44 protein-coding genes, 1 other RNA gene and 1 pseudogene (1 of these 46 running past the window's edge) are annotated in these 57,671 nt (G+C 45.7%); 12 read left to right on the forward strand and 34 right to left on the reverse strand.

The window, feature by feature from the left end; genetic code table 11:
- Window positions 1-223 (reverse strand): annotated as a pseudogene (locus G493_RS0110965) (IS256 family transposase); the annotation flags it as partial.
- Between the two features lie 109 nt (window positions 224-332).
- Here G493_RS0110965 and G493_RS28865 point away from each other — a divergent pair.
- The 4 genes from G493_RS28865 (at window position 333) to G493_RS0110985 (ending at window position 5,509) form a co-directional block, all read left to right on the forward strand.
- Complete coding sequence (locus tag G493_RS28865) at window positions 333-2,378, forward strand: helicase C-terminal domain-containing protein (RefSeq protein ID WP_153306483.1); 2,046 nt, start codon at window positions 333-335, stop codon at window positions 2,376-2,378.
- Between the two features lie 494 nt (window positions 2,379-2,872).
- Window positions 2,873-3,559, forward strand: coding sequence for a GNAT family N-acetyltransferase (locus G493_RS0110975; RefSeq protein WP_035274230.1), 687 nt, complete (start codon window positions 2,873-2,875; stop codon window positions 3,557-3,559).
- Window positions 3,556-4,449: an ImmA/IrrE family metallo-endopeptidase gene (locus G493_RS0110980; protein WP_028580422.1), complete on the forward strand. Its 894-nt coding sequence runs from the start codon at window positions 3,556-3,558 to the stop codon at window positions 4,447-4,449. The genes G493_RS0110975 and G493_RS0110980 overlap by 4 nt, the downstream gene beginning before the upstream one ends.
- Window positions 4,442-5,509 (forward strand): beta family protein, encoded by a 1,068-nt coding sequence (locus G493_RS0110985; protein ID WP_028580423.1) that lies wholly within the window; start codon window positions 4,442-4,444, stop codon window positions 5,507-5,509. The genes G493_RS0110980 and G493_RS0110985 overlap by 8 nt, the downstream gene beginning before the upstream one ends.
- Here G493_RS0110985 and G493_RS0110990 read toward each other — a convergent pair.
- The 12 genes from G493_RS0110990 to htpG all read right to left on the reverse strand — a co-directional run bounded on the left by G493_RS0110990 (window position 5,504) and on the right by htpG (window position 17,461).
- On the reverse strand, window positions 5,504-6,064 hold the full coding sequence (locus G493_RS0110990) for a sce7726 family protein (RefSeq protein WP_028580424.1): 561 nt from the start codon (window positions 6,062-6,064) through the stop codon (window positions 5,504-5,506). The genes G493_RS0110985 and G493_RS0110990 overlap by 6 nt on opposite strands.
- Window positions 6,065-6,608: 544 nt before the next feature.
- Entirely contained in the window at window positions 6,609-8,129 is a 1,521-nt protein-coding gene (locus tag G493_RS0110995; protein WP_028580425.1) for a hypothetical protein, read from the reverse strand.
- Window positions 8,117-8,416 (reverse strand): helix-turn-helix transcriptional regulator, encoded by a 300-nt coding sequence (locus tag G493_RS32990; RefSeq protein WP_084813532.1) that lies wholly within the window; start codon window positions 8,414-8,416, stop codon window positions 8,117-8,119. Before G493_RS32990 ends, G493_RS0110995 begins: the two co-directional genes overlap by 13 nt.
- Window positions 8,417-8,635: 219 nt before the next feature.
- Window positions 8,636-9,343 carry a hypothetical protein gene (locus tag G493_RS0111005; RefSeq protein WP_028580426.1) on the reverse strand — a complete coding sequence of 236 codons (708 nt, stop codon included), beginning with the start codon at window positions 9,341-9,343 and terminating at the stop codon, window positions 8,636-8,638.
- A gap of 2 nt (window positions 9,344-9,345) precedes the next feature.
- Entirely contained in the window at window positions 9,346-10,536 is a 1,191-nt protein-coding gene (locus G493_RS0111010) for a tyrosine-type recombinase/integrase (RefSeq protein WP_028580427.1), read from the reverse strand.
- A gap of 163 nt (window positions 10,537-10,699) precedes the next feature.
- Window positions 10,700-11,059, reverse strand: a transfer-messenger RNA (tmRNA) gene (ssrA, locus tag G493_RS32995).
- A gap of 31 nt (window positions 11,060-11,090) precedes the next feature.
- Window positions 11,091-11,546, reverse strand: coding sequence for an SsrA-binding protein SmpB (gene smpB, locus G493_RS0111015; RefSeq protein WP_028580428.1), 456 nt, complete (start codon window positions 11,544-11,546; stop codon window positions 11,091-11,093).
- A gap of 110 nt (window positions 11,547-11,656) precedes the next feature.
- The gene (locus G493_RS0111020) at window positions 11,657-13,477 is read right to left on the reverse strand and encodes a GspE/PulE family protein (RefSeq protein WP_028580429.1); all 1,821 of its coding nucleotides are present in this window, start codon (window positions 13,475-13,477) and stop codon (window positions 11,657-11,659) included.
- 116 nt (window positions 13,478-13,593) lie between these two features.
- Complete coding sequence (locus G493_RS0111025; RefSeq protein WP_232363746.1) at window positions 13,594-14,202, reverse strand: YqaA family protein; 609 nt, start codon at window positions 14,200-14,202, stop codon at window positions 13,594-13,596.
- A 4-nt stretch (window positions 14,203-14,206) separates the two neighbouring features.
- Window positions 14,207-14,815, reverse strand: coding sequence for a protein-L-isoaspartate(D-aspartate) O-methyltransferase (locus G493_RS0111030; protein WP_051309247.1), 609 nt, complete (start codon window positions 14,813-14,815; stop codon window positions 14,207-14,209).
- Between the two features lie 35 nt (window positions 14,816-14,850).
- On the reverse strand, window positions 14,851-15,225 hold the full coding sequence (locus G493_RS0111035) for a hypothetical protein (protein ID WP_028580432.1): 375 nt from the start codon (window positions 15,223-15,225) through the stop codon (window positions 14,851-14,853).
- A gap of 352 nt (window positions 15,226-15,577) precedes the next feature.
- Window positions 15,578-17,461 (reverse strand): molecular chaperone HtpG, encoded by a 1,884-nt coding sequence (gene htpG / locus G493_RS0111040; RefSeq protein ID WP_028580433.1) that lies wholly within the window; start codon window positions 17,459-17,461, stop codon window positions 15,578-15,580.
- A 443-nt stretch (window positions 17,462-17,904) separates the two neighbouring features.
- Between htpG and hemG the strand changes: the two genes are divergently transcribed.
- Complete coding sequence (gene hemG, locus G493_RS0111045; RefSeq protein WP_028580434.1) at window positions 17,905-19,317, forward strand: protoporphyrinogen oxidase; 1,413 nt, start codon at window positions 17,905-17,907, stop codon at window positions 19,315-19,317.
- Between the two features lie 297 nt (window positions 19,318-19,614).
- Here the strand turns inward: hemG and dnaA are convergent, their stop codons facing one another.
- From dnaA to icd, 3 genes are all read right to left on the reverse strand, one after another.
- Entirely contained in the window at window positions 19,615-20,937 is a 1,323-nt protein-coding gene (gene dnaA / locus G493_RS0111055) for a chromosomal replication initiator protein DnaA (protein WP_028580436.1), read from the reverse strand.
- Between the two features lie 706 nt (window positions 20,938-21,643).
- The gene (locus G493_RS28875) at window positions 21,644-22,420 is read right to left on the reverse strand and encodes a ComF family protein (protein WP_051309234.1); all 777 of its coding nucleotides are present in this window, start codon (window positions 22,418-22,420) and stop codon (window positions 21,644-21,646) included.
- Window positions 22,421-22,506: 86 nt separating this feature from the next.
- On the reverse strand, window positions 22,507-23,724 hold the full coding sequence (icd, locus tag G493_RS0111065; RefSeq protein ID WP_028580437.1) for an isocitrate dehydrogenase (NADP(+)): 1,218 nt from the start codon (window positions 23,722-23,724) through the stop codon (window positions 22,507-22,509).
- A gap of 401 nt (window positions 23,725-24,125) precedes the next feature.
- On the opposite strand from icd, the gene G493_RS0111070 reads away from it, so the two are divergent.
- From G493_RS0111070 to G493_RS0111085, 4 genes are all read left to right on the forward strand, one after another.
- Window positions 24,126-24,845, forward strand: coding sequence for a lysophospholipid acyltransferase family protein (locus tag G493_RS0111070; protein ID WP_028580438.1), 720 nt, complete (start codon window positions 24,126-24,128; stop codon window positions 24,843-24,845).
- 389 nt (window positions 24,846-25,234) lie between these two features.
- Window positions 25,235-27,904 (forward strand): outer membrane protein assembly factor BamA, encoded by a 2,670-nt coding sequence (bamA, locus tag G493_RS0111075; RefSeq protein ID WP_051309235.1) that lies wholly within the window; start codon window positions 25,235-25,237, stop codon window positions 27,902-27,904.
- A gap of 31 nt (window positions 27,905-27,935) precedes the next feature.
- Window positions 27,936-31,466, forward strand: a complete 3,531-nt coding sequence (gene mfd, locus G493_RS0111080) for a transcription-repair coupling factor (protein ID WP_232363747.1) — start codon at window positions 27,936-27,938, stop codon at window positions 31,464-31,466.
- Window positions 31,467-31,469: 3 nt separating this feature from the next.
- Window positions 31,470-32,159: an HAD family hydrolase gene (locus G493_RS0111085; RefSeq protein WP_028580441.1), complete on the forward strand. Its 690-nt coding sequence runs from the start codon at window positions 31,470-31,472 to the stop codon at window positions 32,157-32,159.
- Between the two features lie 82 nt (window positions 32,160-32,241).
- On the opposite strand, the gene G493_RS0111090 is transcribed toward G493_RS0111085, so the two are convergent.
- The 11 genes from G493_RS0111090 to G493_RS0111145 form a co-directional block, all read right to left on the reverse strand.
- Window positions 32,242-33,300 (reverse strand): coiled-coil domain-containing protein, encoded by a 1,059-nt coding sequence (locus tag G493_RS0111090; protein WP_028580442.1) that lies wholly within the window; start codon window positions 33,298-33,300, stop codon window positions 32,242-32,244.
- Window positions 33,301-33,515: 215 nt separating this feature from the next.
- The gene (locus tag G493_RS32105) at window positions 33,516-35,255 is read right to left on the reverse strand and encodes an HD domain-containing phosphohydrolase (RefSeq protein ID WP_153306484.1); all 1,740 of its coding nucleotides are present in this window, start codon (window positions 35,253-35,255) and stop codon (window positions 33,516-33,518) included.
- Window positions 35,256-35,302: 47 nt separating this feature from the next.
- Window positions 35,303-37,003 carry an HD-GYP domain-containing protein gene (locus tag G493_RS32110; protein ID WP_051309237.1) on the reverse strand — a complete coding sequence of 567 codons (1,701 nt, stop codon included), beginning with the start codon at window positions 37,001-37,003 and terminating at the stop codon, window positions 35,303-35,305.
- Between the two features lie 117 nt (window positions 37,004-37,120).
- Window positions 37,121-38,644: a cyclic nucleotide-binding domain-containing protein gene (locus G493_RS0111105; protein WP_028580443.1), complete on the reverse strand. Its 1,524-nt coding sequence runs from the start codon at window positions 38,642-38,644 to the stop codon at window positions 37,121-37,123.
- A 166-nt stretch (window positions 38,645-38,810) separates the two neighbouring features.
- Window positions 38,811-40,082: an OmpP1/FadL family transporter gene (locus G493_RS0111115; RefSeq protein ID WP_051309238.1), complete on the reverse strand. Its 1,272-nt coding sequence runs from the start codon at window positions 40,080-40,082 to the stop codon at window positions 38,811-38,813.
- Between the two features lie 309 nt (window positions 40,083-40,391).
- A complete protein-coding gene (gene speB / locus G493_RS0111120) occupies window positions 40,392-41,264 on the reverse strand; it encodes an agmatinase (protein ID WP_153306485.1) in 873 nt (290 codons plus the stop codon).
- Between the two features lie 6 nt (window positions 41,265-41,270).
- Window positions 41,271-42,437, reverse strand: coding sequence for a carboxynorspermidine decarboxylase (nspC, locus tag G493_RS0111125; RefSeq protein ID WP_028580446.1), 1,167 nt, complete (start codon window positions 42,435-42,437; stop codon window positions 41,271-41,273).
- Window positions 42,437-43,627: a saccharopine dehydrogenase family protein gene (locus tag G493_RS0111130; RefSeq protein ID WP_028580447.1), complete on the reverse strand. Its 1,191-nt coding sequence runs from the start codon at window positions 43,625-43,627 to the stop codon at window positions 42,437-42,439. Before G493_RS0111130 ends, nspC begins: the two co-directional genes overlap by 1 nt.
- A 121-nt stretch (window positions 43,628-43,748) precedes the next feature.
- Complete coding sequence (speA, locus tag G493_RS0111135) at window positions 43,749-45,650, reverse strand: biosynthetic arginine decarboxylase (protein WP_035274232.1); 1,902 nt, start codon at window positions 45,648-45,650, stop codon at window positions 43,749-43,751.
- Between the two features lie 226 nt (window positions 45,651-45,876).
- A complete protein-coding gene (locus tag G493_RS0111140; protein WP_028580449.1) occupies window positions 45,877-46,992 on the reverse strand; it encodes a DUF2786 domain-containing protein in 1,116 nt (371 codons plus the stop codon).
- Complete coding sequence (locus G493_RS0111145) at window positions 46,977-48,251, reverse strand: M48 family metallopeptidase (RefSeq protein WP_028580450.1); 1,275 nt, start codon at window positions 48,249-48,251, stop codon at window positions 46,977-46,979. The genes G493_RS0111140 and G493_RS0111145 overlap by 16 nt, the downstream gene beginning before the upstream one ends.
- Window positions 48,252-48,739: 488 nt before the next feature.
- Between G493_RS0111145 and G493_RS0111150 the strand changes: the two genes are divergently transcribed.
- Complete coding sequence (locus G493_RS0111150; protein ID WP_028580451.1) at window positions 48,740-49,441, forward strand: hypothetical protein; 702 nt, start codon at window positions 48,740-48,742, stop codon at window positions 49,439-49,441.
- Between the two features lie 132 nt (window positions 49,442-49,573).
- A complete protein-coding gene (locus tag G493_RS0111155) occupies window positions 49,574-49,939 on the forward strand; it encodes a DUF2628 domain-containing protein (protein ID WP_028580452.1) in 366 nt (121 codons plus the stop codon).
- A gap of 22 nt (window positions 49,940-49,961) precedes the next feature.
- Here G493_RS0111155 and G493_RS32115 read toward each other — a convergent pair whose 3' ends face one another.
- The 7 genes from G493_RS32115 to G493_RS28895 all read right to left on the reverse strand — a co-directional run bounded on the left by G493_RS32115 (window position 49,962) and on the right by G493_RS28895 (window position 56,902).
- On the reverse strand, window positions 49,962-50,630 hold the full coding sequence (locus G493_RS32115) for a YkgJ family cysteine cluster protein (protein ID WP_051309239.1): 669 nt from the start codon (window positions 50,628-50,630) through the stop codon (window positions 49,962-49,964).
- Window positions 50,630-51,079 carry an MOSC domain-containing protein gene (locus tag G493_RS0111165; RefSeq protein WP_028580453.1) on the reverse strand — a complete coding sequence of 150 codons (450 nt, stop codon included), beginning with the start codon at window positions 51,077-51,079 and terminating at the stop codon, window positions 50,630-50,632. Before G493_RS0111165 ends, G493_RS32115 begins: the two co-directional genes overlap by 1 nt.
- 4 nt (window positions 51,080-51,083) lie before the next feature.
- Window positions 51,084-52,013, reverse strand: a complete 930-nt coding sequence (gene cysK / locus G493_RS0111170) for a cysteine synthase A (RefSeq protein ID WP_028580454.1) — start codon at window positions 52,011-52,013, stop codon at window positions 51,084-51,086.
- Window positions 52,010-52,975, reverse strand: coding sequence for a serine O-acetyltransferase (locus G493_RS0111175; RefSeq protein WP_028580455.1), 966 nt, complete (start codon window positions 52,973-52,975; stop codon window positions 52,010-52,012). The genes cysK and G493_RS0111175 overlap by 4 nt, the downstream gene beginning before the upstream one ends.
- Before the next feature lie 196 nt (window positions 52,976-53,171).
- Entirely contained in the window at window positions 53,172-53,801 is a 630-nt protein-coding gene (gene metW, locus G493_RS0111180) for a methionine biosynthesis protein MetW (protein ID WP_028580456.1), read from the reverse strand.
- A complete protein-coding gene (metX, locus tag G493_RS0111185; RefSeq protein WP_028580457.1) occupies window positions 53,788-54,924 on the reverse strand; it encodes a homoserine O-acetyltransferase MetX in 1,137 nt (378 codons plus the stop codon). Before metX ends, metW begins: the two co-directional genes overlap by 14 nt.
- Before the next feature lie 331 nt (window positions 54,925-55,255).
- Window positions 55,256-56,902 carry an FG-GAP repeat domain-containing protein gene (locus G493_RS28895; RefSeq protein ID WP_051309240.1) on the reverse strand — a complete coding sequence of 549 codons (1,647 nt, stop codon included), beginning with the start codon at window positions 56,900-56,902 and terminating at the stop codon, window positions 55,256-55,258.
- Window positions 56,903-57,412: 510 nt separating this feature from the next.
- Between G493_RS28895 and G493_RS0111200 the strand changes: the two genes are divergently transcribed.
- Window positions 57,413-57,671 carry the beginning of a cohesin domain-containing protein gene (locus G493_RS0111200; RefSeq protein WP_028580458.1) on the forward strand. The gene runs 674 nt beyond the window's last position, so 259 of the gene's 933 nt are visible here — the first part of the coding sequence; the start codon lies at window positions 57,413-57,415; its stop codon lies beyond the right edge, outside the window.

Here is a 57,671-nt window from a genome sequence, read left to right on the forward strand (position 1 = left end):
CGATTCCCGTTTGGATTTCTCTTTCAGGCAAATAACCATTGCGTACCACTTGCCTATGCCCCCGGTCATTTTTCACATCTGCATACTGCTGCAGAAGATCCTGAAGTTCAGCTTCGACAGCGTCAGCAATAAGTTGTCGAGCACCATGTCGCAACAACTCGGTCAGTGGATCCTCGGAAAACTCTCCAGGCTTTTTCAGGCTAATAATTTTATTCTTGTTCATGACGTATCCTTTTTGTGTTGGAATTGTTCTTGGCGGATTGGTCCCAACAGGATACGTCATTTATTTTTTATGTCTTCCTCAAACACCACTTTCGATCATAACTCAGGCTGTGATCTTTGATGATGCACATGCAGCTGAGCATCTACTCCGAGACCATTTTACCACTCAAATATCCAGAAACAGTTTCTCAGACCTTTATATAGAAATAGCCAATCTATTCTATGATTATCATATAAAAATTGGAAAAGAAGGCAGTTATGGAGAATTAAGTGACTCTTCTTGCAAACATATTTTCTTAATACCTCCATTTGAAATCAGAAAGCAACAGTCTGAACTGACACGTATCTTAAATGAAGCAAGGCTATCAGATTCAATTGAAACAAAATTCTCATGGGAGTTTATTCGTGATCGAATCGACTTGTGTTGCATACTAATTTCTGGCAACCAAATATCAATTACTCCAGCCTTTGTTCCAACAGCATCCTTGCCATACTTTAAAAGTGAAATTAGAAGGATTTATTTATCTGCAACTCTTTCAGCTCCAGATGCATTTGCAAGAACATTTGGCAAAGTTCCTGATCAAGTCATAGCACCCTCAACAACTGCAGGAGAATGTGAAAGGCAGATCTTATTTCCTTCAAAAGCTGTAAGAGATGTAGAAGACATTGTTCTTACCAAAACACTTATTAACCCTCGTAAAGCCCTAATTCTTGTACCATCTTACCAACGATCAAACAGCTGGTCTGATATTGCCATCCCTCCCGATACCAATAACGTCACAACTGCGGTAAACAGCTTTAAAGTTGACACAGGGAACTCAAAACTACTTCTTGCTGCTAGATATGATGGTGTTGATCTACCTGGAGATACTTGCCGCTTGATGGTGATTGACGACCTCCCAACAGGCATGGGGCTATTAGAAAGATTCATGTGGGAACACCTGGATTTATCTAATTCTATGAGGACTAGTATAGCATCAAGAATAGTACAAAGTTTTGGTAGAATCTCACGAGGAATGAGTGACCATGGGGTTGTAATAATTACAGGTAAACGTCTTAGCGACTGGATATTAATCCCAAAGAACAAGGCCACCTTACCAGATTTCCTACAAAAACAGGTGGAGCTTGGTTATCAAGTTTCGCTTACAATTGAAAATGTTGATGAGTTTGATGATGCTATCAATCAATGTCTGAACAGAGAGGAAGGTTGGCTGAGTGCATATAGTGAGTTCATGTCCAATGAGGAACCAATTGAACATGATATCGACACTGCAAGTCTTACGCTTTTAGCTGAGACAGAATCTAAATTCGGATATGAATTGTGGGATCGTCAGTATGAAAATGCGGCAAAAACCATTTTATCAACACTTGAAGTTGCCTTTGAGGTAAGTACAAATACAGGAGCATGGCACTGTTTCTGGGCAGGACTGGCTTTTGAGCTACTAGGAGACAAAGAAACTTCTACTGAATACTATACTAGAGCCCATGCTAGTCATAGAAATATACCTACATTTCCTTCAACAATAAAACAGGAAACAACTTCTGAAATACCTCCACAAGTTACAGAGGCAGTAAATCAAATTAAAGTCGATAAAAATGGTATAATCTCGTTACCCCGAACAATTCACCAGGATCTTACTCATCTCAATGGAAATGGTTCTTCCTTTCAAACAGAGGAGTCTATAAGAGCATTAGGCCAATATTTGGGTATGGAGTCAACAAGACCTGATAATGAATTTGGCACTGGTCCTGATGTACTCTGGACTTCCCCCGACTTACCAGCGTTTTGTATCGAAGTCAAAACAGATAAAAAAGACTCATCAAATTATAAAAAGACTGAGGTCGGCCAGTTGAGTGATCATGTAGAATGGGTCAAAAACAACACAGAAGCTGAGGAGATAATACCCGTATTTATTGGCCCTTTAAGCAGTGCAACAAGTAAAGCAAATCCACCAAATAATTTCTTTGTAATCGAATTAAAAGAACTAAAATTATTAGCTGATAAACTTGTTTCAACATTGACAGATGCTACCCAAGGCTCTGTTCCTGTTTCACTACTGTCCAACACATTTGAACTCATGAAAACAAGAGGGCTTATTTGGCCAGAGCCTTTGGATCAACTATCAAAACAGAGATTGATTGATATCGAATCGTAACACGCAACTACACTATAATTTCCAGTTACTGCAACATTAATCTTGGCTATCTCGGCTAGGCTAAAGAATCACATGACCTTGTTTATCAAAATATTTTAAACTCTAATTAGACCTGAGCACTAGGCGCCTCTGTGAAGGGGGGGCTTCTAAGCCAGCCCCATATAGGAACAATCTGACGCCATACTTACATCTCAATAAAGAAGTAATATACACTGTATTTTCAATATCTTAGATTGCTGAAAACAAAATTTAATTCATTTATATAAGAATCATTCCCTCTAAACCAGAAAATTCTGTACACACGCCATCGTGTCACATTGTGACACTAAACCATTAATATATTGTACCTTTGGCCCAATGAACCTACTCTAATTCATGGTTTTGTGTTAAGATGGCTTGGACTAAGCTAATAAAATTAGCCCCATAAGGTATTATAAATATATAGAGAGAGTTGAATTTGACAATATAACTGCGCTCTTTTGGATGAACATACCATGACATTAGAGGAATTACGAAAACTGGTCAACGATGGTAAATTTCCAGTTGATAAGTCTATTAACAACATCACTTCAGGTCAGATCCATTCTCTAGATGGTGAAGAAAAAACTTACATAATCTCACATGGCTGGGACATAATAACAGCTAATGAAATTGATGTACTATGGGGAGCCTATAACCTTGAATTGCTTGAAGCCATAGAGCAAATGCAAGTTGATGATGAGGAACGATATACAATAATAACTAATTTACACAAACAAGATTCTCATTGGGATTGGTTTGCAAAATCTTGTCGATACAGTACCGATGAGTACAACTGGTTTTTCCTTATAATTGATGATAAGCCACAGGCTGCATGTTTAACTTATCATCCTAAAGATAGTGCTCTCAGCCCAAATGATATTTTTTACATAGAGTACCTTGCAGTTGCCCCTTGGAATCGTAATACAGGCATCAAAGATCGCATATTTAAAGGATTAGGAAGCATACTCTTATCGAGTGTCTGTGATTTCGCTTGTGAAAAACTAAATCTAACCAGACGGTTTTCCCTTCATTCTTTGCCGCAAGCAACAACATATTACGAGAACATTGGCATGATCAATGTTCCTGACAGGGATAAAGATCTACTCAAATATTATGAAATGCCTCCCTCAAAACAAGATCGTTTGGAGGAAAGCATATGAGCCCAGCAAAAATCAAAGATACTGATTTACATGAAGACTTTGAAGTAAATCGTCCTGCAGGAGAGAATTTCGATCCCAAAACATATCTCGATAATTACAGACTTTATAAAAGTATTCTTGCAGAGGCTCCAGAAAATGAATTAATCAAAAGGGGATGGATTGAAAAGGATAATATTAACTACTCTTTAATCTCTCTATTTAACAATATTCAGCAAAACAACCTTAAGGGTCTTTGCAGAAAAGCCAACACAAGCAACAATGCTTTATGCGCAATATGGCAAACAAGGATATTAACAAATGCACAACTAGCAATAACCACACAAGATATTTCACCTTTTGATGGTATTAACATTCAATATCTCAGAGAAATTGTAAGGTTAAGCCCAAATCCTGAGGTAATTTTAGAGTTACCAAATATATTAGCTCAAATTGGAATTGTGCTTATCTATGAGAGATCTCTGCCTGCAATGAAATTGGATGGTGTTGTATTCAAAATTGCAAATAATCAACCTGTTATTGGACTAAGTTTTAGATATAAAAGGCTAGACTACTTCTGGTTCACATTACTACATGAACTTGCCCACATTGCACTACACTTTGGCCACCTAAACACTCCTATATTTGATGACATGGATGAGGAAAATACAGACATCCTGGAACTACAAGCCAATAAGGTCGCCAAAGATGCCATAGCTGATAAATGGAAATGGAGGAATTGCAAGGCAAAATACACCAATGACGAGCAGGACATTATTGAATTTGCACAAGAATGCGAAGTTCACCCTGCTTTGATAGCTGGCCTACTCCAGCGAGAAAAGAATGCCTACCAATTATTCAGGAAAATAACAGACCAAATTGACGTTAGGGAGATGGTGTTTGGTGATGAATAATTACATTCCGTTTTTAAAAACGAAAACAGGTGAGTTTGGTGCAATTAAAACACTTGAAATGACTATAAAGGAAGAGTTGACTCCATTCCTTGAGTTACAGTTCAACAAGGAAGCTGATTCTGATTGGCTTAAAGATAAAATGCCAAAAATAAAAAGAAAGATTGAGATCAACCTAAATAAGACGCCTTTCTTTTATTTTGACAATTACAATATTGATTCCGATATGGTGATTGATGGCATCAATAACTACCAATATATACTCGAAACCTTAAAAGATCTACCAGTCATCCCTGTTGTTTCCACAGATAGACACCCAGATCACAACCAAAGTGTTTTCAACTTAAAATCAAGTGGAGACATCGAATCAGATGTTCTTGCGATACGATTGACAAGTGAGCACTTTCAAAATTACCATTTAACCCAACTTGACCTTATCAATGAGTTAGGAACCGTAATTCCACAATTTGATCAGATTGACCTGATATTAGATTGTCGGGTTTGTCTAAATACAGATACTGCAGAGGCTGCAAACAACATTATCGATTTTACGGTTAACTTTGCAAAGGATTACAATGTTAGACGTGTAATAGTTGCAGGATCTTCAATCCCTCCATCTATTGCTGACCTTTTGCCACCAATTTCTACTACCACTGTAGAGAGACAAGAGCTTGCAATTTATAGAAATGTGCAACTACTAAGCAGTGATTTTGATTTATATTTAGGAGACTATGGTAGCGTATCACCAGATTTCAGTGAGATAGATATCATACCTGAGGCAATGAGGAATGTAACCGCACCAAAGATCATCTATGCATATGATGATAACCATTTCATCCTAAGAGGTGGGGCTCTCGCAACCCACCCAAGAGGCGATGATCAATACTATGACTTATCTGGATACCTCGAAGCTCAACCTTTTTTTCGAGGACCAGGATACAGTGAAGGTGGCAAATTTTTCAAAGAGAAAAGCAAATCTCTAGGTCCAAAGGTTACACCAGCAAGTATTGTAAAACCCACACTTAATTCACATATCACCTACATGATGAAAGGATGGTCATAAGCAGCGCTTTTGACACCTCTCCGTCAATAAAGAACTAATCTCTCTACTTATTTGAACCTTTCTTTTAGCTTGCGAGATTTGAGTAGAAAGAGAGTCTCTCGTCCAAATATGTTTTTTCCTTTGTTGAGGTGCAACTAGATTGAGCATCTCACTCTTCCAAAGAGTTAACAGAGCTTTCTTTTTGTCAAAGTTACTATTTGGAACCGATTTTCGAACGTAAGCAATACGAACGGTACCATCAATCTCTTGCGCCTCCATAATTCCCCAAAAATGTGGCAAAATGGATAGAGCTTTTTCAACATGCTTAGAGGTGGTAACTAAAGATATCTTCCAGAATACCTGATTGAAAAACTCTCCCTGCTCTACAGCCCTTTCAATTTTATCTCCATCACCTTTTATCTCGTAACAATGTGCATTGTCATAAATTGCGACTACATCAGCGATGGCATTTCCATTATGAACCCTTAATTCCTCAACAATGGCTTTTGGCTTTTTGGCCTGACTACCTAGTTTCTGAATTAGAGACTTACGAATATCTGAATCGTTCAACTGCATATCTAAATCAATCTCTTTATTATCAATAAGTTACGATATTTTATACCATTACCTTATCCTACCATAAAGGGTAAACACTTCATAGCTACAATGATTCCAATGTGAAAATTATTTTGTTGCTTTTGCTTGCAGCAATGACCTTTCTATCTGAAGTAATCACCAAATTATTCCCCCAAAAATGCAACCTACATCAATCCAACACTATCAGTGTTAAGTCCTTTAAAAATGGAAAGTAATTTAAAGTAGCGAGATAGGAAAAAGTTCCCATAAAGTGGGAATAGGGAAGAAGGGGGTTTGGAATAAATACAATCATCACACACTATTTGTTTTATTCCCCAAAAAATTGAAAAGATAACGAGTAATTACAAGCTGCAACAACAAGTATATTCTCTGGGCATCTGCCATGGTGACTCACTAGCAGGCACCTGATAATGCTCAAAAATTTGACAATTTCTGCATTATGATAGTTATTTTAATCCTTCCTCCTCCCCCCCTTCTCCCCACTCTATGGGAACTTTTTAATAAACAATGTTAAACTAGGTAATTAGAACTCAACATCCACTTCTATTGGAAAACCAAACATTTTTTCATACTCTGTTATCATGACATGCTTCAAAAAAGAACGATCTGATCGTTTAACCACAAAACTGTCATGAAGTGGGAGACAGGGTTTCCCTTCCTTTGCGAATATGAGTAATATCTTTTCTGCCAGTTGAGAGTCAAGAAACTGCAGCTTTCTGCCAATCTGATTAAACATTGTGCCTGCAAGTTTTGGATGATGGGAAAGAACTCGATCAATGGCATCATCAAATTCGAAATAACCCAATCCATCTACCATATATATGTCATTGCTATTATATGATTTATATGACTTAACAGTCCAGACCTCTGAAGGAAGTTTTAGTTCCCCTTTAATAATGTCTCCTGCAATTGAGTTTCTCAACTCTCCACGTGACGCCACGTTAAAAGTGCGCAGTAACGTCTGTTTGGCAAATTTCCGACAGTTATCATCATTACTGAAACCAGGGATATAATACAACTCACCTACAGGAGTCGGTATTTTTTCAAAGATATTGTAAGCCATGGCAACATGATAACTTGAATAGTCTATTTCGGTTGCAGGCTCACCATCAATCCTTATTCTGCTTCTGAAAGGGATAATTCTATTGGGTAAATTCTGCCAGAATCCACCATAGAATCTGCCACCACTTTCAAAATCATCCACAAACTTTCTACATAAAAACGTATCCGTTATATCAAGAAATGGCGCCTTCCTTCTTAGAAAATCAATCGTCCCTTTTGGAACCGAATCTGGAAGGTACAAACTGTATGAATGTTGTCGCAAAACTTCATTAATCAGCTTCACATTTGTACGTGCACTTTTAGTATAATTATCATCTACATATTCAATTTTCTTCTTTTTGCCCGTAATTTCATCATTGGTTCGCAGAATTATACTTTCTGATGCAGGGTATATAGTTTTTATATCCACACCCTCAAATAATGAAGATAACTTTCTGGTCGCTCTCATCCTTGAAATATTGCCATTACCACGCCCTCTACCCCATTCACCAAGCTCCATGTCGATATATCCGTTTTCATGCAAATAATCCACAGTGGTAATTGTATAATTATATGAGTAATTTGTAACAGTTTCATACCTACTTCTCTTGCACTCACTTCCTCTAGGTATTGAATACGCAGTTTTCTTTCTCCAGTACCCAACCCATTTTGCGCTTGTGAGAGATTTCAGATAAAGAAATGTTACAATTCCCTCGATATGTTTTCTCTTTTCCTCAATCTTACTGTTACCCTTGAATGGTATTAGCTCCAGAAGTTCATCAATTTTTTTACCAAAGAAAGGATCTTCACACTTCCAAGAGTAATTAAGGAAATCTGTCTCCACCCTGTCGCTCAAATGAGCGTTAGGCACATAATCAGGATTGTTCTCCCACCAAATCAGTGATTTTAGAGCACGAAGACCATCTGGAGTTTTTGGGTCAAGCTGCCTGAAATTCATTGATTCCAAACGACAACCACTGCTTTTCTTTATCAGCTCTCCCATGCCTTCCTCCCTTCCCCTCTGGTAAGGATAGTTTTGCCATCCTGCTCATAAATAGTATGACTAAAAAGCCTTCCTTCTACAAAGCCACTGTTTTCAATACAACTCAGTAGCCATGCGTCAACTTCATGCTCTAGCCACCCCACAGCTCTCTGGCCAAGTTTAATTTGTCTAGGGAAGGTCCCTTCTTTAATGCGCTCATAAATAGTAGATTTGCCCAAACCAACTCTTTCTAGAACCTGATCCATCCGAAGTATTCTTAAATTATATCCTCCTTTTTTCGTTTGCATTGTTTTCCTCCTTTCTGATTGATTGCCAATTACATTCTAATCACCTCCATTTTTTGAAAGTTTTGTAACTGAGTATGGGGGGAACTATACCCCATGCATTTACAGGAAACGTTGCAATTGCAATTGCAAATTGCATTAATGGATTTTTCTGGAAGGGAAAGGACTAAGGAGAAGGGAAAGCACTCTATTGGTAGGAAGGTCTAGAGCGGAACTTGAGTCTTACAAGTGATATTTTTTGAGAATTTCTGATTCATTTTCTTTGGGGTCATGTGTCCTTTTCAATCTTTTTCTTGCGGCAGCAATCACATGATTCAAGTTCGATACGGATATCCCATTTAAGTCACCATAAATATCATTTATAAATTGGCGCAATGAAGCATCTGTTTTAAATTCTTTATCTCTAAACTCGCCCATCAGGCATCTGTCTAAGGTTGCAATAACATATTCATATGTTTCTGGAGTGAATGAACCTTCCTCAACAGCTATTTCTTTAGTTTGTTTTACTGTAGCACTCATTAGGCCGAACTCTATCTTATCTTCTTCAGATAAAGGTTGGCTGATTAATTTTTGAAATGCTCTATGCTTCTCAGCTAAAGCCTCTTCTTCAATTTCAATGGTCTGATCATAATCCAACTCTTCTTTTTCAACTTTAACTTCGTTTTTTTCACCGCTGTCACCAGCTGCCCACTTTTCAAAGGATTCAATATGAATGTACAAATTATCCTCTGCAAATAAGATTTCTACAGCGTAATTAAGTTTGTGCTCTTTCATACGGTATTCCACATGACCATCTTTGCACGCCTGAAAAAGCTCTGACTTCAAGAGTTCCAAACATGACCCTTCATCACCACACCAGTACCTTACCAATGCATCTGCAGGAACGTATTTTGGCTTTATCCAAGAACCATTCTTCTTATGTTGAAACATATTTACTTCTCCACATCCTCTCTTAATTCATCAAGGTAATCTGCCCACCACTGCATCATATCTTTCCTCTTTTCGAGATGTTGTGCATAATTGTATGCCGCCTTTACACTATTTCCCTCAGCGTGAGCAAGTTGAAGCTCGATAGCGTCTCCAAGCCATGCATTTTCATACAAAAGGGTTGAAGCCATCCCTCGAAAGCCATGTCCTGTAATCTGGTCCTTGCTATATCCCATGCCTCGCAGAGCTGCATTAACTGTATTATTACTCATCGGTTTACTTCTGCTTCTCAGGCTGGGAAAAACATATTTCCCTTCACCTGTGAGTGGTCTAATCTCTTCTATTATTTCAAGAGATTGACGAGACAATGGTACAATATGCGGTCGATTCATTTTCATCTTAGACTCAGGAATTTTCCATATACCGCCTTCAACATCAATCTCTTCCCACTCCGCATGCCTTAACTCGCCAGGTCGAACAAATGTAAGAGGAGCTAGTTTCAAAGCACATCTTGTAACAAGATTGCCATGATATCCGTCAATTGCCCTCATTAAGCAACCAATCTTTTTGGGATCGGTGATTGTCGCCATGGCTTTCGGTTTGACTGGTGTCAGAGCACCTTTCAAATCTGCACTCGGATCACGATCTGCACGACCTGTTGCAATGGCATACCTAAATACTTGTCCACAAATCTGCTTAACACGATGGGCAGTTTCAATTGCACCACCATTTTCAATTCTCCTCAATACCTTCAATAGCATGGGAGCATCAACTGAAGCTATTTCTTTGTTCCCTATCCATGGGAGGACCTTGTTTTCCAACCTGCCTTTTACTGTTTCCGCATGCTTTGCAGTCCAAGTTGGTACTTGTTTCGAATACCACTCCCTTGCAACCACCTCAAACATATTTTCTGTTAATGCTTTTTGCTTACGCTTCTCTTGATTCTTATATTCGTTTGGATCAATACCCTTCGCCAATATTCGCTTGTAATCAGTATGCCACTCCCTCACCTCTTTAAGTGTCACATCTGGATAGACACCATAGGCAAAGGTCTTTCGTTTTCCGCCAAACCTATAATCCCATCGGAAATACTTCCCTGTTTTTGTGACAAGCAGATACAAGCCACGACCATCTGTCAATTTGTACTGCTTCTGTTGTGGTTTGGCATTGCGAATTGCGGTATCTGTGAGCTTCATGACGGTATCTCCTATTGCCTATTTATCAAATACCGTCCAATATACCGCCTTAAATGACGGTATGTCAACAGATCAAACTGGACACTACTGGAAACAAAAAACCCTGAAAGCCTTTTCAGCTCTCAGGGTTAAGTATGTTGCCAGATCTCTCTGGACTTTAATATGGTGGAGGCGGCGGGAGTCGAACCCGCGTCCGGAAATTCTCCCCTTATGTCTCTACATGCTTAGTTCCGGGATTAAGTCTCGCATCCGGGTCTCACCCGGAACCGGGATAATCGGATGCCAGCCTGAAAAGATCTTATCCAGTGCGCCTCAGGCGTGCGCAGCGGACCAGCCTATAGAGTCGACGCTCCGATTCCAGCCCCATAGACAAGGGCTGGTGGAACGGCACAGCAGATTAAGCTGCCAGTGCGTAATTATAATCGTCTGCGATTATATTTAAGTTCCGTCATTTTTACGAGCTGACAGAAACTCGACATGCAACACTAAGCTTCAATATCCCCGTCGAATCCGTTTCGCCCCCATTCTGTAGTATGTGTTTATGATAGTTGTGGTTACATCTTGTTGCGCATATCGCGCTCAATTTCGCGGTTGGTCTGCTTTTCTTTTAGAGCAGCCCGTTTATCATAGAGTTTTTTACCGCGGGCAAGGCCCAATTCCACTTTTGCCTTACCATTTTCTATAAAGTAAATCTTAAGTGGTATAAGCGCAATGCCTTTCTCGTGCAATTTTCCGATGAGTTTTCGAATTTCCTGCCGATTCAACAACAATTTACGCACCCTGAGCGGATCAGGACTCACATGGGTGGCAAAAGAGTATGGCGAAATATGTACATTATACAGAAAGACCTCACCATCCTTCACCTGGGCATAGCCATCGCGCAGGTTCACCTTCCCAGCCCGAAGAGATTTTACCTCCGGCCCGTTGAGCACCATGCCAGCCTCAAAGGTCTGGTCTATATGGTAATCGTGAAAAGCTTTTTTATTTTTTGCTACTATCTTCTGTGCCATATCCCAACACTCCTTAACGGAAAGAGAGTGCTTCTACCACAAATTCCGAATTACTTCAAGCAGATTCCCTGAAAACTACCAGTCCATCTAAAATAATGGTCTAAAGAAACTCAATCAACCTCTCTAGTTACCCTGATGGCTTCTTCAACAGTGGTCAAACCTGCCTGTACCTTTCGCCAGGCATCCTCTCGCAAAGTGGCCATACCCTCACGGGCAGCGACCTGTCGCAGTTCTTCCACCGGAGAGGCTGCAGAGACCATCTTCTTTAACTGCTCAGACATTGGAAATATTTCAAAAATTCCCATACGCCCTGAATAGCCAGTATTTCGACAATTCAAGCAGCCTGCTCCTCGTCTGAGCTGGACCGATTCCCTGTCATGTACGGGAAATCCCATTTTCAACAACTCGGCGGCCTCAACCTCGTAGGTCTCTGCACATTCAGGACAAATCTTACGAACCAGTCGTTGCGCGAGAGCACCAAGCATGGTGGAAGAAATCAAAAACGGCTCAAGCCCCAGATCCTGCAGACGAACAATACTTGCAACCGCATCATTGGTGTGAAGGGTTGAAAATACCAGGTGTCCGGTGAGAGCTGCCTGAACAGCATAGGTTGCTGTTTCCAGATCTCGAATCTCACCAATCATTATTATATCCGGATCCTGCCGAAGGATATTCCGCAAAATAGAGGAAAAAGAAACATCAATCTGGGTTTGCACCGCTATCTGGTTGAATTCCTCGTGGACCATCTCCACAGGATCTTCAACCGTAATGATATTCTTTTCAGGTGTGGCGATCTTTTTCAACGTCGAATACAGGGTGGTGGACTTACCACTACCGGTGGGACCTGTTACCAGAACAATACCATGGGGACTGGTCATGAAGTTATCATACACAACGCGATCACGACGGGAAAATCCCAACTGGTCAAGATCCTGAAACACCACATCCGGGTTCAGAATACGCATGACAGTTTTTTCGCCGAATGCCACAGGAACGGTAGAAACACGAATTTCAGCTTCCCTGCCCTCCTCCCTTCGTCCGATTTTAATACGCCCGTCCTGAGGGCGACGCTTCTCGGCAATATCCATCCGAGCAAGAGATTTTATACGGGAGGTAATGGCAGAATGCACGGCTTTAGGAAGCTTGTAAATCGTATGCAAGACCCCATCAATACGAAAGCGGACAACACAAGATTCCCTTTTCGGCTCCACATGGATATCACTGGCTCGCTGATCCAGAGCATAGCTGAACAGGTGATTGACCGCAGCTTTGATGTGCTGGTCTGTGGATGCCAGTTCCTTATTGGAAGCCAGTCGGACATACTGCTCAAGGTTACCGATATCTACGGTGGATGCCGTGCCGGTACCTGAAAACTGGTTTTCCGCCGCACTGATGGAGTGCTGGAAACCAAAAAATTCGCCCAGGATTTTTTTTATATCTGAACGGGTGGAAAGATACGCCCGTATCTTAACTTGATTGGCCCGCTCAATATCTGCCAATACGGTGTGCTTGTCCGGGTTACAGGTGACAACCTCCAACACGCCGTTCCGCAGGCCAAATGGTAATATCAGGTGACTGATGGCAAAGGATCTGGGGATAGTCTTTGTGACAATCTCCATATCCAATTCCAAAGGATCGAGTTTTTTGAAAGGAATACGGAATTTTTTAGCAATCGCCCGAATAATGTGCTCCTCACTTAGCACAACAGCATTACTTCCGGGGATTTCCAAGTTCAGAGAAGTGATAATATCCAGCAAATCGGGATATTCTTTATCTCTCTGATCATTATCCTGTTTTCTGATGCTCAGCTGACGCAGCAGAGTTTGTTTTTGTCGTCCTTTGTTAAGAATAATAAACTGTCGCTGTTCATCGCTGAGCAATTTTTGCTCAACCAACAGATCGATAAGTTTATCGCTGTTAAGAAATGCCATAGAATAATCCGTTTCTGTTGCTCCTTTGTCTCTCCTGTACCCTGGCAATAATTGCCCAAGGCTGCAAGTAGTTTTTATTTTACGACAAAAGAGAACACACGCAAAAGGGTAATTGCTCAGAGGAGATATTTCAGGAGCACAAATCCACCGATCAGCAACACCATGAACACTACAGTGAGGATATTGAAATATTTGTTGATGAAATACTGAACCTTGGCTCCAAAAAAATAAATAAGGCCCGCAACCAGACAAAACCGTGCAGAACGAGCCACCAGAGAAACCACCATAAAGGTCACGAAATTGGTTTTAAAGGCTCCAGCGGTGATGGTAAACAGTTTATAGGGGATGGGTGTAAAAGCAGCCATACCAACAGCCCAGGCATCGTATCGGCGAAAAGCATCCTGCACAACCACATACTTTTCCTGCAGATGGTACATCTCCAGAATGGGGGTTCCCAAAGTATCCATAAATCCCCAGCCAAGAGCATACCCCAGGGCACCACCAAGAACCGATCCCAACGAACAAAGGGCGGCATATTTGAACGATTTTTTTGGTGCTCCAATACAAAGGGCGATTAAAAATACATCGGGCGGTATGGGGAAAAAGGAAGATTCTGCAACGGCAATGAAAAACAGAACCCATACTCCGGCAGGTGTTTGAATCCACGCCATACAGCGAAGGTATATTCGTTGCAACAGCCCATATTGTTCTTGACTCTGTTCCACTGTATTACCACCCATGGGTGCCGATCAAATCAACAAACCGAACATATTCAACGGTAAAGGTTTTTACCTCCCCGTCTTCCTTGACCACAAGTTTCAGCTCCTGATATCCATGTTCACCGACGGGAATAATCATTCTCCCGGGATCTGCCAGCTGGTCGAGAAGGGGCTGTGGGATATATGGTCCACCTGCTGTAACAATAATTGCATCAAAGGGAGCTTCATCTTCCCAACCTGTGGTGCCGTCATCAATACGAGAGATGATGTTGTGATATCGCAGTTTATCAAATATCCTTCGAGCTTTTCCCAACAGGCCGTCAATACGCTCGACCGTATACACTTTTTCACAAATTCTGGAGAGAACCGCTGCCTGGTACCCTGATCCGGTGCCAATCTCCAATACCCGTTCATCGCCTTTCAATTGCAGAGCCTGGGTCATCAGGGCAACAATATAGGGCTGAGATATTGTCTGGCCACTGCCAATGGGCAGCGGAAAATCACCATAGGCATTTGCTGCCATGGCATCCTCGACAAAAAGATGGCGTGGGACGGTTGCCATGGCATCCAGTACACGGGTGTCAGTTATCCCCCTTGGAATGATCTGCTCATCGACCATCCTTTGTCTATATATATCATAGGTGTCAGAGCTGCTCACTTGACGTCTTCCCAGGTGAAATCCTCAAGCCATTCACGATCTTTCTCACTGAATGTTCTGAACTCACAGGATGTCACCACATCATTGTTCATTAAAATAACTATCATTTCATAGCCTTCAGCATCTACCCATGATCCTATCACAGGTGTATGGCCCAACAAACCGGGGACCTCCTCATAATAAACATACTCAATAACACCCGGGGAAACTGTCCGGTGTCCATTGGGTTCGCCAAGAAAACGGCGTACATCGTTTTTTGTTGAGACTCCCGGTTTTATCAGTGCTGCATCAGAAGCCAGATGGCGAACCTGTTTGGCATTACATCCTGTAAGTAACAGGCAAAGAAACAGTATCGAAAATATATAGCGCATTGGGAATGCCTCCACCGGTTACAATGAGCTCGAATTTGTCCCGGTTTATGTAGATACGCACGTATTATTGAGCGTCCATCCTGAAATGCCCATTTCGGAAGGGTACTCTTTGAGAGTGTCTTGTTCCTATAACAAGAAAAAAGGTTGTGTTCCTATATCGTGAACACAACCTTTTTTCAACCAAAGAGTCATTGCCAGCCGCCTTGAACGGCAGTATCTGGCAATTTTTTCTCTTTAAAGCTCATCATGTATGCGTCACAGCTACATATTGCGTACAGACTGCTCACCGGATATCGAACGGAAAAACTCCATACCAGTAGCTGAAAGCTCAACTCTTTCTGAAATTGTCAGTTTACTCATTTGTGCCAACAGCACGTTCAAGGATACGATAGTTACGGCTGACCAGTTCCATGGGATCAACCATCAGGCCGGCCTGAATAAGAGCATTGGTATATACCTGCTCGACTACTTCGCCTGCAAAATCTGTATCGCTTTCCCGCAGCTGGGCAAGTTTTTTAATTAATGGGCTGGAAGCATTGATTTCCAGGTCCTTTTTTGATCCCATGGAAAGAGGATTATCCTGACCGGAGGCCTGCATGACCCGCTCCATGGAAGATGTCATGTACCCGTCCACATTTACGATCATTGCAGGACTGTCTACCAGACGGGTCGACACTTTTACATCCTGCACCTTACCGGCAAGACGCTCTTTGATCCAACTGCAAAGCGCTGTTACTTGATCCTTGGGCAGAGCGTCAACAGTCTCTGCTTCCTTGTCATCTGCCGATTCCTGTGCATTTTCAGGCAGGCTGATATCTGCCGCGTCTGCTGAAACCAGCTTTTTCTCCTCATACTCTCCCAGATGGTTGAGTACAAAGTCATCAATGGGTTCCAGGGTATAGAAAATCTCAATGCCCCGTTTCTTGAACATTTCCACATAGGGGCTTGCTTCCACAGCACTGCGACTGGTTCCATTGATAAAATAGATTTTCTCCTGCCCATCTTTCATACGCCCCAGGTATTTATCCAGAGAGATCATTTCTCCCGGCTCACTGGCTGAAGATTCAAAGCGCAACAATTTCCCGAGATCTTTACGATATTCAAAATCAGAAGTCACTCCTTCCTTGATGAATATACCAAAGGTCTTCCAAAACTGCTGATATTTCTCCTCATCCCTGATGGCTTCTTCATTCAGGAATTTAATAAAGCGTTTGGTCAACACCTTACGCAGTTTCATAACCAGGGCATTATCCTGCAACGACTGGCGCGAAATATTGAGCGGCAGATCTTCCGAGTCAACCACACCTTTCATGAAACGAAGCCATTCAGGCAAAATGTTTTCGCTATGCTGGTCAATGAGAACTTTCTGGCAATACAGATTCACACCAGGGTCCATACGTCCCATGCCAAACATCTCAAAATTTTCCTTGGGCACATACACCAGCGCATTAATTGCCAGTGGAGCGTCAGCGGAGAAGTGCAGCCGATACATGGGCTCATCGCCTGCATTACCGACAAATTTATAAAACTCGTTATACTCTTCTTCTGTAATCTCGTTTTTAGATCGGGTCCAGATGGCCTGAACAGTGTTGACGGTTTTTCCTTCAACCTTAATCGGAAAAGGCACAAATGTGGAATATTGCTCGATGATGCGCTCTATGGTGAATTTCTGCCCATAGGTGTGCGCATCCTCTTTGAGCTCCATGATAATTTTGGTTCCACGGTGTAATCCGGGGCAAGGACTGATCGTATAACTGCCATTTCCGTCAGATACCCACTCATGCCCTTCACTGCCATCATAAGAACGAGTCTGCACAGTAACCTTGGTGGCTGCCATAAATGCGGAATAGAAACCAACGCCGAACTGACCAATCAGGTTAACATCCTTTTTCACAGCCTCAGCCAATTCTTCGAAATACTTACCAGAACCCGAGTGCGCAATGGTTCCCAGGTTTGTTTCCAGCTCCTCCCGGGTCATGCCGATACCGGTATCTGTGATGGTCAGTGTATGTTTTGTATCATCGCAGTCAATATTGATCTCCAGTGGAACATGCGCATCAAAATCGACTTTTTCCACCAGATTCTGGTGCCTGAATTTTTCCAACGCATCTGCGGCATTGGAGACAAGTTCTCGAACAAAAATATCCCGTTCCGTATAAAGTGAGTTAATGACAATATCCAGAACTCTTCGTGTCTCGGCCTGAAATTGTTTTGTCTCAGCCTGTACGTCTGTCATGGGATTTTACCTCAAAAGATTTCCTTTTTTTGATTGCTACGCCCAGCAATACCGGGTGTCTCCTCTCATAGGGCTTCTATGCTCCATACATGCAACACTGCTCCCACCATGGAGTTCGTAAAAATTATTCGTAACTACTCACGGGGAGACGAAAAGCTCATACGTCTCCAGTAGTTGCAAGAGATAACAGGGATCCTGAGGTTTTCGCAAGCAGGCTGGTGCAGCGTATTGGGTCATACCTAAACCAGACTGATAGCGGAAAGATCAGGTGCACTGTGAACAGTTACGATTTGTATTATTCTCCAAAACTCATCAGATGGGAAAACAGAGCGAACAAGGCCCTTTCAATTATTCGGCCAACATGGTAAGCACGATACGTTTGCTGTCAAGCCCATGTATATGCAGTCATTCCACGACTGTTATTTTGATTTTGAGATCCCATTATGAGTACGCATTCCGATATCTGTATCCTTGGTGGAGGCATCTCCGGTCTCAGCGCCGCAACGTTTCTCTGTCATCACCACCCTGAAATACGCATTACCCTTCTGGAGAAAAATGCGACCTCCGGGGGAGCCATACAAAGTTACAAACAAGATGGTTACCTGGCAGAATGGGGCCCCCACGGTTTTCTGGACAACTGCAAAGAGAGTAAAGAGCTCATTCAGTGGGCAGGCCTGGAAACCCAAAAAGAACTTGCGCCTTTAAACAAATTTGTCCGTTACGTCTGCCTTCAGGGCAAATTGCAATGCATACCCCAGAAACCGTTGAAAATACTTGGCCAGCCACTGATACCTGTATCAGCAAAACTCCGTGTACTGGCAGATCTGTGGAAAACACCCTTACAGGGGGAACCAACAGTCGCGCAGTGGATTGAATACCGGTTTGGCAAACATCTCCTCCCCTTTGCCGACGCCGTATTTACCGGCACCTATGCGGGAGACATCCAACGGCTGAAGATCGATGCTGTCATGCCGGGGGTCAGACAGCTTGAACAACAAGCAGGCTCAGTTATCCGTGGTATTCTCCATAAACTTTTTAAAGCAAAAAAAAATAATACCAAAAAACAGGGGAAAAAAGGCCTGCCTTCCATGACAAGCTTTGCAGGAGGCATGGGCCAGCTCCCCATCGCCCTGTCTGAGGCACTGGCCAGGAATCCACAGGTAACTCTTCATTATAACTCTGAAGCCGTCTCCATAGTTTTTCAGGATGATAGATGGATAGTAGAAACTGCAGATACTACCTATACCTGCACGGACTTACTTGTCGCCTTGCCCATCAATGCCTGCCTGCCACTTCTCCAGCAATGTCCGAACATTCCCACTCCCCCATCCACCCAAGTCCCTGAGGCTGCGATAGCCTCGGTATTGCTTGGTTTTAACGCAGATGCACACATTCCCTTTGGCTTTGGATATCTGGCTCCTGAGCAGGAAAACCGCTTTCTTCTGGGAGCGTTGTTTTCCTCTCACATGTTTCCAGGGAGAGCACCAGAGGGAATGCAGTTGGTGGAGGCTCTGGTGGGAGGAAGAAGACACCCGGAACGACTGCAGCTCACCGATGAAGAACTGGTCAGCCGTGCCTATGAGGATCTTTCCAGCCTCATGGATCTCCCTGCCCAGCCGGTATATTCCCATGTCTTGCGCTCCACGGCAGCTATCCCTCAACTTGAAGAGAATGCCACCACGTTATTTCATTGGCGTGAAGAACTACACGCAACTTTTCCTCACCTGCATATCTGCGGTTTTGGCTGGAAGGGGATTGGCCTAAATGACATGATCAAAGAAGGAGCCGCCATGGCTGAGCGCTGCGTTCGCCGACAAACAGATCAGGCTCCGGAACTCAAAGCAGTCTACTTTTAAACGAAGAGTTTCCGATAGGTTATCAACCCAGTGGTGAAGGTACTCCTTGTTATGGATCGCCGTAACTGCTTAGGGGAAAGCGAACAACCTCAAAAAAAACACGTTTACAACCAGATACACACCATCCTGTTTTTTTTACAAGCAATCTGGTGCGGCATATAAAGTCATACGTAAACCAGGCTGATCGCGGAAAGATCAGGTGCTTTGTGAACAGTTGCGGAGCAGCAATAAAAAAATCCTGCATGGCATTAAAGCCATGCAGGATTTTTTTAGTCATTGGCAGAAAAACGAGAATCCTTATGATTTCAATTTTTCACACAGCATTTCCACCTGCTGCTTGGTTCCGCTTTTCTGCGACATGTCTCGTGTAATCACTTTTATCGCGTATAGTACAGTGGAGTGATCCCGATTATACATATTGCCGATATCGGCCAAGGACTCCTTTGTATATTTCCTGGTCAGATACATACCTATCTGACGGGGATAGGTGATGGCACGTTTACGTGAACGTGACCTCAACTCTTCTGTGGTTACCTTAAACTGCCTGCCGATGAGGTCTCGAATAGTTTCAGCGTTGATATCCGCGGAATTTTCTACCAAAGACCCGAGAACTTCATTGATCAAAGCGGCATCCGGCGCTTTTTTACGCACACAGGACTTGGCTTTGATACCAAGGATAGCACTCTCGATCTTCCGGATGTCACCTTTCAGTTTATCAGCAAGATGCTCGATCAGCTTTTTGCTCATCTTCAAATTGTTGACATTCACCTTATGCTCAATGATACGAGCACGGGTATCAAAATCAGGAGATTCAATATCAGTGACCAGCCCCGAGGTCATCCTGCTACGGAAGTCCTCATCCAACCCTTTAAGTTTCTTAGGCGACAACGCAGATGTCAAAATCACCCGCTGCCCGGACTTAATCAGGTAATCCAGAATAGTATTCAGTTCCTCCTGCGTTTTATTTTTTCCGATCAAAGTATGGATATCCTCTACCAACAGGATCTCGCAGGAATTGAGATACTTTCTGGAAAACAAATCCATTGTATTGTTTTTCAGATTTTGCACCATATCCGCTGAAAATTGTTGAGCTGTCAGGTATTGCAGCTTTGTGCCCGGTGCAACATCAAGAATTTTATGAACCACAGCCTGGGTAAGGTGGCTTTTACCCAACCCGGTTGAACTGTTCATAAACAGGCAATTTCCGTACGTACGATCACCCACAGCCAATGCATGACACGCTGACTGGGCCAACATGTTGGATTCCCCTACCATGAACTCATCAAAAGTAAACGCTGGATGCAGTGATCGATAACGAGATTGGACATCCTCAATGCCAGGCAATCGTAATTGACCTGAAGGATGTGGCGGAGCTACCTGCAACGGCTTCTGAGGCCCGGCTTGCAGACGTATACCACCTTTTACGCCCATTTTTTGGGCTATATCCTGGATTAGTTGTAAATAGCGGTCCTCAACCCAGGCACAAAAAAAACGATCTGGTCCAATCAAGTCGAGATTCTGGTCATTAACAAACTGGCACTCCAGCGGTTTGATCCAGAGGTTGAATTCACTCTTTGGTAGAGACGCCTCCAACGATGATTTAATTGCGCTCCACACCATAGGCATTTTCCTTTGAGGTTAATAAGTTATTGTAAATAAATGGGGACAAGTAACGGACCCGTACTTTGAAAGAATGTGGTCTGATCTACTGAAAATCGTCTCTATGGTCAAAAGTGATTTTCAGTGATTTAAGCGGCAAAATCAAGGTCACTGGATTATTTATCAAGATAATGAAATATTCAGGGAATAGAGCACAAGCTCAGCCTATCTTGTCCCGCTATCGAAGATTTTCAGTTTTCAACAGAAATCAAAAATTATATCAGCAATTTAATAGAGAGACTCACAAGTTATTAACAATCTGTTAACAAAATGATAACTTAATAAAGCTTCAAATAGCTCAATAAATCTTCTTATTCCTCTATTTTCAGGTTACGTGACATCGGCCTTCTTTAATCCCCCATGGCTGCGGGTTTTTTGAATAAAATAAATGAGGAAAAAAAATGTCTGTTTTAAAACCTCCCTCTTAAATATCTTTTTCAATTTCAAAATCGTTATTAACTGTTATTACGTTTTTTTTGAGCACCTCCCACAGTAAAAAACAACCGAAAACACACGGCAAATACTCAATAAATTGACCATTCTTGGTCTATAGCCAGATCTTGCAAAAAATGGATTTATGGAGTGTTAAATATCATGGGAAGGTCTACTGCAGGTGATAATGCAGCCTGTCCTTCAATGGCCGCGTATTGTCAACTTCTGGACGGCATCACCCACGGGATTTACCAGCCTGGCCGGGGGGCAAAATGGAGGTACTGGTTGCATAAGATCTGGAAACACTTCTGGCGACTGTCAGTACGTGAATCTCTGAAGGAGCAGCCTTCCTCAGTATTCGACAGCATGCATTCACCGTGGACCCGGTTGTATACACATCGTCTATGAGCAAAACCTTTTTATTTTTTACTGCCTCAAATGATGTCAGGGCAAAGCTATCTTTCAGGTTAGCACGCCTTTCTTTGCCACTGAGACTGGATTGAGGAATGGTGTTTTTTGTCCGAACAAGGGCTGTTACATTAAGCAGGGCTTTATTTTCAGGTAACAATTGACGGGCGAGAAGAATGGACTGATTGAATCCGCGTTGACGTAACCTCTTAATATGGAGGGGAACAGGAACAATGATATCAATCTCGGGAAGGCCGGTAAGCAAACCGTACTTTTCGACGAGGGAAGACAGAGTGGGAACGACTTCGGTCCGACCGGAAAATTTCAGTTTGACCAGTAATTCTGTAAGCGGTGGCTGATAATAGAACAGAGACCTGCAAGACTCATAAACCGGAGCATTACTCAGGCACTGGCCGCAAAGATGATCTTCTCCACCGGGAAAAGGTTCTCCGCAGCAGGTGCACAGCGGAGAAACCAATGGCCTGATATTGGCCAGGCAGTACTCACAAAAAAGCGGCGGCAGGGAATAATCCAACCGCCGCTCACAGGATAAACATCTGGGAGGAAAAACAAGATCGTGGAAGGCTCGGAGCAATCCAAACACGTTTCTCCCCTTACAGTGTGTCAGCAGTACTTCAAAAAGCTTTTACCTTGCGCCATAGCCGTTGAGTCGTGCTGCCCACCTGTTGATCAGATATTGGCAATAATGGCATCACCAAAGCCGGAACAGGACAATTCATTTGCACCATCCATTTGCCGGGCAAGGTCATAGGTGACGTTCTTCTCTGTTATGGTTTTTTCCAAAGCCTTTTTCACAGCATCAGCTGCTTCCTGCCAGCCAAGATATTCAAGCATCATCACTCCGGACAGGAGCACCGAGCCGGGATTGACTTTATCCAGACCAGCATATTTTGGCGCCGTACCATGGGTAGCCTCAAATATGGCTATGCCGTCGCCAATGTTTGCTCCGGGAGCAATACCAAGACCTCCTACCTGGGCGGCCAGGGCATCAGACATGTAATCACCGTTGAGGTTGGGCATTGCCAGCACCGAATATTCCTTTGGTCTCAGCAGAATCTGTTGAAACATGGCGTCTGCAATACGATCTTTGATCAGAATTTTACCCTCAGGCATCTTCCCATCGTATTTATCCCACAGCTCATCTTCGGAAATGGTCACCTCGCCGAATTCTTCGGCTGCCAGCTCATAGCCCCAATTGCGAAAAGCACCTTCCGTATATTTCATGATATTGCCCTTATGAACCAGGGTAACCGAATCCCTGTTGTGATCAATGGCATACTGCACGGCTTTGCGTACAAGACGCTTAGTACCGAATTCTGAAACAGGTTTGATGCCGATACCTGAATTATCACGAATTTCTGCGCCAATTTCGCTCCGTAAAAATTCAATGACCTTGTTTGCATCTGGGCTGCCGGCCTGCCACTCTATACCGGCGTAAACATCTTCCGTATTTTCACGAAAGATAACCATATCAACGTCTTCAGGATTCTTGACAGGCGATACAACCCCCTGGTAATAGCGCACAGGACGAACACAGGCATACAGGTCCAACACCTGACGCAGGGTCACATTCAGACTGCGCATTCCTTCACCCACCGGGGTAGTTAATGGGCCTTTAATATTGACTACATATTTTTTCAGGGCATCTATTGTATCCTGGGGCAGCCATTCTCCTGTCTGCTCAAACGCTTTTTCACCGGCCAACACTTCGAGCCAATGAATTTTTCTATTTCCAGAATATGCTTTTTCCACAGCTGCATCCAGGACCCTGGAAGCGGCGCGCCAGATGTCGGGTCCGATACCGTCTCCCTCAATAAAAGGAATAATGGGATCGTCAGGTACAGTGATCGAGCCATCCGAGTTAATAGTTATTACGTTGCCAGCCAAAGCAGCCTCCTTTGAATAAAGAACAATAGACAAGATATACTTATCATGGAAATATCAACTAGTTATGTTCTTAAATAGTATCAAGAAATACGACTATATTCGATTGCAGGACTCACGTCAATCGTACCAAGCATATGTCGTGTTTTTAACTCGAACGTATCACAAATATTTTGACAAATACTATAAACATTACATATCTACACAGATATTAGGATTTCTGCTCACAATAAAACATAGGGCCGTTCCCTGGCAACAGACTATCTCCAACAGCCTATATTTAAAAAGAACAGCTAAACAGTATTTCCGGATGACACTTGCTAAATTCACCATGCCGGGTATATTCGGCCCTACCCTCATCTTCCATAAACAGTTTTATATTAACATAAACACGGTAACGCCAGATGTCCGTACTCCAATTCATCCGCGCCCTTTTTCTTTTGATTATTGCTTTTCCGCTGACCATCGTTATCTCCACTCTTGCGCTAATGGATATTACGATTTTTAGAAAAGATGTGGAGAAAGCACATTTTTTTCCACGGGCATGGGGCCGTATCATTTGCTCAATTGTAGGTGTAAAAGTCAATATCGAAGGATTGGAAAACATCCGGCAGGAAGACACCTATATTTTTGCCGCCAACCATGCCAGCCAATTCGATATTTTTGCCTTTCAAGGGTACTTCCCCCACAGTTTTCGCTGGATTGCCAAAAAGGAACTGTTTAATATCCCTGTTTTTGGGAGAGCCATGCGAAAGGTAGGCTATATTTCCATTGATCGGTCAAAAGGACGTCAGGCGCTGAAAAGCCTTGAGGAGGCTGCCAGGCAGATATCTTCTGGAAAATCAGTACTCATTTTCCCGGAAGGCACCCGCACCCCTGACGGAAAAATGGCAGACTTCAAGGCAGGTGCTATTCTGCTTGCTATCAAGGCAGGTGTTCCAGTTGTCCCCCTGGCTTTCATCAACTCGTATAACATCCTCCCGAAAGGCAAGCTCCTCGCCAATTCGGGTACGGTAACCATCCGAATCGGCAGCCCCATAGCGACAGATCATTATCAAAGCAAGGACAAACAGGCTCTGACCCGCGAGCTGCAACAAAAGGTACAGTTATTGCATGACAAATAATCACGTTTCCTCTGGTTGCCCGACTGTCCCACATTTAATATTTTGGGGAAAAAGTCACCCTGTCGGCCAACACATATACGGCGGACGTATTCAAAGAGAGGGAGCCAACCAATGAATCATATTATAATTCTTTGCAAAATCAGGGATACATGTCATAATAACAGCTAAAAAGATACCATAGAGGCCTCCCCCACTCAGCGGGCAGGTCCATAGACATCACCACTACACGGTATATACCGGGAAGCGGTTGTCTGCATGTCAGGAAACGACATTGGATCGTTGAATCCAAAGATATTGTAGTCAGATCATCAAGGATAAGGTCCATCTCTGTTCCAGACATATATGCACAGCTTCCATACCCAGGATTCATAGTAAACAGGATCACTTTGATGCGTGCTTACACTCTATTTCCCAGGCGTTTTGGCAACTCCATCACCTTTTATCTGCTAGGTTTGCTGCTGTTTACCGCCTCAATTGCACAGGCTCTGGAACAGAATACAGCTTTTCTGCCTCTGAAAATTAACGCCTCTGCTCCTGATCTTCTGAGACAGAGAGCAGACGAGGCCCTGCAGAAAGCACTTCTGGCCAAAGGCTTCACCATGATATCCAGGAGCCAGGCTTCTTCCATGGCCAACTACACGGGAACCTGGCCACCCAAGGCGTCCCTGCTCTCTACAATTGCAGGAACATCGGGCTATGATTACGTGGCAACAGGCAGCCTGACACAGCTTGGAGAAAGGGTAAGCATCGACTTCTCGGTTTTTGATCTCCTGCAGCCTCAGTCGCCTTTCACTTCTTTTAAAGAAGGAAACAGTAGAGACCTGGAAGCCCTCGTCAACAGTGCGGTAACAGAAGCACTGGGCTACTCCAACCGTAGATTCTCCGTTGCTTCCATTGCTCCGGCAGGCAATCTGCGTATTGACTCCGGGGCTATTCTCAGAAAAATAACTACCAAACCAGGCGATATTTATGATCCCGCCACGTTGCGTGAGGATCTGAAATCTGTTTTCAGCATGGGATATTTCGACAATGTCGAAATTGAAGCCACAGATAGCGCAAAAGGTAAAAACATCATTTTTCGCGTACAGGAAAAACCGCTGATCGGCTCCCTCACCATTACGGGAACAGATCATATCAAAGAGAAAGATGTTAAAGATGCTGCGAATATTTCGGAAAACAGCATCCTTAACCCCACCAAGGTAAACGAGGCGGTCACCCGAATAAAGGAACTTTACAAATCCAAAGGATATTATAACACAACGGTTGATGCCCAGGTCAGCTACCCGGGTAAAGACAATGCAGAGATACAATTTGTCATTGATGAAGGGGAAAAGATAACCATCGAGGAGATCAGCTTCCAAGGCAACAAGTCTTTTGATGCTGATGATCTGGAAGACGTTATCCAGACAGGGACATATGCATGGTGGCTTTCCTGGCTCACCGATGCCGGTGTACTTAAAATGGATATCCTGAAGCAGGATGCTGCTCGTGTTAATGCCTATTATCACAACCATGGGTTTATCGAGGCTAAGGTCGGTGACCCCATTGTAGAACAGAAGGATGGCGACCTGTATGTGACCTTTCCCATTGAAGAAGGACCACGTTACCGTGTAGGTGTTGTAGACATCGACGGTGACCTGATTAAAGATAAAAGTGAACTGATCGATATGCTGAAGATTCGTGAAGAGCCTTTTCTTAACAGACAGACTCTGCGCGAAGATGCGACCAGACTTCAAGACCTGTACGCTGAAAACGGATACGCTTTTGCAGAGATTGCTCCAGAGATAAAAAAAGCAGAAGAGGGGCAGCGAGTGGACATCCAGCTTACCATAAGCAAGGGATCCCTGGTCTACTTCAACCGTATTGTTATTGAGGGCAATACCAGAACACGGGAAAATGTCATCCGTCGAGATCTGGCCGTGAAAGAAGGCGGAGTGTTTGATTCCAAAGCGATTCGCACCTCAACCCAGAAACTTCAGCGTCTTGGATATTTTGAAGAGGTCAATGTCACACCCAAGCCGACCTTAAATGAGGACCAGATGGATGTGGTTGTGGATGTCAAGGAAAAGGCTACCGGGCAATTCAGCATAGGTGCCGGTTACTCTTCTTCCGAAAACCTGATATTTATGGGAGAAATCAAAGAAGATAACATCTTTGGTACCGGTAATAACTTGTCTCTTGCCGCAAACCTGAGCAGCACCACAACCAGATACAACCTGAATTTCACCAACCCACGTCTGTTTGATTCCCAGATCTCTGCAGGTTTCGAACTCTTCAACTGGGAACGTGAATATGATGATTACACCAAAGATTCCACGGGTGCAGGTATAAACTTCGGCCATCCATTCTGGGAAAAATGGCGTATCTACTATGGCTACACCATCTCAGATACAGATCTGACAGATATTTCGGAAGATGCTTCTGTGGTTATCACCCGTTCAAAAGATATCCACCTTACCAGCGAAGGACGCGTCTCTCTTGTTCGAGATACCCGTAATCATCGTTTCATCCCAACCAGCGGGTCCAGAAATTCCATCGGAGTGCGTTACGCAGGCGGTCCCCTTGGCGGTGATGCCCAGTTTACAAAAGTTGAAGGCTCATCATCATGGTATTTTCCACTTGCCTGGGATATGGCGTTTCACGTCAAGGCTGCTGCAGGCCAGGTCTTTGAAAACGAGGATGATAAACTCCCTGTATACGAGCACTTCTACCTTGGCGGCATGCGTTCCATCAGAGGGTTTGACTCCCTTTCCATCAGCCCTATTGATGAAGAGACTGGAGAAAAAATCGGTGGTGACAAGATGTGGTACAGTAATGTCTCTGTCATTTTCCCGTTGGTTAAAGATATGGGAATGATGGGTGAAGTATTTACCGATTTCGGAAATGTGTATGCCGTTGAAGAAGACTGGGATTTCGGTGATTACAAGAAAAGCGCCGGTGTAGGTATATTGTGGCTGTCTCCGCTTGGCCCGCTGCGTCTCGCATGGGGATACAATCTCGATCAACAGGACGGCGAAGACAGTTCTAACTGGGACTTCAGCATGGGTGGTACCTTCTGATGTTCTGTCCTTTTCTCATACGCTGTAAATAGTGACTATACAGGAAACGCTGGACAAACTCAGTACAGCAAATGTTCTTCCCCCAGATATATCAGGACTCAATAGTGGATCAACAGCCTTGCTTCTCAGCAAGGCTGTTGAACATTTTCGGCAATCGATTTGTTGCGTTGTTCCTGCAGACGAACAGTTGGAAATTCTTGCCCAGGATATTGGCCTGTTTTCAGGGCAACAGGTTCTGGTGTACCCCAGTTTTGAAATTCCGCCCTATACACCTCTTTCTCCAGACCCTTCCACGGTAGGAGCAAGACTCTCAACCCTCTACCAAATTCAGGAAAACCCAAGCCCCGGTATCATTCTCACCTCCATTGAAGCTGTTATACGTCGTGTGCTTCCCTGGAAAGCCATTCAGGATCACTGTGAACTCATTATGGTTGGTGAAGACTTTGAACGGGACGCCCTGGTCCAAAATCTGATCAATGCAGGATACCAGCAAGCAGAAATGGTCCGGCAACAAGGTGATCTTGCTGTTCGTGGTGGCATCCTGGATGTTTTTCCACCAGCAGCTACCGAGGACAACCGGGGTCCACTTCGCCTTGATTTCTTTGGGGAGACGCTGGAATCAATCCGTATTTTTGATCCGTTGACACAACGATCTTTACGCGAACTGGATGAAGCGATTCTCCTGCCCGCCTCAGATATTCTCTTTGGCTCTTCTGAAGAATCTTCCCTGTGGAACAAACACCTGCTTGCCCAGGGCGAGCAGCATAACTGGCCCGCGGAATCCGTACATCTTCTCCGTGAACAATTTTCCAACCAGGAACGCTTTCCGGGCATAGAATTTTTTCTGCCCCTGGTCTACGGCGGTAAGAAGCATCTGCACAGTTTCTTTGACTACCTGGATGACACAACCAGAATCTTTCTCCTTGATCCACACGCCATTCAACAGAAACTTGATCTGCTCCATGAACGGATCAAAACCAATTATCAGGAAGCAGTCGACCACGGTCAGCCGGCCTGCCTACCCCAAGAACTGTTCATCCCTGCTGAAGAGCTTCACGAAAGCATGCAAAACCGATTGGCCGCCAGATTTGTCAGTCTGCCTGACCCTGATAATCCGGAACCACCATTGCCTGTCCAGACCGGCGACCATGCTCTGCTGAGGCAGGAAATAGAACTGCACAGAAAAAAACGCGGGCTTCTTGCGCCCCTTGCTGATCGAATCATTACCTGGCAAGGCAAGGGAGAACCCTGTCTGCTTACCTGTAAATCAAATCGTCAGGCAAAACATCTTGCTGAAATGCTGTCGAACTATCAACTGCAATGCAGGCAGCATACACCGCCAGTCAACCTTGATACTATCAAGGGAGCTGAGGAAATCCTCCTGATTGACTATCCCCTGTCTAAGGGGTTTGACCTGCTTGCCGAAGGGTATCACATTCTCTCGGCAAGGGAACTCTTCGGAGACAAGCGACTACAGACTGGCAGAACCACCAAAAAGGTACGGCATGAAGGTCAACCTGTACCACTTGAAGAACTTCGTCAAGGAGACATTGTTGTTCATCGTGAACATGGCGTCGGCGTATTTGACAGCCTGATCAATATGGAGTTCAACGGGCAACGGGGTGATTTCCTCAGCATTATGTATAAAGGAGAGGACAAGCTCTATGTTCCGGTGGACAAGCTGCACTGGGTCAGTAAATATCAGGGTTTGACTGATCAACAGCCGAAACTGGATAGTCTGGGTTCACAAAAATGGCAGGCTACCAAAAAAAAGGTCACTGACGCTGTCTGGAAAGTAGCCCAGGAGTTGCTGCAGATTTACGCCAAACGTGCCGTCCGCCAGGGACACCGATTCTCTCCACCAGGGACCATGTACAAAGAACTGGAAGAATCATTTCCCTACGAGGAAACCAGTGGACAGGCCCAGGCAATAGACAATGCACTTGAAGATCTTACCAGCGAACGCCCCATGGACCGTCTGGTCTGTGGAGATGTCGGCTATGGCAAGACCGAAGTTGCTGCCAGAGCAGCCTTCAAAGTTATTGAAGATGGATTCCAGGTTGCGGTACTCGTTCCCACCACAGTGCTGGCAGAACAACATGCAGCCACCTTTAGAGACCGTTTTTCCTCATTTCCAGTGGAAATCGCCTGTCTGAACCGATTTCGAACCACAAAACAACAAAAGGAGATCACCTCCGGAATCAGTGCAGGTACCGTTGACCTCGTTGTGGGAACCCATCGCCTGCTGTCCAAGGATGTGCAATTTACAAAACTTGGTCTCCTCATCGTCGATGAAGAGCACCGTTTTGGTGTCAGCCATAAGGAAAAAATAAAAAAACTCAAAGCTGCTGTTGATGTGCTGACTCTGACGGCAACTCCCATTCCCAGGACATTACAGATGTCTCTGCTTGGCATCAGGGATCTATCTGTCATTTCAACTCCTCCGCAACAGCGACGAGCAGTTAAGACGTTCCTGGCTAAACACGATCAACTGGTTATTCGAGAAGCAGCGTTACGGGAACTCCAAAGGGGAGGTCAGCTCTTTTTTGTTCACAATCGTGTGCGCACTATTTATCGCGTTGCCGAAAACATATCCGAACTGCTGCCCCATGCGCGGATCGGAGTAGCTCACGGCCAGATGGCAGGTCAACAGCTGGAAGAAGTCATGGTTGCTTTTATTAATCATGAAATAGATATCCTGGTCTGCACCACCATCGTGGAATCCGGATTGGATATTCCCAATGCCAATACCATTATCATCAATCGGGCAGATCACCTGGGGTTAGCCGATATCTACCAACTGCGCGGCCGTGTTGGCAGATCATCACGTCAGGCCTTTGCCTATCTACTGGTCCCCTCACTGGAGAGCCTGACCAAAGATGCAAAACAGCGCTTGCGTGCACTGATGGATAACTCCGAATTGGGGAGTGGCTTTAAACTGGCTATGAACGACCTGCAAATTCGCGGCGGTGGGAATTTGCTCGGAGTTTCTCAGTCCGGTCACATCGCAGCTGTGGGATACGACCTGTACCTTGAGCTGTTGCAGGCCACAGTGGCCGAACTGAAGCAAAAGGCTGCAGCAAAGGATGATACGTCCGTTCCTGATATCGACCCTGAGGTCAAACTCCAGATTAGTGCTTTTTTCAGTGACAGCTATATCCCTGATACGGCACAGCGTTATCAGCTCTACCGTCGCCTCTCCGGACTCAGTACTGCCACCAAAGAAGACTTAGACGATTTTGCAGCAGAAATTACAGACCGATATGGAACTATGCCGCCTGAAGCCAATAATCTGCTTGCCACCATTGGCTTGAAACAAGAGCTGCAACAACTCGGTATCCTCAAACTGGAGCAGGCTCCTGCCGGATTAATCTTCAGTTTTATAGATAATCCGCCATTTGAAGCGCAAAACCTGCTCAACCTCATCCAACAAAAACCTGGAAAGAAACATAAGCAACAGCAGCCAAGACTAACCCCGGACCAGCGTCTCATTGTGCCGCTGCAGGAAGGAAGTGATCTGTTTCCACAGATCAATGCTGTGCTGAATACGTTGAAGGAATAAGATATGTTAAACAAACACTGTGAAAAACAAAGCCCTGGGTTTTCCTGGGATACTGTAGATACAGTCCTCCTTGATATGGATGGAACACTGCTGGACAAGCATTTTGATGATTATTTCTGGGAGCAATACGTACCTGAGCACTATTCCCTTTTACATAATATCTCTGTTGAAGAATCCAAAAAGCAATTACTGGATAAATACAAAAAGGTGGAAAACACCTTAAACTGGGCTGATACCTTATACTGGTCTGAAGAGCTGGGACTTGATATACCTGAACTGAAAATGCGTATCAATCACCTGATTGGCGTCCACCCTTATGTGATAGAATTCCTGGAATTTTGCGTGCGGAAACGTAAAAAACTCTACCTCATTACCAATGCCCACTCAACAACCCTGTCCATAAAACTGAAACAGACAGCCATTGGCCCCTGGTTTGACCGTATTCTTTGTGCTGAAGAAGTAGGTTTTGCCAAAGAGGAGCCAGAATTCTGGGACAAACTTGAAGTCCTTCTCAAGTTTGAAAAAGACCGTACTCTATTGGTAGACGATACAGAGGAGGTGCTTGCAGTAGCACAGGATTTTGGCATAGGCCACCTGCTTTATCTGGCAAAACCAAGCAGCCGCAAACGCACCAGCTATTCCTGCCGTTTCCCTTCCATTGAATTCTTCAAAGAACTTTTCCCCAGAGAGTGAACACAGGGGTATCAAGAGTAGAAAAAAAAGCCTGTCAGGCATGACCGGACAGGCTTTTTTCACAATTATGGAGCGAGTTACATTATCCCCGACGTCTTTGGCGGATATAGTCTTTGGCCAGGGAAGGATGATCAGCAATGATCTGACCTTTCTCATCACCCATGCTTTTTACCAGGTGATCCATAACCTGTGCATAGGTCATATCTTTCTTCAGGGTTTCCTCAACCAGAGCGCTGATTTGGTCACGATCAGCAGGGTCATCAAAGTAGGTGAACAGGCGGTGCCCGTCATCATCCCCATCCTCTTCTAAAGAACCTTCCTCTTCCTCTACAGGAGCAGCAGCTTGCTCAGGTTCGGCTGTGCCGATAGCTTCAATGCTTTCCCGTAATTCAGTCTGCAGCTCTTTAATGAGGCTTGTGAGCGAATTCACTTCCTCTTTGCTGGCCACATCTTGTTTTTCCACTGCTTCCAGCCGACCGGGAAGGTCTCCCAGCATTTTTTCTGCAGAAATGCCAGCAAGTTTGCCTGTGGTCTCTTCGAGTTTACTCTCGATGGCAGCCAGAGCTTGATGCAGTTTTTCCACTGCTTCTTCCGAAGCAGACACTGCACCTGAGATCTCGTCTACTTTTTGGTGCGGGGCATACCCCTCGAGCTTACTTTCCAGAGCGTGAATTTTATTACCAAGCTCTTCAAGCCCTTTCTCCAGATCACTCTGCATGGCTTCGACAACCGCAGGCTCCACCACGGGAACAACGGTTTCTACCTCGGGCTCAGGTGCAGTTTCCTGTACACATTCGCATACGCTTTGGCATTCACGAGCAGAGGTAATACAGGTTACTCCATCAGCCAGCCATAATTTCAGGGTGGATTTCAACTGGCTATACATGCGGGCGGAACTGTCCCGATCCACTATCGCAACCGCACCAAGGAAGATCCCAAAAAGGACCGCAAGGCACACAGCAATGCCAAGAACCATACCAATGGCCCATTGGACAAGCTGAATCGCTCTGATAAACATCAGACCAATTGAGCTCCATACGCTTCCATCTGACGATGTACTTGTCAGATAGACAAGAAGCATGAAGATTACGAGAACAGCGCCAGCTTTGAGCAGTGGGGCGCGCATGACATTTGTTTTCATGAAAACTCCTCCGTGACTAAAAGATCTTTCCTGCCGGCTGGCGTACAAACTGGCCAGCATGAATGCATGAACAAAATGGCAGTAGGTACAAAAATTATATGGGTGGTTTTAGTGTATTTGCCCGTGAACAGCAAGAAAAATGTGACCGCGTGCCAGGCAATTGCGTTCTCTGGCGCACGCTTTGCACAATTTTTACCCTAGGTCTACAAAACTGTTCAATGTATATCCATGGGGACACGTTCTGTCTCATCGCCTGCAGGTGGATAGTGATGCAGTATCTTTCCGATTGCGTCCTGACGAGAAGAAAAAGCCCTTATCACTGTGGGATCGAAGCAGGTTCCCTGTCCGGCAACCACCTGCCTGCAGATCCATTCGTGGTCTACTTTCTGTTCCTGCTGCCAGATGGCTGCCAAAAAATCTTCATAGGCATCTGCCACCGCCATAATCCGTGCTTCCAGGGGTATTTCCTCCTCAGCCAAACCGTGGGGATATCCGAGCCCATCCCATCGTTCATGGTGAAAGTAGGCAATCGTCTTGGCCAAACCAAGAAAAGTACTTGCCGTCCCTTGTTCTTCCATGGATTTAATAAAATCGCCACCGGTTATGGTATGATTTCTAACCTGTTCGCACTCTTTGAGATCATGGGGATCCTGGTTCAGAAGTATGGAATCCGGCACAGAGACCTTTCCTATATCATGAAGTATGGAGGCATAGGAAATATCAGCAATAAACTGATCTGAAATTATCGTATGCCAGTCCGGATAGGTCTGCAGTTCCTGCGCTAGCTCGGCGCAGATTCCCATGACTCGCTCCAGATGAAAGGCTGGAGCACCTGTTCCCCTTTCACGGTATTCGGAAAGGTTAGCCAAAGCCAGAATGGTCGCCTCTTCGGTTACCCGTATTGTCTGAAGGAAGCGCACCAGGTCTTTCTCAAGTCTCCGGCGCGTACTGATATCACGCAATACCAACTGCACACCTATTATCTTTTGCTCACGCAGCAAAACCGAACCGTTCACCTCCATGCTCCGTTCTTCATCCGGAAAAGATTTTATGGTTACCTGGTACGCTTTGAGAGGTTTGGCTGTGGCCAGCATACGGACAATATGGGCCTCAAAATCTCCAGGACGCTTCTCTTTTAGCAACGAATAAAAGCAACTGCTCTCTTGCAGTATTTCTTTGCCAAAATGATGAATGAAAGGCGCATTTGCCTGCATAACTTGCCCTTGCAAGCCAATCAGAACAACTTCGTCTGCCAGGTTATCAAACAGCATCTTATACCGTTGTTCAGATACTTGCTGTTCCCTGGTTCGCCGTGCAATTTCCTTTTCAAGAAAAGCTGCGTGCTTTTTTAGGGCCGCAGCGGTTTCCTTTTCCTGTTGCCGCAGGTTAAACTCATGTTTACGCCCCCAGGTATCTGTCGCGCTCTGCGTTGCGGCAATGAGAACAAAACAGGACATAAAAAAGACATTGCTCACTGTCCAGGTCAACTGGCTGGAAAAAGCACCCTCAAAACCAGCTATAACAACCAGATACCCGGCCACCAGAAAAAAACCGCAAACCAATGTCTGCAAAGAAGTGAGAGGGGCCAAAGCGGTGTACAGAGTTATAATGAGGATAAGCGCAATATAATAAGGAGATATGTATCCTCCCATTTGTGAAATCATATACAGTACAGTGCCACCGGCACACAGATATGCACAAAGCCCTATGACCAGAGGCCAGCGTTGTTGCTGATCAAAATAATTGGCGGCAAGCAGCCCCATACCCAGGAACACACAGCCCATCCGTAACACAAAAAACATCTTAAACAGATGCGGAACCAGAACATAATCAAGCAGGGCAAACATTCCCACCAGGGACATACCGGCCAAGAGAATATAATACACCCTTCTGTGATGCAGATTCCGCAATTCAGCAAGGTACTGTTCATGGTATTTGGAAGTGATTCGATCCAATACTTTTCTGCTCCTTTGCGGATTTTTGGCAAGCAGACAAATGCTTATCAACTCAGCAACATATTCATTCTCAATATCTTGAATTGATTTTCCAGCCTGACAAAAGCGTTGACAACCTGTGGATCAAAATGCGCTCCACTCTGCTCAATAATATATTTTCTCGCATCTTCGTGTGAATGCGCCGCTTTGTAGGGACGACTTGAAGTCAGGGCATCATAGACATCTGCCAATGCAACTATTCTGGCCGACAGAGGGATATCGTCTCTGCATAAGCCTTTCGGATACCCGCTTCCATCCCATCGTTCGTGATGGAATCTTGTAATCTCCTGCCCCATGTGCAGGAATGACCCTCTTCCGGATCTGTCTTCAGCCCAGCGCAGTGTCTGGTAGCCAAACTCACAGTGCTGGCGCATCAAAGCCATCTCTTCATCTGTTAATGGGCCGGGCTTCAGTAAAATATGATCCGGAATTCCAACTTTTCCGATATCATGCAATACTGACGACTTATACAGATCCTCTATAAACAGCGGGGTAATCGTTTCCTCCAGAGTCGCCCCCCTGGCCAGATCCTGGGCAAGAAGTTTCGTATACTCACGTATGCGCTCAAGATGGGAGCCTGTATCATCATCCCGAAATTCAGCCAATCTTGCCAATCCTAATATGGCATTTTGACGTGAAGAATCTATAAGGCGCTGGGATTCCAACACCTGGCGTTCCATTTCCTTATTCAGGCTGATGTCACGGATGATAAGCTGATAAAGCTGCCTCCCCTGTTCTATATCCACTTCCTGTCCGCTGAGTTCCGCTTCAATAATCTCTTTTGTTTCTGCGGACTGCATGCACAGTTGCACGTTGGTTACCACTTCTTTATGCTTGAGCCTTTCTATGATATCTGTTCCTATGGTTTCCCGATTTTCTGCGCAGATAAACGAAACCCAGTTATGCCCCAGAAGCACTTCATCTTTGCCTGCAAGCATCTCAGCGGCAAACTTGTTGCGCTGGTAAATTATGCCATCAGCATCTATAACAATCACCATGTCACTGATATTGTTATAGAGATCTTTAAATTTCAATTCAGATTCTTCCAGTTCTGCCATCCGCTGCTGAACAGTCTCCTCCAGATTATCGGTTTGTTCAACCAGCTTTCCGCGTAATCTGCGAAGACTTTTCTGTGCTCGCAGTGCCTTGATCTGAGTAAACAGATCATCGTAACATTGAACAGTGGTCACGCCGACCATGGAAAGAAAAAAAAAGGAGTTATTCAGGGCATAACGCATTGCCAACTCGCCCGGCTCATCCACATAGAGCATAACGATAAGCATATAGACAAGATACATGGAAACGCCCGTTACCAGGGACTGAACAACGTTGAGCGGCAAAACAGAAAAAGCGCCGGCAATCATCAACAGAATACCGACATAGTAGTTGGAAACAAAACCTCCCAGCGCTGCTGCCATCAAAGATATGACAGTAGCTCCCAAAAGCATCATACAGTACATGATTTCATGCACATAACGCTTTCCCGCTGGATGTTTGAGCACTGTATACATCAGAAGGCAGGTCAACACATACATAACCCGGTATCCGGTAAACAGGCTGTACAATTGACGACAGCAGATAAAATCCAGGATGGAAAACAAAGAAAAAAAGATAATCGCCATCCAGATACATACCAGACTTCGCTGATAAAAAAGCAGCTTGATATCACCTGCATATTGTTGCTGTAACGGTGCTGTTATCGTATGCATTGCGCAGTCATTCCCCAGGATGTCTTTCTATATACGAATATACACAAATGATACAGAGAGGTTATACCTGTCCTTACATGATGATTTTCCTTTGAAAGCCGGTAGGTGAAGCACGAGTTACCCATCCTTTTCTGCCAGAGCAAACAGGTTCACATGATTCTCCTCTGCAAGGATGGTCACATTGTCTCCAAACGGAGTTGGTGCAAACAGCTCTTGCAAATCTGCTTCTGTACGGTAGATCAACTCCCATTTCAGCAACTTATCCAGAAAAAGAGAATCTGAGTAAAATGTAAAATTGCCTAAAAGGAGCTTACCTCCAGGCTTAAGGTGATTGTAACACTGGGTTACCAGTGCACGGAAAAGACGAACATCCAGATAATCGCAAAGTCCGGCAGAATAAATGATGTCTCTGGGTTCAATGGTGTGGGTTACCCTGCCCAACGACCACTTGATCACATTTTCACTCATCAGTCGTATGGAGGCGAGATGTGGAAATACATTTACATATTGATTGGTATAACGGAGAGCTTCGGTGTCGATATCTACACACAGGGCTTCCACCAGTGCATCGTGCTCGAACTCTTTTATGAAATCAAATAACTCCCTGTTAGGCCCGCACGCCAGGTTCATTATTCGAATGGGTTTTCCCAGTGAGGCCAGGTCCCCACAAATTTTCATCAGCTCTCCTTTAAGCAGTTCCCTGCGGCCACGTATTGCTAGGGACCCCGGGCGTTGTAAACAAAATTTATCTACAATTTCACCTAACTTACCTTCACCAACCGGTTCGTTTCGGTAAATATGCTCCATCATTAAAAAATCACCTGCATACCCTTTAGGCTTAAAATAGGCCCGTTCAGCGAAATGGCTACGCATGAAATAGGGGTAAATTTCCTTGAACACATAGCCCCAGACAACTTCTTCATGACCGCTTCCATCCATTTCATTCTTAAATTCATTTAATTGAGTATTCAGTTCGTGCAGTACGACAAAACAGCGTTCTTCACTGTCCCTGTCTTCTGTTTCAGAAGATTCGGCCTGCTGCAGTTTATGCGAAAGATTAAACAGCTCGGCCTTTATCTCTTCCATGCGCCTGCTGACGACCCCCCAACCCGAGGAATGAATTAATGATGTGGGTAACGGTTTGGATTCACTGTACCGGGTTGACCTGCGCGACGCCAGTGAGTCTGCATAGCCTGCAATTGGCTCCCGTTCCGAAGCTATTCTCCTGAACTTGGCACAGATATTTTTCGTGAGAAAATGGAGAAATTCTATATATAATTCAGAGTTGGACTTTGCCAACGCATCCATAATATCCTGCGTGAACACAGCAACACGGGTAGGTTCAATAGCCCTGATATCACGCACCCTGGTCTCGCCATCAAAAAAACCTATCTCACCAAAAAATTCACCCTGACCTATGAGAGCTACCGTGATGCGGGTATCGTGATTATCCGTGTAACTGACTTCAACAGTGCCTTCCTGAACATAATAAAAAGCCAGTTTATCAGAGCCAGACGCAAGAATCTGTTCCTGTTTTTTGAAGGTGCAGAGAGTTGTCTGGGAAAGAATTGCCGCAAGAAGGTTTTGCGTTGCTTCTGTCTCTTTGTCGAGAGTAACGGCAGAGGGAATAGAACTGTTCATAATTCCTCCAACGGTGCATGCACAAATCTTATGAAAATGCTCATTTCCGGAATCTCATGAGCCCGAAGTCCGCACTGTTCGTTACACTGAATGCGGACAGCCAAAGTCTCAAAAAAAACTGCTTTCCAACTCGTTACGCCAAAAAGATTCAACAGAAAACCAGCGTTTAGAAACGCCAGGTAAGGCTCGCATTCATGACATGTGCACAAGCTTCTGTAAACGACCCGTCGACAGTAGTGTTCTGACTGCCCTGGGAAGCCAGAATTGTTCGTTCATCAACGTCATGGTAGAGATAGCTGAAACTCAACTCGACCAGCTCTGAAAAACGATATGAGATACCTGCGGAATATCCAAGGACATCTCCATCAGGTAGCTCAAAGCCCAGAGTCTGCTCAGGAACCGGTGTCTCTTCTATATAGATTCCCGCCATAAAGCGCAGGGAGAAAGAGTATGCGTAGGTAAACCCCAGACGGAAGCTGTCACTGTCCTGCCAATTTTTTGCAATTGGCTGCTCAAAACTCTGGAAAGGTGTCCCTGTTACATCCATCTGAAAATCTGTATCAAAAGAGGTGACATCAGACCAGTAGGTCCTGTCCCAGGCTAATTCCACTGTCCACTGCCGCCACTGCCAGGAAGTTGCTACAGTGGTTACGGCAGGAGCCTCAATATCCAGGGATGAGGCAGTAAGGTAGGCCAGATGCTCTGCGCCGACACCAGCTTCCAGGGTACTCTCCCCTGCAAGGCCCAGGGTCACCGCCGACCTGTACGTCGCAGCAATTGTCCAGCTGGGAACAGGCCGCAGAGAAAGGGCCAGATTATATCCATAATCTGTAGAATCACCGTCACTACTCTGGCGCAGAAACGTAAGGGGACCTATCTGGGCCATGGGAGGGTTTATAATCACGTTTTCTGTTTTTCCCTTGCTGTGGAGCAGACGCAGGCCACCACCTATGCCAATTATATCTGAGTATGTATAGGAAATTGTGGGATTCAACTCTACAACCTTGAGGGAAGTTGTACGTGAAAAACTTTGCGGGTAGGGTTGTGTCCACTGCTTCTGCAGACCATAAGGATAGGTGAGGGACATACCCAGACGAAACCCTTTAAGGTCATTGGAGACCATGTGAACAAGGGGGAAGAAAAAAAGCTCTTCTTCAGACCTGCCGTTGAACAGCGCTGTTCGGCTGTCAGTATAATGGATACTGGGCAGGCTCAGTGCAGTCACACTGGTTTCAATCTGCATCTGATCATCCTGAAATCCCATGTTTGCAGGATTGAAATAGCTGCAGTCGGGTCCGGTCGCGGAAGCGACATTGGCCCCTGATTTGCCGATAGCCGCCGAAGATTGGAATGGGAGCCGGAATCCACTGGCTTCAGCCGCTCCAACAAACAACAGACAAAACAGTGCATGGTACAGCAAAAATCGAAAATTTTTCACCGTAAGCCTCCCAAACAATGGAGAGTCAAGCCCTATGTCGGATACTAGTAAACAATTGCCCTCATGAAGGGCAGTTTTTCAGCTAAAACGAAATATCGAGATACGTGAGATTTTAGGGCTCCCCCAAACCAGGAAGTCCCATATTCATTATGGGCCAGATAGGCTGTAAACACAAGAAATATCAGTAAACTCGGCAGGAAACAGACGTATCATGCAGGAGTTCTGCCCAGGCTGCAGACAAGGCATTTATGTGAACTCATGCTTGGCAGGGCAGCGTGATACTGCTGCCCCGAAGGGAATAAAAGGGCATTATTTGTCCAGTGTCAGACGCTGGATAAACCCCATGGTATTGTAGATCAGTTGGGCTGCCGCAAAATCGGAGGCTGGATCATGTTCCTGAGGTGCCAGCTCAACCACGTCAAAGCCTACTACCTGACGCCCCCTGATGACCAGATCAAGGAACTGCATGACTTGAAACCAGGATGGACCACCTGGCACGGGTGTACCGGTTGCACGTATCACCGAGGGATCAAACCCGTCCACATCCAAAGTGATGTAAATTTTTTTGGGAAAGTCTTCTGGAAGCAATGCTGCAGGGAACCCTTCGCGGTACAACTGTTGAGCATCCAAGGAGCGCACCTTATATCGCTGTCGGCTTTTTACCTCTTCCACGCTCATTGCGCGGACACCAAACTGGAACAGGGGCATTCCCAAATCAGCAACCGCCCTTCTCGCCACACAGGCATGACTCAACCTGCTGCCCTGGTAGGTTTCCCGTAAATCCGCATGTGCATCCAGCTGAACAAGACCGATATTTTTATCAGCTGCTGTTATACCACACAGGGCACCAATGGTCACACTGTGTTCCCCACCAAGGGTAACGGGTATCCGCTGTTGTTTCACCACAGAAGCCACGGTTGAACGGATTCGGCCAAGCACCTGGTCCATACTCCCGCTGCAGTCCACTGGAGCCTGGGTATGAATTCCTAAAACATGAGGTTCAGAAGCACCATCCCAGGCCTCAAGCTGCTGCGATGCCTCAAGGATTGCGGCAGGTCCGCGAGCTGTACCTCCCCCGTAAGAGACAGTTTGCTCAAGGGGAACCGGGATAATATGAAACAGAGCCTGATCAGGCTCGCGAAGACTGCATTCTGAGGAAAGAAAATCAGGGAGATACACTATAATCCACTACAGGCGTTGTTTGAAATCAGTATAGCCAAAGGTTTTGACTACCTTACATTGTTCAGAGTCCGGATCCCAGGTAACAATATCCGGTAACTTCACCCCGTTAAAGGTGTTTGTTTTCACCATGGTGTAAATGGCCATATCCGTAAACACGAGTTGCTGACCCACTTCAAGAGGCCTGGGGAAAGAATACTCCCCGGCCACATCTCCGGCAAGACAGGAAAGTCCTCCAATCCTGCAGGTATACGGCTGTTCACCTGGCAGCGAAGAGCCTATGATGTGCGGACGATAGGGCATTTCCAATACATCGGGCATATGTGCAGGGACAGAGGCATCCATAATGGCTATGGGCATGTCTGCCTGGATAATGTCCAGGACCGTAGCCACAAGATAACCTGTGTTCAATGCTACAGCTTCTCCGGGCTCAAGGTACACCTGGACCTGCCAGCGCTGCTGAAAGGTGTTGATAATATCAACCAGCAGCTCTCTGTCATAGTCTGCCCGTGTAATATGGTGACCACCTCCAAAATTTACATAATCCATCCGGGGCAGGACATCACCAAAAGCATTCTCGACTGCAGCAACAGTACGCTGCAGGCAGTCGGCATCCTGTTCACAGAGGTTATGCCAGTGTAATCCTTTTACCGTCCCAATCCTGTCTGACAGAAAATGCTCCCGCCTGATGCCGAGACGGGAGCCAGGAGAACAGGGATCGTACATTGGAACAGTTCCTTCTGAATGCTCAGGATTGATCCGCAGACCAAAATGCAGAATATTCCCGGCCTGTTCGGCGACCTGCTTTGCCAGAGGGCCGAAACGCTCAAACTGCGCAAAAGAATTGAACACCAGATGATCACAGGTCTTGGCAAGAGCTCTGATATCAGATTCGGAAAAAGCCGCGGCAAAGGCGTGCACCTCCCGCTGAAATTCCTCGCGCCCCAACCTGGCCTCATAGGGTGAACTGGCACAGATACCGTCAAGATACTGCCGGAGCAGAGGAAAGGTCGCATACATGGCAAAACATTTGAGTGCCAGTAATATTTTGCAACCTGTTCTCTGTCTTACCTGGTCCAGAATCCGGCAGTTGTCCTCCAGGAGCCCCAGGTCAACCACAAAGGCCGGTGTTGCTATTCTGTTGGGATTAAGCCGGCAGGCTAGGCGACCGTCAATCACAGTTCTTCCGCCTTCCAGGGAAGTCCGTGAACATTCAGTGCTTCCATGAAAGGATCAGGATCAAACTGCTCCATATTCCATACACCAGGTGCTTTCCATGCACCGGTCAGCATCATCATGGCTCCAATCATGGCAGGCACACCGGTAGTATAGGAAATGGCCTGGGAGCCTACTTCATTGTATGCAGCTTCATGGCTGCAGATATTGTAGACATACAAGGTTTTTTCCTTCCCGTTCTGCACGCCTTTCATGAGGCAACCTATACAGGTTTTTCCACTGGTCAAAGGGCCCAGTGATGCTGGCTCCGGCAAAACAGCCTTTAAAAACTTGAGTGGGATTATCTCCTGGCCACCATAATTGACAGGGTCAATGCGAGTCATGCCGACATTTTCCAGAACCCGCAAATGCGTCAGGTACTGTTCGGAAAAAGTCATCCAGAAACGGGCCCGCTTTAAACCTTTCAGGTTCTGTACCAGGGATTCCAGTTCCTCGTGATACATGAGAAAGCATTTTTTGGGGCCAATCCCCTCCGGAAAATCATACATCATGGACCAGGAAAGGGGATCGGTCTCCACCCATTCTCCATGCTCCCAGTAGCGGCCGCGCTGGGTAATCTCCCGTATATTGATCTCTGGATTAAAATTGGTGGCAAAATGCTGCCCATGGTCACCTGCATTACAGTCAATGATATCCAGTTGGTGAATTTCATCAAAATGATGCTTCATGGCCCAGGCAGCGAACACATTGGTCACCCCTGGATCAAAACCAGAGCCAAGGAGAGCCATAATATTGTTTTCTGCAAAACGATCCTGATACGCCCACTGCCATTTATACTCAAATTTGGCTTCATCAGGCGGCTCGTAATTGGCAGTGTCAAGGTAATCAACACCTGCCTCAAGACAGGCATCCATCAGCGGAAGATCCTGATACGGCAAGGCAACGTTGAGAACCAAGTCAGGCTTGATACGCCTGATAAGGGCCACGGTCTGACTCACATCATCGGCATCCAGGGCCTCTGTGGTGATCACTCTGCCGATCCGTTTTTTAATTTCCCCGGCAATAGCATCGCATTTTTGCTTGGTTCGGCTGGCAAGGGTGATCTCTGTAAAGACATCCGCTACCTGGGCGCATTTATGGGCGACCACGCTGCCAACGCCACCGGCACCGATAATCAAAACATGAGCCATGTTTATTCTCCTTTATCCTGTGTCACATCAATGACAAAATATTGCTATGTTGTGCCGTTGTTTTTTTGTGTCTATGTTGTTGCCAGCACATATCCATTGAGAATTGCCGGCCAGACACCAACTAACGCTCAAAGTAGGTATACCCCCGCAGACCGGCCTCATACATCTGAACGATTTCCCGTCGCTCCTGGGCTGTAATCTTTCCGCTCTGGACTGCCTGCTCAGCAGTGTTACGGAATTTGATAAACAGTCGTTTAGGATCATATTCAACATAGGATAATACGTCGGCAACGGTATCCCCTTCCTGCTCACTGACAAATTCATATTCGCCGTTGTCAAGGATACGGATAGTAACCACGTTGGTATCACCCAGCAGATTATGCAGATCCCCAAGGGTTTCCTGATAAGCACCCACCAGAAAAACGCCCAGGTTATATTCCTCATAGGGTTTCAGTTCATGCAGGGGCAGATAACGTTTCACCCCCCGTTTATCGATGAACTGATCTATTTTACCATCGCAATCACACGTAATATCAGCAAGTATGGCTTTTCGATTCGGTTCTTCATCGAGCCTGTGTATGGGCATGATGGGAAAAAGCTGACCAATGGCCCATGAATCCGGCAGAGACTGAAAAACGCTGAAATTACAGTAATAAAAATCAGAGAGTATTTGATCCAGATCTGCCAGGTCTGCACTGAGATGCTTCACATCCTTTGCCAGTCTGGAAATTTCGTTGAGGGTTTTCCAGAAAATCTGCTCAGCTACAGAGCGCTCACGCAGAGAGATCTGCCCATGCTGAAACAACCTGCGGGTCTCGTCTCTATAAAAGATGATATCATTGAATACTTCCTGGATATTTCTGATAGTCAGGCTTTGCAACGCCTGCATCATATACTCCAGCTGTGGTGGCCCATCCTCAGGAAGTTTGGCAGGTAACGGCTCCGGCTGAAATCGTGTAACATCCAGGACATTAAACAGCAACAGCGAATAGTACGCCACCAGTGCCCGACCAGACTCTGTAATAATGGTTGGATGATTCACCTCTTCTTCATCCAGAGAAGTCATCACAGCTTCAACAATATCTGTACAATATTCATTCAGGGAATAGTTACGGCTCGATAAAAAGTTGGAATGGGAACCATCATAATCCACTGCCAGACCGCCTCCAAGATCCAGATAGGCAACATCAGCACCTTCCTTGGCCAGGCCGGCATACACTTTACAGGCTTCGTTGACCGCAGAGCGGATTTCACGGATATTTGAAATCTGTGACCCCAGATGGTAATGCACCATTTTCAGACAATGGAGCATCCCTGCTTCCTTCAGGAGATCAACGGCCTGGATAACCTGCCTGGTATTGAGCCCAAAAATGGACCGTTCCCCTCCGGATTCAGCCCAATGTCCGCCAGCCTGGGCTGTCAGTTTAAGGCGTATACCAAGAATGGGTTTTGCATTTAAGTGCTTCGCACGTTCGATAATCAGGGGCAGTTCATCTGGCATTTCAACCACCAGAATGCAGTTAAAGCCTATTTTGGTGGCATTGAGCCCAAGATCAATAAATTCTTCGTCCTTGTATCCGTTACAGATAAGAACGGCATTCTTATCACGGAGCATACCCATGGCCGCAATCAGCTCAGCTTTACTGCCAGCCTCAAGTCCGTGGTGATAACGTGAACCGAAGTGGGTGATTTTCTCCACAACCTGCTGTTGCTGGTTCACCTTAATGGGATAAGCTCCCATAAAAGCTCCACGGTATCCCAGTTCCTGCATGGATGCCTGGAACGTTTCGTTCAGGCTTTTAATCTGGGAATCCAGGATATTTTCAATGCGCAGCAACACAGGCATGTCAAGGCCACGCTCCCTTATGCCCGTAGTGATCTGATGAATGCTGACAGCGCGGTCTATTGCACCGGGCTCCGGCATAACCATCATGTCGCCATTTTCAGCCACACCAAAATACCCACCACTCCATTCAGAAACACCATACAACTCTGAAGATTTGTTGCTGTTCCAGCGTTCCATTGTCTGATAATTCACAGGCTCACCTTCTCCCCTGTTCTCTCTGCATCCTGTACGTAACAATTACAGTACAAACATTCGGGAATGATCACATTTCCGTGCACATATTGTACACAGTCATCCTATCACCCTGCCAAGAAAAAAAGCCAGCACTATACAAGACTCTGATCCTGGCTGAAAGTTTTTTTTTGCGCTTCACAGCAAGAGCATCATTTTTTCAGGCCATCGTTCAGGTAAGCATCCGAATATCGTTTGCTGTTACCGGTTTATTGAAATCCAGGGCTCTTCCCTGTTGCTGAGCCTGATTATATGCTGCTGCATGCAAATTGATACGTCTGCTTTTCTGCAGCTTCAATTTTGGATGACGCACCTGCACATATTCATCCACTCGCTGCTCCAGGCGTACGAGGGCTGTTATTGCCTGCTGCTCCTGCTCCTTGGTGGCAAAAGTCTCTTCCCGGGCCTGTTGTTCCAATTTTTCGGCAAATCCGGACAACAGCCCGAGTTCAAAGCTTTTCCTTCCAGTTATCCCGGTACCGGCAAATCTCTTTTTATTTGCCAGCCAAAGGGTATCCAGGCGTTCCTGCAGAAAATGATAGCAATGTTCGGCAATGGCCACCTGTTCTTCTGTCCCATAGATTTCTATGGTCCGGTATTCCCTGTCTGCCAGCGGATCGTACTCCAGCCCGATAATCACCCGAACAGAAAAATATTTGTTCAGCAAACCGCACATGCCTTTGGTAGCTGAGGAAAGACGTTGTTTCCCCGTTGACAGTACCACTGCCGTTATCCCGGCCTGTTCATCAAACTGATCAAGTTCAATGCTGTGCCGCTGCATCAATTCACCGGCCTTGGCCAGGGCAGCGGCAGCTTCATGCTCGTTACTGGACCCGCCCAGCTGAAGAAGCTTACGGACTTTTTCAAGTATACGCGAATGCCTTGAGGTATGTTCTTCTGTCGTCAGCAGATGTAATGCCTGTTCCGTATCAGCCTGGGCTCTCTGAAACGGCGGATCCACGCCCAACAATTCGCAGGCTTTCTTAAATCCAGGACCATGGCCTTTTTCCGCATACTTGTGAAAAGCCCCCATCTCGCTGCAGCATTGATGGGCTATTTCATGCTTGAACACCTGCATGGTAATCTGCCAGGAGTGATTCTGGATGAGAAAAGAGCTGAGGGTCAGTATACGATGTTGCTCATCCCAGGACCCCAATACAGTCGTGGAGCGTGAGAGTTGAAAAATCGGTCTTGCCAAGGGGAGATCATACAGAAACTGTATGTCTTCCCATTCTTTTTGCAGCTGTCTGAGCCAATTCTGTTCAAATACGTTCAAATTTTGTGGCATGAATCTCTGGTATCCTTGCTTGTCTGTGCATATTGCCGCAGAGCCTTAATACGCTCCATTACAGGGGGATGACTGTAATTGAGGAACACATTGAGGGGATGCGGTGTCAGGTTTGAGAGGTTGCTTACACTAAGTTTCTTCAGGCCTGCAATCAGCGATTCACTTTGTGAAGTTGTGTCTACCACATACGCATCAGCCTCATATTCGTTTTTTCTCGATACCTTGTTAAAAAATACAGAAAGGATCGTGGAAATCGGAGAATACAGAAATCCAAAAAACAACAGGCTCGCATATACAGACACATGTTCCATTTGAAAAGCAGCAAATAAAGCTGAATTCATAAGGAAAAGAGATAAGATATAAAACATGAGACCTGTCTGCAACACAGAAGCGCACAGCATCTTAAGAATATGTTTTTTCTTGAAATGCCCCATTTCATGCGCAAGTATGGCCACCAATTCCTCTGTCTCCATTTTCTCTATCAGGGTATCGAAAAAGACGATTCGTCGGAAACGGCCAAAACCTGTAAAAAATGCATTAGCCCTGGTGGAGCGTTTGGAACCATCCATGGTATATATTCCCTGGATGGTGAAATGCTGCTGCTTTGCATATTCGGTGATGGCATCCTTGAGTTCACCATCCTCCAACGGCTCAAATTTATTAAACAGAGGCATAATCACCACTGGAGCGAGGAACTGTACAACCAGAATAAAACAGACCACTGCCCCCCAACAGTATACCCAGGCATATGGACCGGTGCGTTCAAAAAACCAGAGTATAAAACCCAACAACGGAGCTCCTAAAATACTAGCAAGCAGAAGGGTTTTCAACAAATCCAGAATCAAGGTCTTTACTGTGGTGGTGTTAAAACCGAAACGCTCCTCAATCACAAAGGTGGAATAGATGGAAAACGGCAACCCGATCACCATGGTCATAAGTAAAAGAGATCCGATGAACAGCAGGCCGGTAACGACAGGACCAAACCCAGGTGAACGGACTAAAAGGTCCAGCAGGTTAAATCCCCCGAACAGAATAAACCCCAGGGTCAAAGCAGTGAGTACGCTGTTCTGGAGCAGCCCAAAGCGTGTTGTCACTCTGGTGTATTTCTGGGATTTCGCATATTGTTCCTCATCATATACCCCTGCAAATTCCCGAGGAAGTCTGGGGTCAAGAGCACGCAGGTTAAGGAGGGACACCATGCATTCCAAAAGATAATGGCCAAGCAAGACCACCAAAACAAATACAAGATATGGATTCATAAGGTATTCCTTTTATTTTTCTAAGGGTCGCGGATAATAATAAATATCCAAAAATTGCGTAGGATATCGGTTTGGTAACGTCGTCGCCTCAATGGTCCCATACTGGCCGTATTGAGCCTTTGACGCGACGACGTTACCGGGTTGAGAGACAAGCAAGACTGGATACTTTATTCTTTTGCGTGACCCTAAAATAATTCCGAAAATTTCAGCTACGACACCGAACTGAATCTGTAGAAATGTACTGCTTACTTCCCATAAAAAATAAAACAGAATACAGGATTATCCCGATTACGTCCAGAACCCCTTGGTATGTTCCATCAGGGCAACCTCAACATATTCATATATGATTGTATTTATACACGTTCTCAGTGGTTTCATCCCGATCAGATAGCAGTTTGAACCTGTGGCTGCCCCGTTCAATCCCATTTGACAGAAAAGCCAACCGTGTCTATACATTGTACAAGCATATTTTGAGGAGATTACACTTTATGGAAACCGAACATCCTAAAAAAGGATTCTCAGGCCTCCAGGTTCTGGGTATTATTCTGCTGGTTTTTACGCTTACTCTTGCTGGCAGTGTCCTTTTTGCCAGAACCTATCTTTTCCCGCAACCATTTAAACCAGTGGTTCTCTCAGAGAAGGAACAGACTGTTCTGAGCAGCAAACTGCAGTCTCTGGCTGATATAAAAGCAGCAAATTCCAAAACTGTGAAAGGGTCCGGATACGACCTTGCCGAACCTCCCAAAATGCATGACAACGGAGCACTCGTACCACAACCCTACACTGAGAACCCGGCGCATCGTACAGTGACGTTTACGGAAAGGGAACTCAATGGCATGCTGGCCAAAAACACAGACCTTGCCGACAAAGTGGCCATTGACCTTGACAACGACATGCTCAGCGTTAACATGTTGATTCCACTTGACCCGGATTTCCCCATACTGGGGGGCAAAGTGCTGCGCATCAATGCAGGAACAGAATTAGCCTATCGGCAAAACAGACCAGTGGTCATCCTCCGGGGCGTATCTCTCATGGGGGTTCCCTTACCCAAAGCATGGCTAGGTGGGCTGAAAAACGTTGATCTCATAGAAGAGTTTGGAACAGAAGATGGTTTTTGGCAGGCTTTTGCCGAAGGCATCGCATCACTCCAGGTAAGCGAAGGCACCCTGGAAGTCATTTTAAATGAATAACAACTGGCTGGAAACCCCTTGCTTGTGATCAGGCAATTCGCAAATTGTGCACCACCATGGCTATCACATCACAGCATGCAGTACTCTTTCACCGGTGACAGAAAAAGTATAATCATATAGATATAGAGGTTCATGAAACAGTTTAAAATTTATCAACACCCGGATGGAACACTGCAAGCTGTCAAACAGGGATGGTCCTGGCCTGCCTTTTTTTTCAGTTGTTTCTGGGCGCTGGCCAAAAAAATGTGGCTGACCGGAGCAACCCTCTTCATTCTTTCTTTAATACTCGGCACCTACATAGCGGAAGCTGGTATGGGAAAAACAGGAGACGACATTATCAACGTCATTTCCCTGGCCATCTCCATCATTTTTGGTCTGAAAGGAAACGACTGGTGGGAATCCCTGCTCCTATCCCACGGCTATGAAGAAAAAGAAACCATCACTGCCCGCACACCGCAGGCAGCACTGGCTACCTTTTATAAAGAGCACAACCTCTAATTGCAAAGGTGTATGGAGCAACTCATGTCGTTTTGCCGCAGGTCAGTTTCATCCTGTCGTTCTCCTGGCATGCAACAATCCCCAGCGGGGAAAGCAACTGAAAAATCGGTCTGCCTAAATAGAACATCTCCAGTCCCACAGTGAATTGAAACCTGTTCTGCAGCACGCTGCGATACCTGATATCGAGATTCACCAGCTCTTCAAGTTCCTGCAGCAGCTGGTACTGCTGCGCAGAATCATCCAGACGCTCTTGAATCTCCTGAAAAAAGGGACAGGCACACTGTTTTTCATGCTCTCTGATATAGGGCAGAATTGGCTCGTCAGCTGCAATCAGATCAAAACGGGACACCAGGTCCTTACCGGTTATGGCGAGCAACGGTTCCGGCTCAGCGCATTCCAAAAGCCTGCAGGCCAGGGGCCTGTGCCGGTACCTGCTGCACGTTGATTGTTCCTGATCATAATACAGGCAACGCCATTGTCCCTGGCTGCCGCGCACCTTTAAAAATTCCCGCTCCACCGGCTGGGGAATCTTTTCCAGAGGCTGAAGGGCCAACTCCCCTTTACGTACTGTCACCAGGTCATTGCGAACGATGTGCCCATTCCTGACAAGCTCCAGATCCTGGGTGTGCAATGCAGGGCCACCCTGCAGGCAGCATTCCCCGCAACGTTTACAACCGCTCGCACCAACCATCAGGAATCCTCTTGCCCGGAAGAGATAACCTCAATGGTATCTCTCTGATGCAACGTTCCCGGCTTGATCACTTTAGTAAAAATACCTTCCCTTGGCATAATGCAGTCGCCAACCTGTTTGAAGATTTCACACCCCTGATGACATTTCTTTCCAATCTGTGTCACCTCCAGGACCACCTCACCGCTACCCAATAGTGTGCCCACAGGCAGTGTATGGAGCTCAAGTCCTCTGGTTGTTATGTTTTCAGCAAACGCTCCAGGGTCGAGGGACAACCCCTGACTTCGCATGAAATCAATGGATTCTTCGGCCAGCAGACTTACCTGCCTGTGCCATTTCCCAGCATGTGCATCCCCTGTAATACCATGATCAACCTTGAGTTCGATGCTCTTCACAGGTTGTTTCTGTGTACCTTTTGCCTCACTGACATTTAAAGAAACAATAGTTGCCATTTTTCTATTTCTCTACCAGATCTGTAGTTAAATACCGTTCACCGGTATCCGGGAACATAACGACCAGCATTTTATCCCTGTTTTCTTCCTGAGAAGCAACCTGTAAGGCTGCCGACAATGCAGCTCCGCAGGAAATACCACACAGTATGCCTTCCTTTCGAGCCACTTCCCTGGCCTGGAAAATAGCGGCATCGTTTTCAACCTGAATGATCTTATCCAGAACTCTGCGATCCAGAGTTTCAGGCACAAATCCAGCCCCTATGCCCTGTATCTTATGGGGGCCGGGGGTACCTCCTGAAAGTACTGGTGAGGCAGCAGGTTCAACTGCAATCACCCGAATATCCGGATTTTGTTCCTTTAAATATCCACCGGCACCAGTTATGGTTCCACCGGTACCTACGCCTGCCACAAAAATATCTACCTTTCCCCCGGTCTGCTTCCAGATTTCAGGCCCTGTGGTTTTTCTGTGCATGGCTGGGTTCGCGGCATTGGCAAATTGGTTTGGCATCCAGGAATCATCAATTTGTTCCCGTAGCTCCCTGGCTTTTGCCAGCGCCCCATTCATTCCCTGTGCTGCGGGAGTTAACACCAGCTCCGCCCCCAGATGCTTCAGAAGCATCCGTCTCTCAAGGCTCATGCTTTCCGGCATGGTCAGGACCAGCCGATATCCTCGACGCGCACAGATAAAAGCCAGCCCGATACCGGTGTTGCCACTGGTCGGTTCTATGATAGTTGTTCCTGAACCAATCAATCCCTGTTGTTCCGCATCTTCAATCATAGCCAGGGCAACGCGATCCTTCACACTGCCAAGGGGGTTGGCTGACTCCACCTTTGCGTAAATGGTTGCGGCAAGCCCCTGGCCGATTCGATCAAGCCGTACCAGGGGGGTATTCCCCACAGCTTCACTGATGGCATGAAAAACATTCTCGGTCATTTCTTCTGCTCCGGTCCAAAATATTTCAGTTGCGGCGGATCCAGTGCCACCTTGGTATCCGGCCCCACGGACTTGGTCAACCACACGTTACCTCCGATAACCGAACGTGCACCAACTACCGTATCACCGCCCAGGATGGTGGCATTGGAATAAATTATTACATCATCTTCTATGGTAGGATGACGTTTCACATTACGCAGCTTCTTACCTGCATCCTTGGGCAGCGAGAGAGCTCCCAGAGTCACGCCCTGATAAATACGGACCCGACTGCCGATCTTACAGGTTGCTCCAATAACCACACCGGCGCCATGATCTATAAAAAAGGAGCCACCAATTGACGCTCCGGGATTTATATCTATGGCTGTACGATGAAAAGCGTATTCGCTCATGATACGAGGAATTATTGGAACCTCCATGGTGTTCAGCACATGGGCGACACGATAAATCATGGTGGCAAACAGGCCGGGATAACTGAAAATAACTTCATCGCGGTGTGCTGCTGCCGGGTCACCTGTCAAGGTTGCCTCAATGTCTGATTCGAGCAAATTTCGAATTTCAGGTAAACAGCTGATCAGTTCCGATGCCAGTTCAAAACTTCGTTCTCCACACTTTGTACACACCTGGTTATGCCGAAAACAGTCGTGACGGATGGCTGAACCGATCTGGTCGGCCAGGTTTTCCTGCAACAGGCTGAGCTCCTGCCCCAAATAATAGTGCAAATTGTTGGGACGCAAAACCATGGAGGTAAAATATCCGGGAAAGAGAATGCGCTGCATCTGCTCAACCAGCTCTATCACCTCACTCTTCGAAGGTATTGCAACAGGCTCGATATGACTTGCCCATCGTCCGCTTTTAAATCCTTCCGCCAGTGCCTCCACCACCTCGGGAACCGGATCAGTACCAGTACTGTCCGTTACCGCTTCACTGTTGCAGGTTCCTGGCAGGATATCTTGTTCTCCCATAATATACTACGTCCTTAAAGTTAGGCGAATGACCAACTACCCACAGGGGAGAAAGACAATCTTAAAAATTCCCCGTATTGGCACCGCGTTACAGGGTGCCTGAAATTTTCGCTAGACCTCTGGTGCAGCGCATCCAAAAATACGGGAGCCAGTATGGTCGCGGAAAGATCAAGTGCACTGTGAGCAGTTTCGCGAATTACACTTGTTCCAACATCATAATTCCATAGGTTGCCCTGATATTTTTCAGGTACCGTACGGTGTTTCCTTTTACATCCCGCTGATGGGTATTGATAGCGACTTCCCTGACGATGCGGACCTTGATCATACGAAGAAAACGCTTAAAGTCACGGATCGACATCACCCGGATATTAGGCGTGTTATACCATTCGTAAGGCAGCTGATCGGTGACCGGAGCAATGCCCTGAAACAGAATCTGCATACGGCATGACCAATGTGCAAAGTTGGGAAAGCTGACTATGACCCGCTTTCCTATACGCAGGAGATCTGTCAGCAAATTTTTTGGATCAGTTACCTGCTGCAGAGTCTGACTGAGAATAACAAGGTCAAAGCAGTCCTTGGGGTAATCCCGTACTTCTTCGAGAAAATCTCCCTGAAGAACAGTGAGCCCTCTTTCAATGCAGCAGGCTACTTTTTCTTCACTCAACTCAATCCCGGTTCCTTTGACCTGTTTCTGTTCCCGCAGATGCGAAAGCAAATCACCTTTTCCACACCCGAGATCCAGAACGCGGGTATGCGGATCCACCCACGAGGCTATCACCTGCAGGTCAAAACGCATTGCCGGGCTTTTCAAATCAGCATTGCTCATGGTATACCCGCTCCAGAAAACCGCTTATCACGCTTTGTAAACGCCCATTGGGAATTAAAAAGGCATCGTGCCCCCATTGCGCTTCAATTTCACAAAAGCTGACATCGCTTCCGTTTTTTTTCAATGCTGACACCAGATTTTTGGCCTGGTACGTGGGATACAGCCAGTCCGAGGTAAAAGAGATAACAAGAAACGATACATCAGCGAGTTGTTCATTGACGAGCAGGGATCCTTCACTCCCCTGCAGATCAAAATAATCAGCAGCTTTGGTTATATACAACAAAGAGTTGGCATCAAACCTGTCTACGAATTTTTTTCCCTGATAGCGAAGATAACTTTCCACTTCAAAATCGCCGTCAAAGGCAAAAGAAAAGGCTGAGCGATGCAGACGTCGACCGAACTTCTCCCGCATGGCATCATCTGAGAGATAGGTCACATGACCTATCATACGTGCGACTGCAAGACCATGAGCGGGCCCCTGCCCTTCATAGTAGTTCCCTCCATTCCAATCAGGGTCAGCCATGATGGCCTGACGTGCGACCTCGTTAAAAGCAATGGCCTGGGCTGAATGACGTGCCGTTGTCGCCAGGGGAATGGCTGCACCTATCATTTGAGGATAGTCGGCACACCAACGAAGAACCTGCATCCCTCCCACGGAGCCACCTATAACGCACAGCAACTTTGTAATACCCAGATGATTGATCAAATGCTTCTGGGCTGCAACCATGTCTTTAATGGTCACCATGGGAAAGCTCAATCCATAGGGTTTTCCCGTTGCCGGATTTGTTGAGGAAGGCCCGGTTGAACCAGCACAACTCCCCAGGATATTGGAACAGACTACAAAAAATTTCTCTGTATCAATGGGTTTGCCTGGGCCGACCATGAAATCCCACCATCCCGGTCGTTCATCTTCTTCACTGTAATATCCAGCCACATGGGAATCCCCTGAAAAGGCATGCAGGATAAGTATTGCATTGGATCGGGCTTTGTTGAGTTCCCCTATGGTTTCATAGGCCAGGGTTATGGGGCCTAGCTGTGCACCACAATCCAACTGCAACAGATCCGGGGATTGGGCAAAGGTGAAATATTCTCGGTTAACAAGAAGCTTGTTGGATGAAGACATTGTACTGCCAAAAAATAAAAACACCCGTAGCAGACGATACGAATTCGTTATCCAAACCGACTGCAAGGCGGAGAAAGCTGTTGATTACCATATGTAGCAGTTCACCGGGGTATAAAAAACCAGGTATAATCCGATGACTGAAACCGTTTATCCGGTACTCCACGTCCGGCTCAGTAAATCTCCAGGCCACAGTCGGCTACACGATAAGGTCTGGTCGGACGAAAAGAAGTACTGATGACGGTTACCCGTTTCCATCAATATGATGAGAATAAGCATGGAGTGTCCACTCTGCCAGATAAAAGTCGCTTTTTCTTGTCCTGCAGAAACAGGGCTAAAACAGAAGCAATAACGGGACTGCCGGATTCAGCCTGCTCCATGCTGGAATACGATGATCAGGTGACATCAATTCCGGGCCACGGTTCCTGCCACTTTTCCACAAAATCCTCGCACCTGCTGATCCAGGCAGATCATAGGCTACAAAACCACCACGCATGGTGTTGATCACCAGCTCATAATCAGCATCGCCATCAATATCTGCGATGGTTGGAGCAGCAAGCGCTCCATTAATATGCACACTGGCAGACTTGGGTCCGGGCAGGTTCTGGGAGAACAGTTCCTGTCCATTACAGTCGACAACATGTAATTTGCCCAGTCGCAACCCGCTGCTGGTGTTCTGCGGCCAGGACGTAAAAATGACCTCACTGCACCCATCGTTGTCCAGATCCGCGACCACAGGTTCCGAGGCAAACCGGTAGAAGCCTTCCGCTGCTTTGTATACTGAAAAAGGCCAGCTGCCGTGCTCCGTCTTGTCCAGCCAGAAAGCGTGAACCCTGCCGTCATATCCTGAAAAAAGTATCTCTGCCACCCCGTTATTATCAATATCTGCCACAACAGGATTGGGCTGACAATTCTCAATGACACTGTAACTCTCGCTTAACGGTGCGCCGGTATTGACAGGTGCCTGCGACCAATTCCATTGCCCACTGTTAAATCGACTTCTATCAGCATTAAAAATAAACAGCGAGGTGTATTTTCCAGGAGGATGCCCAACCGCACAGTTGTACATATTGCCTGTCACCACCACTTCTTTCGTACCGTTATTATCCACATCGGCTATCACAGACGGACCATGGGCAAAATTAGAACGATAGCTTTCTGAACGAACACCGTTGCATTGTCCCCAGCCCCTCAGTTCTACAGCCAGGTTTTCCCAGACACCAACCTGTCCCCAATACTTGTTACCATATACACTATTGGCACGCACAGGTGTCCCGGCAGCATGAAATGCCGTGATATAGTGAACATCAGAAGGCACCACAACTTCTGCATTGCCGCTGCCGTCAAGATCTGCAACCCAGGCATTATCATTAAAGACCCCATAGGCATACCCGGTATCCCCTGAGACCTGTGGCCAACCTGAACGTAAGGCGCCGTTATGTTCAAAAACCCAGGTATTAATCTTGCTCGAAACAGCGCCGGTAACAATTATTTCACCTGTGCCGTCCCGGTCCAGATCACTGACAAATAAACCACGCAGCTCGCTGTTTGTGGGGCGCTTTGGCCATCCGCTTTCAAAATATCCATTCTGGTTATAAACACTCACATAACCGCCGCCATGGGCAGTAATTATTTCCAATGCATTGTCGTTGTCAACATCCACTACCCATATACCCGGCCAGGTCCGGTGGGAATGGCCAGCAGGGCTCGTTCTGTCTTTTCCTGCATCAACCCTCCAACGCACGGATCCGTTGCGCCCGTCAAGCACCACCACTGAATACGCGGATGCAATCACTTCAGGTATTCCATCCTTATCCAGATCAGCAACTGCTGGTGATGAATACCATCCTGTTTCGCACCAGGATGAATAACATCCCCCTTCTTTCCATTTCAGTTGAGGCGCACGTACCTGTGCCCAGGTGGTTGCACTTACCATGAGTAAAAAGGCCAGTGTCATCACCAGCAACCTGGTCCATTGCATATCGATCTCCTATCACAATCAACATATACGCAAGGAATGGAATATCTCCCATCCCCAACTCTCTGTAATCTTTCACCGGCACTCCACGGAGTCTTCCTGTGGTCGACCACCTCTTCGCACGACTGGATTGCCATGCCAGATTGGCTATAGCCTGCCAGCCAATTCGTGTACATATGAAGCACTGATAACCGTTTCCAATCATGGCACCGACATTTTCACGCCTTGGTGACCGGTTACGTGAACGATTACAACGAGTTCTTGCTCTACGTTGATTATCGAAAAGTAATCAACATACATATGATGTTACGCAGACTGTGTCTGTCCAACTACCCGGCACAACTAGCAGTACTACAATTACACCTATAAGAAATTCTGAAAAAATTCTAGACGAACACCCTAAAAATCAATATCATAAAAAGCAAATCCTGTCCAAAAAGGCATTATCTCTTCCCAACGAGTCAGGCATGCGCACAGCACATGCGTCACTTCCATTATGCCCCCGGAGGCAGTATGCATAAAGCAAAATATTCAGGCGTCTTCATATTTGCATTACTCATGCTGAACGCCTCTTTCTGTTTGGCTCTGCAGTTGGAAGTTTCCAAAGTCAAATCATTTCCAGGTCGTGAAGTCACGGTGAACATTACGGTAAGTGACTATAATCAGGAAAATATAGCTGGAACCGTTTTCACTCTGACCTACAATTCCACCTTTCTCACATTGCGAAATATCAGTTCCAATCATTTCGGCAACTTTCTCAATCAATGGAGCC

The sequence above is a fragment of the Desulfogranum japonicum DSM 18378 genome (assembly GCF_000429945.1).
GTDB classification, from domain to species: domain Bacteria; phylum Desulfobacterota; class Desulfobulbia; order Desulfobulbales; family Desulfobulbaceae; genus Desulfogranum; species Desulfogranum japonicum.

Excerpts from the sequence above, each read along its gene's own strand:
- G493_RS0110975 (WP_035274230.1), top strand. The coding sequence starts at position 2,873 with ATGACATTAGAGGAATTACGAAAACTGGTCAACGATGGTAAATTTCCA.
- G493_RS0110980 (WP_028580422.1), top strand. The coding sequence starts at position 3,556 with ATGAGCCCAGCAAAAATCAAAGATACTGATTTACATGAAGACTTTGAA.
- G493_RS0110985 (WP_028580423.1), top strand. The coding sequence starts at position 4,442 with ATGAATAATTACATTCCGTTTTTAAAAACGAAAACAGGTGAGTTTGGT.
- G493_RS0110990 (WP_028580424.1), bottom strand. The coding sequence starts at position 6,064 with ATGCAGTTGAACGATTCAGATATTCGTAAGTCTCTAATTCAGAAACTA.
- G493_RS0110995 (WP_028580425.1), bottom strand. The coding sequence starts at position 8,129 with ATGGGAGAGCTGATAAAGAAAAGCAGTGGTTGTCGTTTGGAATCAATG.
- G493_RS32990 (WP_084813532.1), bottom strand. The coding sequence starts at position 8,416 with ATGCAAACGAAAAAAGGAGGATATAATTTAAGAATACTTCGGATGGAT.
- G493_RS0111005 (WP_028580426.1), bottom strand. The coding sequence starts at position 9,343 with ATGTTTCAACATAAGAAGAATGGTTCTTGGATAAAGCCAAAATACGTT.
- G493_RS0111010 (WP_028580427.1), bottom strand. The coding sequence starts at position 10,536 with ATGAAGCTCACAGATACCGCAATTCGCAATGCCAAACCACAACAGAAG.
- smpB (WP_028580428.1), bottom strand. The coding sequence starts at position 11,546 with ATGGCACAGAAGATAGTAGCAAAAAATAAAAAAGCTTTTCACGATTAC.
- G493_RS0111020 (WP_028580429.1), bottom strand. The coding sequence starts at position 13,477 with ATGGCATTTCTTAACAGCGATAAACTTATCGATCTGTTGGTTGAGCAA.
- G493_RS0111030 (WP_051309247.1), bottom strand. The coding sequence starts at position 14,815 with ATGGTCGATGAGCAGATCATTCCAAGGGGGATAACTGACACCCGTGTA.
- G493_RS0111035 (WP_028580432.1), bottom strand. The coding sequence starts at position 15,225 with ATGCGCTATATATTTTCGATACTGTTTCTTTGCCTGTTACTTACAGGA.
- htpG (WP_028580433.1), bottom strand. The coding sequence starts at position 17,461 with ATGACAGACGTACAGGCTGAGACAAAACAATTTCAGGCCGAGACACGA.
- hemG (WP_028580434.1), top strand. The coding sequence starts at position 17,905 with ATGAGTACGCATTCCGATATCTGTATCCTTGGTGGAGGCATCTCCGGT.
- dnaA (WP_028580436.1), bottom strand. The coding sequence starts at position 20,937 with ATGGTGTGGAGCGCAATTAAATCATCGTTGGAGGCGTCTCTACCAAAG.
- G493_RS0111070 (WP_028580438.1), top strand. The coding sequence starts at position 24,126 with ATGTCCGTACTCCAATTCATCCGCGCCCTTTTTCTTTTGATTATTGCT.
- bamA (WP_051309235.1), top strand. The coding sequence starts at position 25,235 with ATGCGTGCTTACACTCTATTTCCCAGGCGTTTTGGCAACTCCATCACC.
- G493_RS0111085 (WP_028580441.1), top strand. The coding sequence starts at position 31,470 with ATGTTAAACAAACACTGTGAAAAACAAAGCCCTGGGTTTTCCTGGGAT.
- G493_RS0111090 (WP_028580442.1), bottom strand. The coding sequence starts at position 33,300 with ATGAAAACAAATGTCATGCGCGCCCCACTGCTCAAAGCTGGCGCTGTT.
- G493_RS32110 (WP_051309237.1), bottom strand. The coding sequence starts at position 37,003 with ATGCATACGATAACAGCACCGTTACAGCAACAATATGCAGGTGATATC.
- G493_RS0111105 (WP_028580443.1), bottom strand. The coding sequence starts at position 38,644 with ATGAACAGTTCTATTCCCTCTGCCGTTACTCTCGACAAAGAGACAGAA.
- G493_RS0111130 (WP_028580447.1), bottom strand. The coding sequence starts at position 43,627 with ATGGCTCATGTTTTGATTATCGGTGCCGGTGGCGTTGGCAGCGTGGTC.
- speA (WP_035274232.1), bottom strand. The coding sequence starts at position 45,650 with ATGGAACGCTGGAACAGCAACAAATCTTCAGAGTTGTATGGTGTTTCT.
- G493_RS0111140 (WP_028580449.1), bottom strand. The coding sequence starts at position 46,992 with ATGCCACAAAATTTGAACGTATTTGAACAGAATTGGCTCAGACAGCTG.
- G493_RS0111145 (WP_028580450.1), bottom strand. The coding sequence starts at position 48,251 with ATGAATCCATATCTTGTATTTGTTTTGGTGGTCTTGCTTGGCCATTAT.
- G493_RS0111150 (WP_028580451.1), top strand. The coding sequence starts at position 48,740 with ATGGAAACCGAACATCCTAAAAAAGGATTCTCAGGCCTCCAGGTTCTG.
- G493_RS0111155 (WP_028580452.1), top strand. The coding sequence starts at position 49,574 with ATGAAACAGTTTAAAATTTATCAACACCCGGATGGAACACTGCAAGCT.
- G493_RS32115 (WP_051309239.1), bottom strand. The coding sequence starts at position 50,630 with ATGGTTGGTGCGAGCGGTTGTAAACGTTGCGGGGAATGCTGCCTGCAG.
- G493_RS0111165 (WP_028580453.1), bottom strand. The coding sequence starts at position 51,079 with ATGGCAACTATTGTTTCTTTAAATGTCAGTGAGGCAAAAGGTACACAG.
- cysK (WP_028580454.1), bottom strand. The coding sequence starts at position 52,013 with ATGACCGAGAATGTTTTTCATGCCATCAGTGAAGCTGTGGGGAATACC.
- G493_RS0111175 (WP_028580455.1), bottom strand. The coding sequence starts at position 52,975 with ATGGGAGAACAAGATATCCTGCCAGGAACCTGCAACAGTGAAGCGGTA.
- metW (WP_028580456.1), bottom strand. The coding sequence starts at position 53,801 with ATGAGCAATGCTGATTTGAAAAGCCCGGCAATGCGTTTTGACCTGCAG.
- metX (WP_028580457.1), bottom strand. The coding sequence starts at position 54,924 with ATGTCTTCATCCAACAAGCTTCTTGTTAACCGAGAATATTTCACCTTT.
- G493_RS28895 (WP_051309240.1), bottom strand. The coding sequence starts at position 56,902 with ATGCAATGGACCAGGTTGCTGGTGATGACACTGGCCTTTTTACTCATG.